The organism is Acidovorax radicis (assembly GCF_020510705.1).
Classification (GTDB): Bacteria; Pseudomonadota; Gammaproteobacteria; order Burkholderiales; family Burkholderiaceae_C; genus Acidovorax; species Acidovorax radicis_A.
Genome location: NZ_CP075184.1, coordinates 4411212 through 4467821, shown reverse-complemented (window position 1 = coordinate 4467821; position 56610 = coordinate 4411212). Strand labels below are relative to the sequence as shown.

Here is a 56610-nt window from a genome sequence, read left to right as displayed (position 1 = left end):
CGCCGGGGGGCAACCCATCGGACAAGCGGGCCTGAGTGCGGCCGTGGCCTGGAGCTTCGCCCGGCTGCTGGTGCCCGCGCACGCCAACCCCGCCCACTATCCCGCCTTGGCCGCCTATGCCGCCCAGGCGGAGACCCTGCCGGTGTTCACGGCATGGCCGATGGCGTGATGGCCCGGCAAGGTGTTTGCCAGTCGCATCCCGGCGTACCGCGCGCCAAAAACCGCTCAGGCCATGGCCTTTTGTGTGCGGTACGACGGCGCTGGCGCCAACCCCTGAAAGTCGAAATCCACCTGGGGCACGCGCCCGCTCACGATGTCGGCAATCGCCTGGCCTGAGCCGCAGGCATGCGTCCAGCCCAGCGTGCCGTGCCCCGTGTTGAGGAAGAGGTTGGCCACCTTGGTGGCGCCGATCAAGGGCACGTTGCTGGGCGTGGCGGGACGCAGGCCCGTCCAGAACTGGGCCTGGCTGGCGTCGCCCGCGCCGGGGAAGAGCTGCTCCACACGCCGCACGATGGCCTCGCAGCGCACGGGGTTCAGGTCGCGGTTGTAGCCGTTCAGCTCCGCCGTGCCCGCAATGCGCAGGCGGTCTCCGCCCCGCTCGCTGGTGTAGCGCGAGAACACCAGCTTGAACTCATCGTCCGTCAGGCTCACCTGGTGCGCCTTGGATGCGTCCTTGACCGGCATGGTCACCGAGTAGCCCTTGGCCGGGTAGATCGGCAGGCGGATGCCCAGTGGCTGCGCCAGCAACGGGCTGAACGAGCCCATGGCCAGCACAAACGCATCGCCACGCACGCGCTCGAAGCGGCCTTCGGCATTGGTCACTTCCACGTGGTCGATGCGCCCGCCCACCTCGCGCAGTGCGGTGATGTGGTGGCCCATGCGGAACTGCACGCCTGCCGCTTCGCACAGCTTGGCCAGCTCGCGCGTGAACTGGTTGGCGTCGCCGGATTCATCCTCGGCCGTGAACGTGGCGCCTGCCAGCTGCGGGCGCATGGGGGCCAGCGCGGGCTCGATGCGCACGGCCTCGTCGGCGCTGATCACCTGGCGCTCGCAGCCCAGTGCGCGCATCTGCTCGGCCGGGGCCAGGGCGCCGTCGAACTCCTTGGCGTTGGTATAGAAGTGCAGGATGCCCTGCGTGCGCTGGTCATACTGAATGCCGGTGGCCGCGCGCAGCTGCTGCAGCACGCTGCGGCTGTAGGTGCCCAGGCGCACGATCTGCTCGATGTTGTGGCGCGTGCGCGCCGGCGTGCAGTTGCGCAAAAAGGACAGGCCCCACAACCACTGGCGCATGTCGGCACGCAGGCGGAACAGCAGGGGGGCGTCCTCCTGGCCCAGCCACTGCAGCACCTTGAGCGGCGCGCTGGGGTTGGCCCAGGGCTCGGCGTGGCTCACCGAGATCTGGCCGCCGTTGGCAAAGCTGGTCTCCGCACCGGGCGCACCCTGGCGGTCGATGACGGTCACCTCATGGCCGAGCTGTTGCAGGAAATAAGCCGAAGTCACGCCGAGCAAGCCGGCGCCCAAAACGATCACGCGCATGATTTTCAAAGCCTTTCTGGGCTCTGGCGCTTGAAAGACGTGCGCTGGAAGCTATGAATTTAATAGCGTGCAGCGGGCGCATGTCTGCCCAAGCTGCCGCTCCCCCTGTCCTTGGTACCTGAGAGATTCACCGCACGGCCCATATGGCGCGCGGTTTGCTCCTTCGGTGCGCCACAACGCTGGTCACAGGTTGGGGCGGCTCTCCAGACGGCTTTGATGAATGGTGCAGTACGGGACCTGAGCGTGTATGGGAGTTTGCGCCTTCGGTGCAGCGGTGAGCCTGTGGCCCGCCGTGCTCTCCTGCGGGGTCGATTCTAGGCGGCATGGCAGCGCCAGAACGGACCTGTGCGCGCTAATGAACGGCAATCGTTGCTGATGCTGGCGTGTGCCCGGGGTCGCCATAATCCGCCGACTTGACCCACCCCAGGATGTTGTTCCATGCCCGATACCGCTTTTGATCCCCAGGCCTGTGCCGCCGTGCTCACCATGGCGCGCCAGGGGCGCACACCTCGGCCACTCGATCTGCCGGCCGCGCTGCGCCCGCGCGATGCGGCCGAGGCCTATGCCGTGCAGGATGTGGTCGTGCGCGAGCGCGGGGCCATTGCTGGCTGGAAGGTGGGCGCTGCATCACCCCAGGCCCTGCCCGCGCGTGCCGCGCTCACCCGTGACTCGGTGTTTGTGGCGCCAGCCAGCTCGGCCGTGCGCCTGCCTGTGGCAGGCTTTGCCGTGGTGGGGGTAGAGGCTGAGCTGGTGTACGAACTGGGCGCCGACCTGCCACCGCGTGCCACGCCCTACAGCGCGGCCGAGGTGCTGGCGGCCATGGTCTCGGTGCGTGCGGCGATCGAGGTGTGCGACACACGGTTTGCCGCATGGGCCCAGCAAGGCGAGTGGAGCCGGTTGGCCGACCAGGCCTGCCATGGCGCGCTGATCGTCGGATCGGGCCAAGAGGATGTGGCCGCAGTGCAGCCGCTGTCGCAAGGGTGCAGCCTGTCGGTGAACGGTTCCGTGGCCGTGCAGCACGCTGCCTGGGGCAACCCGGCGGGCGACCCGCTGCGACTGCTGGTGTGGCTGGCCAACGAGGGCGCACGCAGCCTGGGTGGGCTGCGCGCGGGTCAGTGGGTGACCACGGGTTCATGCACCGGCACCGTGATGGTGGCGCCGGGCACGTTGGTGGTGGCCGACTTCCCGGGCCTGGGCCACGCTGAGCTGCAGCTGGGCTGAGGCCGGCACGGCGTGCACAGAGCATGCCGACCGGTGACTCTTTCCATCAATTGCGACGTGGGTTGTCGGGCTGGTTGTCGCGGCGGTTGGGCACGCCGTCGCCATCGCGGTCCCGATCGGCACGGTTGGCGATGCCATCGCCGTCACGGTCCCAGCCGCCGCGTTGCATCTCCCAGCGGCCATCACGTTCGACCCAATGGGGCTGGCGATACTGGTAGCCCGTGCGCGCCTTCACCCAGTGGCCCCGCACCCATTGGTGGCGGTTGCCGCGCCATTCCCAATGGCCTTCTTCCCACACCTGGCCACGGCGAGGGCGGGGCATGGCCTCATGGCGCGGCGGTGGTGGCGCTGGAATCACATGGTAGGTAGGCGCAGCCTGGTGCATGCGTTCGGGCTGGCCCGACTGGATGATGACAGTGCCCTGCGTGGCGGCCTGTGCGGGAGCAAAGGCCATCAGTGCCAACAGGGCGAAAGAGGCTGCGGTGAGAGTGTGGCGGGCCATGAAGGTCTCCTGTCTGTATGTTGTTGCTTGCGAAAGCAAGCGGGCTGGCTGGCTGGTAGATCGTGAGCGCGTGGCTGGGCTCACCGTGTAGGTATTGCGCGGGGCGGTGTGTCAGGCGAAGGCCATGGTTGGTGGCCAGGCCCAGTGAGGTCGCCCCACGCTGCGGCTGTGGTGGATGGGTTCAGCGGGCTATTGGCGGTAAGGGTTGTCCGGGCGGCGATCGCGGCGATTGGGGACGCCATCACCGTCGCGGTCGCGGTCATGGCGGTTGGCAATACCGTCGCCGTCTCGGTCCCAGCGCCCGGGCTGCATGTTCCAGCGGCCGCCATGTTCCTCCCACCGCGGCTCGCGGTAGTGATAGCCGGGGCGGGCCTTCACCCAGTAACCCTGCATCCAGACATGGCGGTGGCCGCGCCATTCCCAGTGGCCGGGTACCCACGCCATGCCACGGCGGGGGCGGGGCATGGCTTCATGGCGGGGCGGTGGTGGCGCCTGGTACTGCACCATCACCGGCGCGGGGCGCTGGTAGTGGGGCGAGCCAGACTGGATGACAACAGTGGCGCTGGTCTGCGCCTGCGCCTGCGCCACCGTAGCGGCGCCCAGCGACAGCAGTGCGATAGAAACAGCGGCGAGTGCGTTGCGGGCCATGGTGATGATCTCCTCAAAAAGGCTCCTTGCGGAACCGGAGACTTGATGGTGCGGACGCTGCGTCAAGCGGGTGTAGGCGAACTGCGAAGTCTTGTGAAGTTGTGTTTCCTGAGGCCGCGCGGGGTGGGCTGGAAATCCGGCAAAGACGGTCCTCGCTGGTGTCTATTTTTGCACTCGAAGATCCAAGCCAAATAGGCCTCTGACGCTTGATGGTAAAGCGAAAACAGCTATAAAAAGTGTAGTAATGTACGCCCCGCGCTGTAGGGGCGGTGTCGCACTCCACCCGCAAAAAAACTGCCGCGGCCCAGGCCAGGAACGCCATCCCAGCGCCGCCCGCAGCGAGGGCGTTGTTCCCCTCTGGGCAGGGGTTATCGCCGCATCGACGCAAACGCCTCAAACTCCCAGCTGCGCATGGCCAGCAGCAGGGTGTAGCCCTCGCGCTCGCGGTCGGGCAGCTTCTGGTCGGCCAGGTGCTGCTGGGCAAAGTCCTGCGCCACGCGCTGCATGCGTTCCATGAAGGCGGGCGCCAGGCTGCGGCTGATGGCGCCATGCACCAGCAGCACGCCTTCGCCCGGGCCGTCAAAGCCGCCCGCAAAGTAGTCCAGCAGTGCGTGGTCGCGGAAGTAGTTCATCACCGGGCCGTGGGGGCGCCAGCGAAAGGTCTTGGCGAGTTTGAGGCGGTAGCGGTTCAGCGGGCGCAGCTCGATGATGCCGATACGGTCGAGCTGCGCGAGGTATTTGATGCCCTCGGCTTCGGTGAGCCGGTAGGTGGTGGTCACCTGCTCCAGCGTCCACTGGCTCAAAACGCAGATCGCCATGAGCAGCAGCTTCTTGTCGGCCACCACGGCGCGCTCTTGCTCCTGGCCCAGCTCTTTCAGCAGGGGTTGTTCGTCGGCCACGCGCCGCGCCAGGTCGGCAAAGTCCAGCGCCAGTGCGCGGCAGATGGCGTCGATGCGCGACAGCGGCATGTCGCCCTTGGCCAGCATGCGCTTGACGCTGGACTCGGCCATGCCCAGCGCCTGCGCCAGGTCGGCGTAGGTCATCTGCGCGGTCTTGAGTTCCTTCTTGAGGGCGAGAACGAGGTCGGCGGTGGTGCTCATGGGTATCGATTATCAATACTCAAGGTAGATCGGGTAGCCCTTTGTGCTGCTTTTTGAGCGATGAACGCGGCGGCATCACACACACTGCGCGGCATCAATCAGCTGCCTATGGATGCAACGACCATGACCTATCGCGACGCCCTTTCTCAGAAACCAAAACCCTCCGCAGGCCTGACAAGGCAGGAGTTGTGGCTGCTGCTGGGTGCCGCCGCGCTGCTGGCAGCCGCCGTGTTCGGGCCGGTGTGGCTGGACAGCAGCCACCAGCATGGGTTTGCAGACCAGAGGGTGCTATGGGGCATCCCTTGCGCAGGGGATGTGTTGAGCAACCTGCCGTTTGCGCTGGCGGGCCTATGGGGGCTGGCCGCGCTGCGGCGCGTGGCGCCCGGCGGGCTGGATGGGTGCTCGCGTGTGCTGGCGGTGTTGTTTTTTGCGGGCCTGGTGGCGACGGCTGTGGGCTCGACGGCGTACCACTGGCAACCGCAGGATGCAGGCCTGCTGTGGGACCGGCTGGGCATGGTGCTGCCGTTTGCGGGCTTGCTGGGGCTCGCAGCCAATGGCCGGGTGAGCCGCAGGGCAGGCTGGGGGGCGGCGGGCGCTGTGTTGGTGGCCGGGCCCCTGGCCGTGTGGTGGTGGGCGCGGTCTGGCAACGTGATGCCCTGGGCCGTGGTGCAACTGGGCGGCATGGTGGTGGTGGCGGCTCTGGCGCTGTTGCCGCGACGCCAGGGTGCTCTGGCGGTGCACCTGGGGGCGGTGATCGCGATGTATGCCCTGGCCAAACTCTTCGAGGCCGCCGACCACGCCGTGTTGGACGCCACGGCGCAGTGGGTGTCGGGCCACAGCCTCAAGCATGTGCTGGCAGCGGGCGCTGCCTGGCCGGTATTGCTGGCACTGGCGGCATTGCGCCGCAGCGTCGCCAAGGGCGCGCTGCGCGTCACGCCATCCGGGCAGAATGGCGCCCACACCGTGGGTGTCGCCCGCCAGCTCCGCGCCTGAGTTGCAGGGCGCTGGACACAGCAACACAAAAAACACAGCCAATCCATCGGAACGAGGAGAAAACATGCACCCCGAAACCCCCTCCGCCAGCAGGGCGCCCGCGCACGAGGACCCGAACCAGTTTGCCCTGCTGCGCCAGCGGCGGTTTGCGCCGTTTTTCTGGACGCAGTTCTCGGGTGCGGCCAACGACAACCTGTTCAAGTTTGCGTTCACCGTGATGGTGACCTACCAGCTCAGCGTGTCGTGGCTGCCGCCTGCCATGGCGGGGCTGGTGATCGGGGCGCTGTTCATCCTGCCGTTTTTGCTGTTCTCGGCCACGTCGGGCCAGCTCACCGACAAGTTCGACAAGACGAAGATGATCCGCTTCGTGAAGAACCTGGAGATCGCCATCATGTTGGTGGCGGCGGTCGGGTTCATCGCGGGCAATATTCCCATCCTGCTGCTGTGCACCTTCTTGATGGGCGTGCACTCCACGCTGTTCGGCCCGGTCAAGTTTGCCTACATGCCCCAGGTGCTCAATGAGCGCGAACTCACGGGCGGCAACGGCATGGTCGAGATGGGTACGTTTGTGGCCATCTTGCTGGGTAATGTGGCGGGCGGGCTGCTGGTGGCCCTGCCTGGCATCGGCCACACCACCGTGGCCGTGGCGTGCGTGGTGCTGGCGCTGATTGGCCGCGCCGTGGCGCAGTTCATCCCCTCGGTGCCTGCCACCGACCCGGGTCTCACCATCAACTGGAACCCCTTCACCGAGACCTGGCGCAACCTGAAGCTCGCGCACGAGAACATCGTGGTGTTCCGCTCGCTGCTGGGCATCAGCTGGATGTGGTTTTTCGGCGCCGTGTTCCTGAGCCAGTTCCCGAGCCTGGCCAAGGAAGTGCTGCACGGCAACGAGCAGGTGGCCTCGCTGCTGCTGGTGGTGTTCTCCATCGGCATCGGCATCGGCTCGCTGCTGTGCGAGGTGCTCTCGCGCCGCCATGTCGAGATCGGCCTGGTGCCGCTGGGTGCCATTGGCATGAGCGTGTTTGCCATCGATCTGTACTTTGCGTCGCGCAGCCTGCCGCCGTCGGAGATCATGGGCCTGGCGGCCTTCCTGGCGCAGAGCCAGCACTGGCGCGTGATGCTTGACCTGGCGCTGCTGAGCCTGTTTGCGGGCCTGTACAGCGTGCCCATGTACGCGCTGATCCAGATGCGCAGCCAGCCCACGCACCGCGCGCGCATCATCGCGGCCAACAACATCCTGAACGCGCTGTTCATGATCGCCAGCTCGCTCATCGCGGGGGCCTTGCTGGGCGCGGGGTTCACCGTGCCGCAGATCTTTTTGTTTACCGGTATCGCCAATGCGGTGGTGGCCTTCTACATCTTCATGCTGGTGCCTGAGTACCTGTTGCGCTTCGTGGCCTGGGTGTCGTCGCGCTTCGTCTACCGCTTCAAGGTGCAGGGCGATGAAAACCTGCCCACCACGGGCGCCGCCATCCTGGCCTGCAACCATGTGAGTTTTGTCGATGCCGTGCTGCTCATGGCCGCCAGCCCGCGCCCCATCTACTTCGTGATGGACCACCGCATCTTCCGCGTGCCGGTGCTGGGCTGGCTGTTCCGCCTGGCCAAGGCGATTCCTATTGCGCCGTACAAGGAAGACCCCACAACCTACGAAGCCGCTTTTGACCGCGCCGCGCAGGTGCTGCGCGAGGGTGACCTGCTGGCCATCTTTCCGGAAGGCGGCATCACCAAGGATGGCCAGCTGCAGGAGTTCAAGGGCGGCATCATGAAGATCATCGAGCGTGCGCGCGAAGAGGGCGTCGACGCCCCGGTGATCCCCATGGCGCTGACCAACCTGTGGGGCTCGTACTTCAGCCGCATCGAAAAAGGCGGCGCCATGGTGCGGCCGTTTCGCCGGGGGGTCTACAGCCGGGTGGGGCTGAACGTGGGCGCACCGATGGCCGCGCGCGACGTGCAGCCTGCTGTGCTGCGCGAGCACGTGGCGCGCCTGCTCTGAACTTGATTCGTCAACGGCCCGCGCATGCGGGCCGCGATCACTCCGCCCGGATGTTCGCGCGCTGCGCAATGGCCCGCATGCGCGGCAGTTCGTCTTCGATCTGCGCCAGCACGGCATCGCCGCTGGCATAGGCTGGCTCCAGCCCGCTGGCGATGAGCTTGCTGCGGATCTCGGCATCCGCCATGGTCTCGGCCAGGGCCTTGCCGAGTTTGGCCTTGGCATCGGCGGGCAGGCCGCGCGGCGCCACGACGGCCAGCCACGAATCTGCGGCAAAGCCCGCAAAGCCGCTTTCTGCCACGGTCGGCACGTCGGGCAATTGCGTGGCCCGCGCGGCGCCCGTGACCACGATGGGCTTGATCTTGCCGCCCTTGAGCTGCGGCAGCGCGGCGGCCACCGTGTCGATGCTGAACGGGATCTGCCCGCCGATCAGGTCGCTCATGGCGGGTGCGCTGCCCCGGTAGGGCACGTGCATCAGCTTGACGCCGGTGGCAGACCACATCAGCTCGGCGGCAAAATGGCCCGTGGTGCCGCTGCCAAAAGAGCCGTAAGAAAACTTGTCTGGAGCGCGCTTCACCGCCGCGATCAGTTGCTGGAGGTTGGCCACCGGCACGTCGCGGTGGGCCAGCAGGATCAGCGGAACGCGCGCCACCATGCCCACGGGCTCGAAGCTCTTGACCGGGTCGTACGGCACTTTGTTGTTGAGCGCCGGGTTCACGGTGAAGGTCGATCCGGAGCTGATCAGCAGCGTGTAGCCGTCGGCCGGTGCGTTGGCCACGAAGGATGCGCCCACGATGGTGCCCGCGCCCGCCTTGTTCTCGACCACCACCGGTTGACCCAGGCGTTCGCCCAGCTTTTTGCTGATCAGCCGGCCCACGATGTCGACGGCGCCGCCGGGTGGAAAGGGCACCACCAGCTGCACCGGTTTGGCGGGGTAGCCATCGGCATGCGCCATGTGCCCCCAACCCAACCCTGCGATGGCTGCCATGAACATGGCGACGCTGGTGCGTCTATTTGGCTGTGCGCATTTCATGTGGCGGTCCTTCTGGTGCGGGTGGTTTACCCTGCGTTGCTGCTGCGAACAAGGGCAAGGCGCGCCAGTCTTCGTCTCGCTCTGGCCAGGCCTGTCGCTACTACGGAGTTATCGAGGCCACCCTGGCGATGAGGGCACGAGGCCATGGTGGTGGAAGACCCCGCGGCGTGCGCAGGTCTTGAGGGGGCTGTGCAGGTGGCTCAGATCACGGAAAGCCCGGCCAGCCGGGCCAGCCGTTGTGCTTCGGTTTCGCTCGGCGGCGGTGCATCAGCCGTTGCGAAAGAGAAAGCTGTAGGCGTTCAACGCCGGCACCCCTCCCAGGTGCGCATACAGCACGCGGGAGCCTTCGGGGAACTCGCCTTTGCGCACCATGTCGATCATGCCGTGCATGGACTTTCCTTCGTACACCGGGTCGGTCAGCATGCCCTCCTGGCGCGCGCACAGGCGGATGGCTTCGAGCGTGCCCTCGTTGGGCAGGCCGTACTCGGGGCCGCCGTAGCGGGTGTCCAGCACCACGTCCTCGGCGGTCAGCTCCTGGCCCAGCTCCACGAGCTTGGCGGTGTTCTGGGCAATGCGCAGGATCTGCGCATGGGTCTTCTCGGGCTTGGCCGAGGCGTCGATGCCGATCACCTTGCGCGCGCGCCCGTCGGCCGCAAAGCCCACCACCATGCCCGCCTGCGTGCTGCCCGTGACCGAGCACACGACGATGTAGTCGAACTGAAAGCCCAGTTCTTTCTCCTGCTGGCGCACTTCTTCGGCAAAGCCCACAAAGCCCAGGCCGCCGTACGGGTGCTCAGAACAACCTGCGGGAATCGGGAAGGGTTTGCCACCGGCCTTCTTCACGTCGTCCATCGCCTGCTCCCAGCTGGGGCGGATGCCGATGTCAAAGCCCGCGGCGTCCAGGCGCACATCGGCGCCCATGATGCGGCTCATCTCGATGTTGCCCACGCGGTCGTACACCGCGTCGGAGTAGTTCACCCAGTTCTCCTGCACCAGCACGCACTTCATGCCCAGGTGTGCAGCCACAGCGGCCACCTGGCGCGTCTGGTTGGACTGGATGCCGCCAATCGACACCAGTGTGTCGTAGCCGCCATCAATCGCCTCGGGGATGAGGTATTCGAGCTTGCGCGTCTTGTTGCCGCCAAAGGCCAGGCCGCTGTTGCAGTCCTCGCGCTTGGCATACAGGTGCACCTTGCCGCCCAGGTGGGCCGACAGGCGCGGCAGCGGCGTGATGGGCGAGGGACCGAAGGTGAGCGGGTGGCGGGGAAATTTCTGCAGGTTCATGGCGGTGTTCCGGTCGATGAAAGGGGTGGGTGCAAGGGCTGGCTTGCAGTGCCTTCATCGTAGAAAAACACGCTCATCAAGTGGTTGCAAAATTAGTCTGAATTTCAGCGTTTAAGTTTTATGAAAGATAATGGAAGCGAAAAATATTTCTCCGAATAAACAATGTGCGCAATAAAAGTTCGTGCCAAGAATGCACCGCAAGTCGATGTCTCGGCCGAGCTGGACCGCACCGATAAAACCATCCTGCGCCAGCTGCAGCGTGATGCGTCGCTGTCCAATGTGGCCCTGGCCGAGAAGGTGCATCTGAGCCCCCCCGCCTGCCTGCGCCGGGTGGAGCGCCTCAAGCGCCTGGGGCTCATCGACAAGGTGGTGGCGCTGCTCAACCCCCAGGCCGTGGGTGCGGGCATGCTGGTGATGATTGGCGTGGTGCTGGACCGCTCCACGCCAGAGTCGTTTGCCGAATTTGAAAAGGCAGCGGCCAAGGTGTCTGGCTGCATGGAATGCCATGTGGTCACCGGCGAGTTTGACTACTTCATGCTGGTGCGCACGCGCGACAACGACAGCTTCAATCGCTTGCACGCCGAGCAGTTGCTCTATCTGCCCGGTGTGCGGCAAGTGCGCTCGTTCATGGTGTTGCGCAACGTGCTCTCGACCACCGAGTTACCGCTGGCGGTGTAGCGGCCTGCGTCCGACCGTTTACTGGGCGCCGCGCAGCCGCCCCATCATGGCGGCCCAGGCCGGGCCGCCAAACAGGTTGACCACCAGGCCCGCCATCAGCAGCCCGGCGCCCGCAAAGTGCACGGGTAACAACTGCTCGTCAAACACCACCCAGCCCGTGGTCAGGCCCACCACGGGCACGAGCAGCGTGAACGGTGCCACGCGGTTCACGGGGTAGCGTGACATGAGGTAGGTCCACAGCCCAAAGCCCAGCAGGGTCGAAATCCACGCGATGTAGGCCACGGCAGCCATGGATTGGAGTGACAGGTGCTGCACGGCAGCCCACACCGTGGCGGGCCCATCCAGCCACAAGGACAGCGCCACAAACGGCAGCGGCGCCACCACGCTGGACCAGACGATGAAGGCAAACTGGTTCATTGGCCCATACCGCCCCACGGCGCGCGTGACGATGTTGCCGCAGCCCCATAGTGCCGCTGCCGCCACGGTCAGTGCAAAGCCCGCCAGCGGCATGGAGGCCCCATGCGCGCTGCCGATCAGCACCAGCCCGCAGCCCGCCAGCGCCAGGCCCGCCACCTGGTTGCCCTGCCACTTCTCGCGCAGCCACCAGGCCGCCAGCAGCAGGGTGAAGAACGACTGCGCCTGCAGCACCAGCGAGGCCAGGCCCGAGGGCATGCCGATGTGGATGGCGGTGAACAGCAGCGCAAACTGCCCCACGGCCATGGTCATGCCGTACAGCAGGTATAGCTTGAGGGGCACCTTGGGCGGCTTGACGAACAGCAGCGCCGGAAACGCCGCCAGCAGGTAGCGCAGCGCCCCCAGCAGCAGGGGCGGCACACCGGCCACGCCCACCTTGATGACGGCGAAATTGAGGCCCCAGACCACAATGACGAGCAGGGCCAAGGCAAGGTCGCGGGGGCGCAGGGCAGTGTTCATGCCCTGCATTCTCGGGGATGGATCGAGTCGGTGGCCGGACGTTTCAGGACCAGCGTGGTGCGAAAACGGACCAAACCGTGGAGAAGTTCAGAGGGTGTTACGCCGACTCGACCGCGAAGCTCAGCCCCGCATTCGCTTGCAGGCGTGCGATCAGCTTGTCACCCAGCGCGGGCGCCGTGGTCCAGATGCCGCCGGGCGTCTCAGTGGCATCCTGCAGCAGGCACACCGCAGCTTCGGTAATCATCTTGGACGTAGAGCCATAGCCCGGGTCACGGTCGCCCTTCACGCCCACGCGCAGGGTGTTGCCGGCAGCGTCGGTGCCCAGGAACAGCACGTCGTAAAACCCGTTCTCGCGTTCTTCGCGCGAAGGGCCTTCGCCCGGCTTGGGGCCTTTGTCTGAGCCCAGCGACTTGTCGCCCGCCACCGCGTTGGCGATGGCCTCGCCCTTTTCACCGGGGCCGGTGATGAGCATTTCGTCGTACACAAAATCGGTGCCGTAGGCGTGCTGCAACAGGAAGTTGGAGCGGTGCACATTGCGCGTGTTGATGGCGGCCATCACGAACGGTGCGACCCAGATGCCATCGCCCAACGCCTCATCCACCATGGGTTTGTGGCCGGTTGGCTGGCGCGGGCCTTCAAAGCCGGGGGTGAGCGAGAACGGGTTCTTCAGCAGGTCCAGCACGGCAGGGTTGGCAGCCGATGCGGCCATGGTCGCCTTCAGGCTCGCGGCGGTGCCGCCCGAGAAGGTGCCCTTCATCTTGCGCACCCGTCCGCGCACGCGGGGCGCGGCGTGGCCGAAGCGCTGGGCAAATTCCTTTTGCAGCAGGAACACGCCCAGGTCGAACGGGATCGAGTCGAACCCGCACGAGAAAACGATGCGCGCGCCGCTGGCCTGGGCCGCCGCTTCGTGCGCGTCGATCATCTGGCGCATCCAGGCGGGCTCGCCGCACAGGTCCACATAGTCCACGCCGCTGGCGGCGCAGGCGGCCACCAGTTCGTTGCCATACAGCTGGTAAGGGCCCACGGTGGTCAGCACCAGGCGCGTGGCGTTCATCAGCGCTTGCAGGCTGGCGGGGTTGCTGGTGTCGGTCACGACCAGCGGCGTGTCGGCCGGTGCGCCCACTTCATCGCGCACGGCAGCCAGCTTGTCGGCGTTGCGCCCGCCCATGGCCCAGCGCAGGCCGCTGCCTGCGGGGTAGCGCTGGAGCAGGTATTCAACGACCAGGCGGCCGGTGAAGCCAGTGGCGCCGTGGACGACGAGGTCAAAGGGTTTGGTCATGAGGGGGTGTCTCCGCATCAGTCTGCAGTCTGCGTTGGGGGAATGAAAAGGCCACAGGCGGGTCGCCGGGGCCACGTTGGGCACGATTGTGGAAGACATGCGGGTGTCGGCATGTCGCCCATGTGCCGTTGTGGGTGGCCTGAAAGTATCGCCATGCGATACCCAATGGCCACGCAGCGGCCACTGGTGCAATTCGGCGGGGGCGAATGGTGGGATGCGGGGGCATCATGCGTTCCGTGTTCAACCAAAGCCCGCAGTGGCCACCCGCTTGTATGTCTACCTTGCCTATCCTCTTTCAGCGTGACACCCGTGCCTGGCAGTTTCAGGTGTGGATCTCTTTTGGCATCGCCGTGTTTTTGTGTGCCGTGGGGCTGGCCTGGCTGCCGGGTGCGCAACTGGAGCAGGCATTCATGGTGATGGGCTACGTGTTCTGTCTGTCGGCTGCCTTTGTTCTTGCCAAGTTTGTGCGAGACAACGAAGGGAGCAAACGCCGACCTGGCAGCAACGGTGGCAGCACCGGCAGCGGCGACACGCCTTTGTGGAAGCTGGTGGTCTGGGGTGGTTTTGCCGTGGCCATGGGCCTGACCGGCTGGGGGCTACTGGGCATGGAGATCAACGTCACCTACAAGGCCTTCATGGGGGTCAGCTGGCTGTATCTCATCACCACGGCCTTCACGCTGGCCAAGATGCTGCGTGACCGCCATGAGGCCGACCTGATCGAGGCGCGCTTGCAGGGCCGTCGTGAGGCATCCAGCCCACAGTCGGCAACGTCTGGTAACAACGCATCGTGACATTTAGGCGTCCGCCGGGGAGCCATGGCGGATGCTCACCGGTTGTCTCAAATTGTCTTGAACCAATGGGATGGGGGCAAAGCGCCGACGGCGTGCTGCACCCCATGGATGGAGTGAAAACATGAAGAAAACAGTTGGATTCCCTTTTCGCCAGGTAGCGCCATGGCTTTTGGCTGCGGGGTTGTGGTGTGCGCTGGCCGCCGCGCCGGCCCGCGCCCAAAGTGAGGCATCGGCAGCACTGTCGCTGTTGCCCGTGGCCTCAGTGGTGGGCACGGCCTCGGTGGCCTCGGCCGCAGCCGGTGCTGTGGCCACCGTGCCCGTGGCTTTGTCGGTGGGGGGCGCGGTGCTGACGGTGAAAGTGGTCGAAGCCTCGGCCACGGGCACGGTGTACCTGCTCGAGCGCGCGTCGGACGGCGCGCAGGTGAGTGTGGAAGTCGCCGGGCGTGGCCTGGCCGCGTCGGCCTATGGCGTGGGCACTGTGGTCACCTGCAGCGTGATCGGCACGGGGGTGGTGTTGTCGGTGGCGGGCGAGGCGATTGCCTTTGTGCCCAATGCCATCGGCCGTGCCCTGCTGCACAACGAGCGGCTGTGACCATGAAGTACAACCCCCTGAGCCGCAATATCGCTCGGTGCTGGCCGCCGCAGGCGGCAGCTCTTCAGGCCGTCCAAGCGTGCGCAGGCACGCTTAGAGCCGCGGCCTTCAGCCCCTTCTTTCTACGCGCTGCGCGCTACGGGAAGGGGGACGATGCCCTCATTGCGGGGCGGCCCTTGCTCGGCATCCCTCGCTTTGGTCGCGCCAGTTTCATGGGCCGTGGGCTCGCGGTACTGACAGCTGTTGTCGCGATTGCGGCAACCGTTCCTGCCCACGCGGGCCGCTCGTGCGAGTCGCGCAAGCCCATCGCCCCGCAGGTGATCGAGCGCGGCATGAAGCTGGCCGAGCAGACCTCGGCGGCGCTGGACGCGGAAAACGCGCGTTCAGGGGCGCAGGTCGTGGCGTTGGGCCGGGCCGGGCAGGACCTGGGCAAATACCAGCTGCGCTATTCGCACTTTGGCTGGGCCTATAAAACGCCCGAGGGCCCCTGGCGCGTGGCCCACAAGCTCAATGAATGTGGCACGGCGGTGGGGCACCTTTATCGGCAGGGGCTGGGCGAATTCTTCCTGGATGACCTGTGGCGCTACGAGGCGGTATACGCCGTGCCCACACCCGAGGTGCAGCAGCACCTGCTGGCCGTGTTGCAGGACAAAGGCCGCACGAAGACGCTGCAGCATGCGCCCTACAGCATGGTCAGCTATGCCTGGGGCCAAAAATACCAGCAGTCCAACCAGTGGGCGCTGGAGACCCTGGCGCTGGCGATGGAGCCCGCCACGGTGCGCTCGCGCCCGCAGGCGCAGGCCTGGCTGCAGTTCAAGGGCTACGAGCCCACCACGCTCAAGCTCGGCCCGCTCACCCGCATGGGCGGTCGGGTGACAGCCGCGAACATTGCCTTTGACGATCATCCGGGCGACAAGCGGTTTTCCGACCGCATTGAAACCATCACCGTGGATTCGGTTCTGGCCTGGATGCAGCGCACGCAGCTGGCATCGGCACCTGTGGTGCTGGTGCTCAGAAATTGAATGGAAATGGGCTCTTCTAGCGAATGCTAGTGATGCACTCGATAAATGTCGTACGTTGAAATCGCCGTCTTCAGACGTGCGGCGAGTTCCATCACTACTATTCGCTAGAAGAGCCTGGAAATGACCTGTAGCGCTTGTCCATAAAGCGCTATCAGCTATCAAATGCATAGTATTTAGAGGAAAAAAAGACCATGAGCAAATCTCTGAGACTGTCTGAGAAATGGTTCCGGCGCGGCCTGTGGCTGGTGGCGCTGGTGTTTGCCGGTTTCCTCATCGGCCTGGGCGGCACCATCGTGGGCGACCTGCCCAAGGTCGAGACGCCCTTGCGGGTGGATGATTTTCTGGACAAACCGGCGGCCGACAAGCTGCGCGCCCAGGTCAAGGAGGCCCGCCAGGCAGAGCAGGACGCGCAAACCGCTCTGGAGCAGGCCCAACTGCAGCGCAGCAAGGCCCGCAGCGAAATGCAGGCGGAACGCGAAACCTTCAACAACTGGCTGGCCACGCGCAGCGCCACGCAACGTGCGGACCAGGACCCCGAGGTGCTTGCGCGCACCCGCGCGCTGGACGCCCTCAAACCCGTGGAGCGCAAGGCCCAGCAGGTCGTCGAGCAGCAGCAGCAGGCGGCACTGGACGCGCGACAGGGCGCTGCCGCTGCACAACAGCGCCTGAGCAAGCTGGAGGCGGACGGCTACGTGAAGATGCAGGCCGAGCTGCGCAAGGTCGAGCTGCGTGTGTTCCTGTACCGCCTCGCGCTCACGCTGCCTCTGCTGGCCATTGCGGGCTGGCTGTTCGTCAAAAAGCGCAAAGGCACCTACTGGCCGTTTGTGTGGGGCTTCATCTTTTTTGCGCTGTTTGCGTTCTTTGTCGAGCTGGTGCCTTACCTGCCCAGCTATGGCGGCTACGTGCGTTACGTGGTGGGCATTGGGGTGACCGCCGTGGTCGGGCGCTACGCGATCCTGGCGCTCAATCGCTACCTGGAGCGCCAGAAGTTGGCCGAGACCTTGCCCGACCAGGAGCGCCGCAAGGAGCTCAGCTACGACGTGGCGCTGGCGCGGCTGGCCAAAAGCGTGTGCCCGGGCTGCGAGCGCCCGGTGGACCTGAAGAACGAAAAGATCGACTTTTGTCCACACTGCGGCATCGGCCTGTTCGACCACTGCGGTGTGTGCTCCACGCGCAAGAGCGCATTCGCCAAGTTCTGCCATGCGTGCGGCACGGGCGCGAATGTAGGGCCCCGGCCTACGCAGGCGGCGCCGTCGGCGTGATACAACGGCATGCGGCGCCCAGGTTTGCCCGGGGGCCGTAGGTCATCACCCTCTTCAACCTCTCTGCCGGAGTACTTATGGGCTTTTTTTCCAAGATTTTCTCGAAGATTTTCCCGTCTGCAAACGCAGCCGAAGTGGTGCCCGCGCCACCTGCAGCCGACCCTGCTGGCGCACCGGCTGCTGCCGCACCTGCGGCGCCAGCGTCCATCCCTTTGGGCGACGTGGCGCCTATCCTGGATGCCATGCCGGGAGCCAGTGCGCTGAACTGGCGCACCTCCATCGTCGATCTGCTCAAGCTGCTCGGTCTGGACAGCAGTCTGGCCGCGCGCAAGGAGCTGGCGGGCGAACTGCTTTACAGCGGCAGCGACGAACCCGGCTCGGCCGCGTGGAACATCTGGCTGCACAAGCAGGTCATGCGAAGCATTGCCGCCAACGGCGGCACGTTGCCGCCTGAACTGCGCGACTGATAGGCTCGGCGCACCGGCGCACCGGCGCACCGGCGCCCGCCCGGCGCGCCAAAAAACCTGCCGTTTCCTGCAGCAGGTTTTTTTTACGCCGTCAATCCGGGTGAGTGCTCATATGCACCCACACACACCCATACACGCATAGACAGAAAAAGGCAGCGAACGCAGGGCTCCAAGCGGGTAGGTGGGGCTGGGGCGCTGCTGCGGCACCCAGGCGCCTAGCGCCTGAGCCAGTGTCGCCAGCGCAGCGTCCACTGCCGCTGGATGACGCGCGCCACGCGCCAGGCCCAGGAGGCGCGGGCGCGTTCCAGCACGGCGTGTTTGAGGCGTATCCAGTGAGCGTGGGCCCAGGCAAACCAGCGCAGCTGCATAAGCGCTGGCTGCGTCAGCGTGAACAGGCGCGCCACTACGGCGGTGCCCACGATTTTGGCGGCCACGATCACCAGCATGCCCAGCACCAGATGCCCACGCCCGATGGCCCACAACGCCAGCAGCTTGATGGGTAGCAGCAGTGCTGCAGGCACCACAAACATGACCACCGCAGCCCAGGGCGGGAGGGTGCGCACGAACCCCTCGATCCAGCGCAGCCCAGGCCAGCGGCCAATGCGCGCCAGCAGGCGCTGAAGCGGCTCCCATCCCCATTCCTCGAACAGGATGATCACCGCCAGCAGCCCGCTGACCAGCCCGGTCAACACACGGGCTGGCCAGCGCAGCAATGGGTGGATTGGCTTTGGGATGATTTTGGCCTCAAGCGATTATGGATAAAGCGCTAACAGCTATCTATTTGATAGTGATTGAAGTGACCGGTGGGCCTCACACCCCGCGCGCGCGCTCGGCCTTGAAGCGCGCGCGGAACTGCGCAAACGCGCCCGCGTCCAGCGATTCGCGCACCTCGCGCATGAGGTTCAGGTAGTAGTGCAGGTTGTGCACGGTGGTGAGCATGGGGCCCAGCATTTCGCCACAGCGGTCCAGGTGGTGCAGGTAAGCACGGCTGAAGCCTTCGTGCCCGCCGTCGTCCCACGACACGCCCGCGCTGCCCGCGCAGGCGTAGCAGGTGCAGCTGGTATCGAGCGGCTGGTGGTCGGCCTTGTGGCGCGCGTTGCGGATCTTGAGGTCGCCAAAACGCGTGAACAGTGTGCCGTTGCGGGCGTTGCGCGTGGGCATCACGCAGTCGAACATGTCCACGCCGTCGGCCACGCCCTGCACCAGGTCTTCGGGTGTACCCACGCCCATCAGGTAACGCGGTTTGTGGGCGGGCAGGCGGTGGGGCGTGTGCGCCATGATGCTGAGCATCTCGTCCTTGGGCTCGCCCACGCTCACGCCGCCAATGGCGTAGCCGGGGAAGTCCATCTCCACCAGCGCTTCGAGCGAGTCCTGGCGCAGGTTTTGGAACATGCCACCTTGCACGATGCCGAACAGGGCGTTGGGGTTCTCCAGGCGCTCGAATTCGGCCTTGCTGCGCAGCGCCCAGCGGCGGCTCATCTCCATGGACTTGCGTGCTTCGGCCTCGGTGGTGAGGTGGCCCTTGGTTTCGTAGGGCGTGCACTCGTCGAGCTGCATCACGATGTCGGAGTTGAGCGTGGTCTGGATCTGCATGCTCACCTCGGGCGACATGAAGAGTTTGTCGCCGTTGACGGGGCTGGCAAAGGTCACGCCTTCTTCGGTGATCTTGCGCATGGCGCCCAGGCTCCAGACCTGGAAACCGCCCGAGTCGGTCAGAATGGGCTTGTCCCATTTTTCAAAGCCGTGCAGGCCGCCAAAGCTCTGCATCACGTCGAGGCCCGGGCGCATCCACAGGTGAAAGGTGTTGCCCAGGATGATCTGCGCGCCCATGTCGTGCAGGCTGCGCGGCATCACGCCCTTGACGGTGCCATAGGTGCCCACGGGCATGAAGATCGGGGTTTGCACCACGCCGTGGTTGAGCGTGAGGGTGCCACGGCGTGCGTGGCTGGTGGGGTCGGTTTTGAGAAGGTCGAACTGCAGCATGATGGGGCGCATTGTCCCAGACGAACTGCCCTGACCTGGCGCAAGGTAATGCCGCATTCGCTGCGCGGTGCTTCGCTACACTGGCCTGACCGTATTGCAAGGAGAACAACATGCTCAAGATCCTCATCGCCGTGGATGGCTCCGAACCCTCCCTGGATGGTGTTCACCATGCCCTGACACTGATGCGCCAGGGTCTGAAGGCCAGCGTGGTCCTGGCCCACGTGCAGGAACCCGCCACGCTGTACGAACTGGTGACCACCCGCGATCCAGACCTGATCGCCGCCGCCAGCCTGGAGGCGGGTGAGCATCTGATGGCCCCGGCGCGCGCGCTGCTGGACGCGGCTGGAATCCCTTACGAAACCGATGTGGGGGTGGGTGACGCGGCCCACACGCTGGTGGACATGATTGAGAGCTCGGGGTGCGACATGGTCGTCATCGGCGCCAAAGGCCAGGGCGCCATCACCAGCGCGCTGCTGGGCTCGGTCTCGCAGGAAGTGGCGCATGCCAGCCCGGTGCCCGTGACCATCGTCAAACATGCCGAGGTGCCGGATGCAGCGGAAGGCGACGTGGCCGAGGACACAGACGCCTGAGTTCTGTCGGGGCGTTTCCAAAAAAAAGGGCCGCTGTGTGCGGCCCTGCTGGGGAGTGGAGCGAGAGGCGCCCGGTCAAGCCGCCTTGCGAAACGGCTCCGATGGGCGCTGCAACTTGCCATGGGGCAGGGTGGCCAGCCGCGAGAACATGCGGCGCACATAGCCACTCACCCACAGGCATTTGTTGAGTTCGTCCACAGGCAGCGGGCCCGACACCACCACGATGTCGTTGGCCACGTCCTGCGCCCCGGCAGCGCGCAGGCGCCGGCGCGTGTTGTTAGCCCAGGACTGGATGCGGGTGGGGCTGCCATGCTGGTGCACCTCGCCCGTGTGCACATCGAACGCAATGGCCACGGTGTCGGTCTTGAGCTTGAACCGGCGTTCCCCCGTGACGGCACTGGGCGTGTCGCGCATGTCGTACAGGTAGTAGCTGCCTGCCTTGAGCTGGTATTGCATGTCCATGGGTGTTCCTCTCTGTAGGCATTTTCGAGGGCGCACGGGATGGGCAATGGCAGGTAAAACGGTGGGAACACGGCTCTTATCGAGCGCCTCTGCCTCGTTTGCCACAACGGATCCGATGCGCGTGCCATTGTGGCGGCGTGTCGGCGCCATCCGGCGAATCTTGAGGAGGATGTCGTAACGAGTTGTGAGCAATGCTGAGGCGTGAGCTGTGCGGCACGTCGCTTTGCACGCAGCCTGTGAGACTGGTGCAGTCCCAGGCTCGGGACGCCGAGCAAGGGCCGCCCCGCAGCGAGGGCGTCGTTCCCCTTCCCGAATTGCGCCGCAATTCGAGAGAAGCGGTGAAGGCGCGCAAGCGCTTCAGGGGGAAGTACCTGCTTAAAAATCCACCAGGCTCAGGCCCACGCTGAATACGGTGCGTTTGTGGTTGTAGTCGATCATGCTGTCGCCGTAGCCGGTGAACAGCGCGGTGTGCAGGCGCAGGTTGCTCTTGCTGCCGAAGAGCCCTGTTCCGAGGGCCTGCATCCACTCCAGACGGACCGATCCGCGTCCAGCGCTGGACAACGAGCTGCGCACGGTAGCCCCCACGGTGTTGTTCTTGTCGTAGTTCCATAACGCCGACAACTCACCACGGCCAATGTAGTCGCTGATGTTCGGGTTGTCGTCGCTGCCCGCGCTCTCGGGAATGCGCCGCCACAGGCGGGCGTTCACACTGAAGCGGTTGTCGAGTTCCACGCCGGTCATCAGGTACACACGGTTCCAGCTGCGCGACAGGGGCTTGCTCTGTCCGTTGGACTGGTGCACCAGCCCGATGCCGCTGTAGCGCCACTTCCAGCCAAACGGTAGTGTGGCTGTGGTGGGGTAGACATACATGACCTCGGGCTCATGGTCGGTGGCGCGGAAGGGGCGCGATATGTCGGGGCTAAACAGCTGCCAGTACGACTGCTGCGTGTAGCCAAACCACACCGAGTCTTTCAATGTGGGATTGCCTTGGGTTAACAGGCCCTGGGCGATCTTGGTGCGTACCGACAGCTGGATGCGGTTTTCGGTACGGCGATAGGGGGTTGATTCGGTGGCGGAGTTGCCTTCGGCATCGGACGTGGGCTCGCGGTTCACGTTGCTGCCTGCCACTACCGACACGGTGATGGGGCGGTAACCCCGGAAGCTGAAGGTGCCGCAGTCGGTGCCCGATTCCAGCTCCCAAAAGCGTGACAGGTCGCTGTATTGGGGGTCGCGGCAGCCGTCAGTGTGGGCCACGTCAATGACGCGGGTTGCAGGCAGGGTGGCGTCCACCGGTGGTGGCACGGCGTTCACATCGGCGCCGGCGTTTGCACCCGCATTCGCGGAAGCCGAAGCTGCAGGCGCTTGCCACGTGGGCGTGTTGTTCGACGCGGCCCAGGCATCAAAACAGGCAAGGCGCGCCTGGTTGTCGCTGGACATTGCGGTGCAGCGGCGCAGTGCGCTGTCGGCGCCGCCGGTGGCCCCGGCAGTGGTTGCAGGCTGCTGCGCCAGCGCCGCGCCGGTAGGGGCCAGCGCTGCCAGGACCAGGGCGGCCACCCGGTGGCGAGAGGCTGCGGGCCTCATTGCCAGGCCGCCTGTTTGCGCAGCACAAACGGTGCTGACTGCTGAGTGGGGTTGGGAGTGGCGTTGTTCCATATTCCTCTTATTTCCTTGCCGCAACTGCCATCCACAACCCGGCCTGTCCAGGTTGCGCTGATGTTCGTTCCGTTGTTTGATTCTTCCAGGGTCAGATCGCCTTCATTCACATCACCGCTGACCTGTGCCGTGATGCCGTCTCTTTGCACTGTGCCGCGCACACTCTGTGCCAGTTCGGGGTGCGGGCCCAGCCGAAGGGTGGCTGTGGCGGGTGGGGCACTGGCCGCCGCCCCGTCTTGCGGCTGTTGCAGCTGTGCTTGCCAGAGTCCCTGCAGATGCTGGTGACCCATGTCCGCCGCCGCTGGGCACGCGCTTGTGGATTCTGAAACAATCTGGCTGCTGGCGCTTGTAGGATAAGCGCTGATAGCTACGAAAGATGCAGCAAACGCCCAAGCGGTACGACTGCAGCGTGTGGACGGAGCCGAAGGTGTGTTGCCTGCCATCGTAGGGACGTGTGGGGTTTGATCGGGAGCGGGCCTCTGTGGCGCCGTGGCTTATATCAGGCTTGTGGGGCCGCGCTGGCGGCGAGCGCCTTCGCGGCGAACTCGGCACGCAGGGCCTTGAGTTTCTCGCGTGGGTCTTCGCGCGCAGTGGTTTTATCGAGGCCCATCTCGGCGATGAAGCGGCTGGGTTGCGCGGCCACCATCTCGCGGCCTTTCTTGCGTTTTTTGGTCCAGCTCACGGCCAGGGTGCGCTGGGCGCGGGTGATTCCCACGTACATCAGGCGGCGTTCTTCCTGCAGGCGCTGCAGCGTGTCATCGCTCACCTTGTGCTGGCGGCCTTCGTCGTCGTCCAGCTTGAAGGGCAGCATGCCCTCGGTCACGCCGACCAAAATAACATGCGGCCACTCCAGCCCCTTGCTCGCGTGCAGCGTGGACAGCGTGACCATGTCCTGGTCCTTTTCGCGCTCGCTGATGGTGGAGAGCAGCGCAATGGTCTGCGAGACCTCCAGCAGGCTCTTGGTCTCGCTGGCCACCACGGCGCCCGAGGTGTCGTCGATCTGCCCGCCCGCGCGCTGGGCCATCCAGTCGCAGAACTCCATCACGTTGCTCCAGCGGGCGGCGGCCACCTTTTCGCTGTCTTCGCCGTCGTACAGGTGCTGCTCGTAGCCGATTTCCTTGAGCCACTCGTTCAGGAAGGCGCGGGCGTCTTCGGCGCCATGCGTGCGGCGGGCGCTGTATTCAAGGTAATTGATATAACGGCCGAACTCATGCAGACCATCCATGGCGCGCTTGGGCACGGCTGCCGGCAGCATGCCGTTGAAGAGCGCGCCGAACATGCTCTGCTTGTGCTGCGTGGCAAACGCCCCCAGCGAGGCCAGCGTGGTGTGGCCGATGCCGCGCTTGGGTGTGGTGATGGCGCGCAAAAACGCCGGGTCGTCATCGTTGTTGATCCACAGGCGAAACCAGGCGCACAGGTCCTTGATTTCGGCGCGGTCAAAAAAGCTGGTGCCGCCCGAGACCTTGTACGGGATGTTCGCCTTGCGCAGCGCCTTCTCGAATGGCTTGGCCTGGTGGTTGGCGCGGTACAGGATGGCAAAACTCTTCCAGTCCGGCGGTGGGTTGCTGGCCGCGCGCAGGCTCTGGATGCGGGCCACGGCGCGCTCGGCTTCGTGCTCTTCGCTGTCGGCATCGACCACGCGCACGGGCTCGCCCTCGCCCAGTTCGCTGAACAGGGTTTTGGGGAACAGCTTGGGGTTGGGCCCGATCACGTTGTTGGCCGCGCGCAGGATGGCACTGGTGGAGCGGTAGTTCTGCTCCAGCTTGATGACCTTGAGCGCGGGGAAGTCGATGGGCAGCTTCTTGAGGTTGTCCAGCGTGGCGCCGCGCCAGCCGTAGATGGACTGGTCATCGTCACCCACGGCGGTGAAATGCCCACGCTCGCCCACCAGCAGCTTGAGCAGTTCGTACTGCGTGGCGTTGGTGTCCTGGTATTCATCGACCAGCACATGCGAGAGCGCCGCCTGCCACTTGGCGCGCACTTCAGGGTAGTCGCGCAGCAGGCGCAGCGGCATGCCTATCAGGTCGTCAAAGTCCACGCTCTGGTAGGCCGACAGGCGCTCTTCATAGCGTGCCATCAGCGTGGCGATGATGCGTTCGTTGTCGTCCGCCGCCTGGGCCAGGGCTTGTTCCGAACTCAGGCCCATATTCTTCCACTTGCTGATGACCCATTGCCATTGCCGCGCCGTGGCCAGGTCGGTGGTGCCCCCCGAGGCTTCCTTGAGGATGCCCGTCACGTCGTCGGCGTCCATGATGCTGAACTGGGGTTTGAGGCCCAGCACATGCCCGTCTTCGCGCACCATGCGCACGCCCAAGGCGTGGAACGTACACACCAGCACATCTTTGGCGCGGCGGCCAATCAGGCTTTTGGCGCGCTCGCGCATTTCGGCGGCGGCCTTGTTGGTGAAGGTGATGGCTGCAATGCGCTTGGGATCCATCCCTTTTTCGATCATGTGGGCGATCTTCTGGGTGATCACCCTCGTCTTGCCCGAACCCGCGCCGGCCAGCACCAGGCAGGCGCCATCGGTGTAGTGGACAGCCTGGAGTTGGGCGAGATTGAGACCGGCAGACATGTGAAACGAGGCAAGGCAGGGGGAGGAGGGGCGCATGGCGCGAAGGCGCAGGGCAAGGCCTTCGGTGGGGTGGCGGATCATACCGTGGGTGTCTGCCCCCGCAGGGTGGGGCGCGCACCCCACCCGCAAACAAAGGGCAGTGAAAAGGCATTGCGAATGCGTTGCGCGCAGAGCACCTGCACCCTGGACAGTCACCCGGCAGAGGGGCTGCGCAAAAAGTTGATGCGCATCAGAAAACTGAGCAAATTCTGACGTCCGTGGCCTGTGGACCGGTTAACCGCGGGAAAACGCGCTGTCGGGAGGCTGTTGACACTTTGATACTTCCAGGTCTCAACGACATTCCTTTAGAAAAGAGCCGCCCCGTGATGCGTTTGCCTGCCCCCTCGTTTTCCGCCGCTCACCGCAGTACTTTGGCCTTGCGCTTTGCGCAGGAGGGCCCGGCCGCGTTGCTGGCGCTGGCGCTGGCGCTTTTGGCCACGGCCCTTCAGGCAAACGCCCAGACGGGTGCCATGGCCCCCGTGCGCATCGGCGTGGTGGGGCCGTTCACCGGCGCGTCGGCAGACTTTGGCGTGCCCATGCTCAACGGTATCAAGCTGGCCGTGGACGAGATCAACGCCGTGGGCGGTTACCTGGGGCGGCCGCTGGAGCTGGTGGTCAAGGACGACACCGCCAGCCCCGAAGAGGGGCGCAAAGTCAGTCAGGACCTGCTCAAGGAAAAGGTGGTCGCCACCATCGGCTTTTGCAACACTGGCGTGGCGATGAAGGCGATCGACCTGTTCCAGGACGCGAAAACGCCGCTGATCGTGCCGTGCGCCACCGGCACGGCCGTCACGGCCAAATACCCTGCCGCCGAGAGCTACATTTTTCGCGTGACAGGGCGCGATGCGCTGCAGGCGCCTTTCATGGTGGAGGACATTGCCCGGCGTGGCTGGGACAAGGTGGCTGTGTTCGCCGACACCACCGGTTATGGCGAGGGTGGCTACAACGACGTGGTGGCCGCCCTGGCGGCCAAGAACCTCAAGCCTGTCCATGTCTCGCGCTTTGCACTGGGCGTGAAGGACCTGTCGGCTGAACTCACGGCTGCGCGCAACGCGGGCGCCAATGTGATCTATAGCTACACCGTGGGCCAGGAAAACGCCGTCATCGCCAATGGCAAGAAGGCGCTGGGCTGGAAGGTGCCGCAGGTGGGCCCGTGGACACTGTCGTTCCCCTTCTTCCTCGATGGAGCCAAGGACGCGGCCGAGGGCGCGCTCATGGTGCAGACCTTTATTGCCGAGCCCAGCAACGAGCGCCGGGCCTCCTTTTTGTCGAGCTACACCCGCAAATACCATGGCAAGGTGGCGGTGCCCATGGCTGCCGCCAATGCCTACGACGCCACGTATCTGCTGATGTATTCGTTTCTCGGCATTCGCGACGGCAACCTGAGTGGTCCGGCCATCAAGGCGTCGCTGGAGGGCAAGATGAAAACCTACTACGGCGTCGTGTCCACCTACGACAAGCCCTTCAGCGTGCAGGACAAGGATGCCATCACGAACAACATGCTGGTGATCGGCATGGTCAAGAACGGCTCCATCACCTTTGCCTACCCCGAAGACGCCAAACGCAACCTCATCGTCCAGCGCAAGCAGTGAGGCGGGCGCGTGCGGTGCGTGGGCTAGCCGCGCGGGCGCTGGTGATGGCGTGTGCCGTGGCATGTGGGCGTGCCTGCGTGTCCGTCAACGCTGTTCGCCATCGGCGAGGCCCCCCGCCTGACTTTGTGCTGGCTGCCAGCGTGCGCCTTGCGCCATGCCACGCGCGGCACCACGGACAATAGCGGCCGTGCTCCCTGTCCTGCTCATCACGTTTCCTTTCTTCGCGCTGGTGCTGTGCGGCTACCTTGCCGCCCGGCGCGGGGTGTTGCCCCAGCCTGCCATCCCGGGGCTCAACGCCTTTGTGCTGTTTTTTGCGCTGCCATGCATGCTGTATCGCTTTGGCGCCAGCACGCCCATCGGCCAGCTGCTCGACCCCGCCGTAGCGGGCGTTTACCTGCTGTGTGCGCTGGTCATGGTGGGGGCTACCGTGGCCTTGACGCGCAATGCACGCATGGGCTGGAACGATGCCGCATTTGGTGCGCTGGTGGCTGCCTTTCCCAACACGGGCTTCATGGGCGTGCCGCTGTTGGTGGCGCTGCTGGGGGCGCAAAGCGCGGGCCCGGCCATCGTCACCATCGTGGTGGACATGGTCATCACCAGCTCGCTGTGCATTGCGCTGTCGAGGCTTGACGGGGCGGGCACCCACGGTGTGGGCGTGGCCTTGCGCAACGCGTTCAAGGGCATGGCGACCAACCCCATGCCGTGGTCGATCGCGTTGGGTGCGCTGGCGTCGGCCCTGCAGTTCAAGCTGCCCGGCCCGGCTGATAAAACCGTGGCCATGCTGGCCGATGCGGCGTCGCCCGTGGCGCTGTTCACCATCGGCGCGGTGCTGGCCCGCTCGCAGATGAACGCGCATGAACAGGTCCTGGCGCGCGACTATGTGCCGGTGGCCCTGGCCAAGCTGTTGGCGCACCCGCTGCTGGTGTGGGGCGTGGGCACTGCGGCCATGGCGTTGGGCGTGCCGCTCACACCCTTTGCGCTGACGGTGCTGGTGCTGCTGGCCGCGCTGCCCAGCGCCAGCAATGTCTCGCTGCTGGCCGAGCGCTTCGGCGCCCACAACGGGCGCATCGCCCGCATCATTCTGGTGTCCACGGCGCTGGCGTTTTTGAGCTTTTCGGGGGCCGTGACGCTGCTGGTGCCTTGACGGTTTTTCAGGGGGCAGAGCGCTCCTCGCCCCGGCGCTCCGCAGGGGCTTCTTGGGGCTTTCGAGCTACCAGCTGGTCACAAGAAGCTAGTCACAAGAACTTTACACTGGCGCGTTCTTCTCCTACATCTCTCCCGCTTCTCGGTCTCGGGCGACTACTGGACGGCGGGGCTGATCGCGGCGCAGCTGCCTAGCCGACCTTCGGTCTTCATTACCGGCGATGCGCGTTTCTCGCCCTGGATCACGCCGCAACGGCTGCGCGAGCACGGCACCCTGTGGATGCGGCTGGACGGCGATAGCGCCACCGAGCCGCCACCGATGGTGGAGCGCGCGCAGGCCGAGATCGGCCTCGTCGTGCAGCAGGGGCAATGGCAGACCGACTGGCCGTTCAAGGGCGAGGCCGCGCCGCTCACCATGCACTGGCGCACCTATGTGCCCGCCGCGTGCGTGCGCCCTTCCTGAATGACCCCCGTGGGGATCCAACGATGGCCTTTCCGCCCACCGATACCCCCTGCAGATTTTCAGGCCGAGTTCGCCCCCGCAGCGCCAGTCGGCGCGTTGCCGCGCTCTGGGCGCTTGCGCCATTGCGCGCCATACGCCAGAAAGGTGCCGCCCAACGCGGGCGACTTCCGCTGGATGGATCGCAAGGTGGTCGATGCCCTCAAGGCGTTGCCCGAGCGCAACCGCTTCATGAAGGGCCTCTACGCCTGGGTGGGGTTCAGGTCGGCCGCACTGCCGTTCGTGCCGCATGAGCGTGCGGGCGGTGTCTCCAGCTTCAATCTGCGACACCTGGGGCGCTGGCCTATGGGCTGTGGATCGCCGTCGCCACGCTGGTGTTCGGCAACCCTCTGGACGGCTGGCCCACGCTGGCGGCCAGCATCATGCTGTTCTCGGGCGTGCAGCTGATGTCGATCGGTATCCTGGGCGAGTACATCGGCCGCATCTACAACGAGGTCAAGCGGCGGCCCACGTACCTGGTGGCGCACGACGAAGACCGCAGCCCGCTGCGCGAGCCGCCGCCATGAGCCTGCGGCGCTCGGCCTCTGTGGCGCTGCAGCGCTTGCCGCAGGGACTGCAGTTCGTGCCGGTGGCCCCGGCCAAGCTGTTGCCATGTCAAGGCGGTCTGCCCGTCAAGGCGCACTGCAACACCCGCTGATATATCCGAGAAGCACGGGTCAACCTAACGCAGGCCAGGGCGTTGTGGTGACAGAGTCTCAAAGGTTTGAGCCTCTGTAGACCAACCCCCCTGAAGGAATCACCATGAAATCTCAACTTCGCGTTTTGGCTGTGACGATGGGTCTGTTCTGCGCCGCCACGGGTTTTGCCCAAACGACCGCCGCACCCGCGATCAAGCCAGGTGCCGCAGTGCCTGCCCCGGTTGCTCCTTCCACCAAGGACACTGCGGCCCCCGTGGCTAAAACGCCAGCGGTGACCCCGGCCGCTGTACCCGCAGTGACTCCTGCCGTGACCCCAGCAGCGCCTGTGGCAAAGACCGGCGCAGCACCTGCCGCCAAAACGGCAGCGCCCACCACGGCAGCGGCTGGCGGTGGCGCCGGGAAGGTCTGGGTCAACACGGCATCCAAGACCTACCACTGCGAAGGCGCCAAGTACTACGGCAAAACCAAGGCCGGCGAATACCTGACCGAAGCCGACGCCAAGGCCAAGGGTTACCACGCCGACCACGGCAAGGCCTGCGCCAAGTAAGACGCTGAACGGCGCATGTCGCAATCCAAAGGGCGCTGAGGCGCCCTTTTTTTGGCACGACCGCTAGCAAAGGGCGCGTCCTCCTGGTGTCCACGGCGCGGGCGTTCGTGGGGCTTTCGGGGGCCGTGGCATTGCGCACCTGCGCGATACAAACGCTGCGTTGGTTGCGCAGGCCGGACGCGGTGGGCACACTGGCGCCTGCCCGCACTGATTTTCGATCCCTGTGGTTTGCGATGGGACTTCAAGTCCGGGTGCTTGTTGGAGGGGAAACACGGGTTCGGCACGTTGCTTGCATGACGGTGCTTCCTCCTCTGCAGGTTGCCGAGGAATTCTCTCAACGACAGACAGGAGTGTGAAATGAAAAAGAAGGTCTTCTTGTGGGCGCTGACGCCTATTGCGCTTTCACTGGCGCTTTACGGATGCGGGAGTGGTTCAAACTCCGATCTGGTGGTCGACAGCAACGCCCAAAGTTGCTCCGTGGTGTCTGGCTCCGGCGCACCTGTCGTGGTGGGTTCGGGTCTGTCGGGCGACCCGGCCGCTCCAGAGGCGGCTTCGGGCTACCGCTTGGGCTACAAGGCCAAGCAGTCGAGCAAATACATGGTGGTTGCCAACACGCCATTGGCTACGAAAGCGGGTTGCGATGTCCTGAAGGCCGGTGGATCGGCGGTGGACGCCGCTGTGGCCGTGCAAGCGGTGCTGGGCCTGGTGGAGCCCCAGTCGAGCACCATCGCCGGTAGCGCGTTCATGATGTATTACGACGCGCAGACCAAGAAGGTCACCGCCTATGACGGCCGAGAGGCCGCCCCCGCTGCCGCCACCGGCTATTACCTGGTGCGCCAGGACCAGGCCACGCCCACGTCTGCGGCGCCTGTGCCCAGCGCGCGGCGCAGCGGCCGCTCCATTGGGGTGCCAGGCGTCTTGCGCATGCTGGATCTGGCCCACAAGGACCATGGCAAGTTGGGCTGGGACGAATTGTTTGGCGAGGGCATCAACCTGGCCACCAATGGCTACAAGATCCCGACCCGCATGGGCTCGGCCATCAGCGACAACGCGGCCAACCTGCGGCTCGATGCCAATGCCGTGGCGGCCTTCTTCAACGCAGACGGCACCCCCCGGGCTGCCGGCACCGTCAACACCAATCTGCCCTACGCGCAGTCATTGCGTGCCATTGCCGCTGGCGGGGCTGACGCCTTGTACACCGGTGCCATTGCACAAGCCATTGTGGCCAAGGCGGCGCAATCGGTGGGCGACGACAGCGGCAAAACGCCCATCACGCCCAGCCTGATGACCGTGGACGACCTCAAGAACTACCAGGCCAAAAAGCGCGATCCCGTTTGCACGACCTACCGCGCCAGCTACTACATCTGCACGATGTCGCCGCCGTCGTCGGGGGGCATCGCCATCGCCCAGTCGCTGGGCATTCTGGAAAATTTCGACCTGTCCAAATACGCACCCGCCAACCCTGCCAACGAGGGCGGGGTGCCCAGCGTCATGGGCGTGCATCTGGTGTCTGAGGCAGAGCGCCTCGCGTATGCCGACCGCGACAAGTATGTGGCTGACACCGACTTCATCCCGCTGCCGGGCAAGGGTGTGCCCACCATGCTAGACAAGGCTTACCTCAAGCAGCGCGCCGCCCTGATTGCCCCCGACGGCAATTCGATGGGCGTGGCGGCGGCCGGCAACCTGGGCGACGTTCCTTTGGGTATCGACAAGACGGTGGAAAAGGGCACCACCCATTTCTCCATCGTGGACGCCTATGGCAACGTGGTGTCGATGACCACCACCGTGGAGTCGAGCATGGGCTCGTTCCACATGGTCGGGGGCTTCTTGCTCACCAACCAGCTCACTGACTTCTCGGCGCAACCTGTGGATTCGGCGGGCACACCGATCGCCAACCGTGTCGCCCCTGGCAAACGCCCACGCAGCACCATGGCCCCCACGCTGGTATTCAAGGGCACGGAACCCGGCGACTTCGTGATGGCGACCGGCTCGCCCGGCGGCGGCAACATCATCCAGTACGTGCTCAAGACCGTGGTCGGCGCACTGGACTGGGGGCTTGACGCGCAACAGGCCACGTCGCTGGTCAACATCGGTGCGTCCAACAGCGCCACCACCAATGTGGACGGTGCCAACACCTCGCTGGATTTGACCGGGCTGATCGCGGGCCTCAGGGCCAAGGGGCACACGGTCTCGAACGCGGCGCAATCGAGCGGCGTGTCCACCATCATCCGGACCACCCGCAACGGACAGCCCCGCCTGGAGGGTGGGGTAGACCCCCGCCGCGAGGGCATCGTGCTGGGGGACGGCGCGCTGTAAGAACAGGCGCTAAGCGCCAGAAGACTGCGCGGCGAGCCGTGTGTTGGCGGCCACGGCCGGTGAGGTCAACCCACCGGTTGCGCCGTCATGGCACGCAGGCCGTCAAAAAAGGCGCACCCGATGGGTGCGCTTTTCTTTTGCCTGGTGCCTGGTGCCTGGTGCCTGATGGCCGATGGCGCTCCCCTGTCGATCCACCGCGTTGGCATCGTTGAATGGGTTGCTTCTCTTTTGATAGCTGGTAGCACTTGTGGGATATGCCTCAGAGCCAATAATCACCCTATTTTTTGCGATGCGCAAACCGTGCAAGCGTGCAAACGGTGTTCAGGGCGCCCTGCCAAAAACGACGGCCCATCCACGAACGGCGGGGTGTTGGCGGGGCAAGGCAGCGCAGCGAACTAACCCGCCATCACCAGCAGCGCCAGCACCAGTGCGCCGGCCAGCATGCACAGCGCATAGCCGCGTGCCACCGCCCGGCCCAGCAGGGCGCCGCCCGTGACCCAGGCGATGGTGGCTTTGGTGATCATGTTGGTGAGGGTGACCAGCCCCAGTGCTGTGACCGCCGCAACCACCGGCACGTCGTTGGCGCTTTGCAGGCGTGCGATCGAAATCACGGTGGCATCGACATCCGCCAGGCCGGAGATGGCCGACAGCACATAGATGCCGCCGTGTCCCAGCCAGTCCCGGGCAGCGGGCATCAGCACCGCCATGGCAGCCAGAAAGGCGCCAAAACCCAATGCGCTGCCCAGGTCAAACGGCGGAATCTGTTCCACAGCGTCATCGCTGTGGGGCGGCTGTGCGGGCAGGCGGCGCCACTGCCATAGGCTCAGGCCTGCCATGGCCACGCCCGTGAACACCAGCGCAGCGCCAAAGGTGCGCAGCAGTGGAGGGTGGATGGCGCCCAGCAACACGGCCATGCGCAGAAACATCATGGCACTGGCCGCGAGGGCGCCTATGGCCGCCGCATCGGCCAGGGCGGGTTGCTGGCGCGCCCGCCGCGCCAGGGCCAGCGTGGCTGCGGTCGAAGAGGCCAGGCCCCCCAGCATGCCCGTCCACAGCAGTCCCCGGTGGGGTCCGGCGATACGCACCGCGAAATGCCCAGCGAGCGACAGCCCGGCGATCAGGATCACCGCCCACCACAGCTCATACGGGTTCAGCGCCGCATACGGCCCGAAGCCCGCGTTGGGCAGATAGGGCAGGATGACAACGGACAGCACCAGCAACTGCAGTGCCGCAGTGAGCTCGCGGTGCTCGATCTGCCGCAGCCAGCCATGCAGCGTGGGCTTGAGGTTCAGCAGCACCGTCGCCACCACGGCTGCCGCCAGCGCCAGGGCGATGGCCCCCGAGCTGGCATAGGCGCCGAGCGCCAGCGTGAGCAGCAGCGCGACCGAGGTGGTGGCACTGAGCCCGCCCGTGGCCTGGGCGCTGCGCAGGTAGGCCACCGCCATCAGCAGTGCCAGGCCTGCCAGACCGGCCACCAGCGGCCAGGGCCCGAACGTGGGCGCAAGGCTGCCAAGCACGCCCCCCAGCAGCCCTGTCAGCGCGAAGGTGCGCAGCCCGGCCACGCGCGCGCCTTCGTTCAGGTCGCGCTGGTGCCAGCCGCGTTCCAGGCCGATCAGCAGCCCGACGGCCAGCGCGGCCCCCAGGCCGTGCACGGGTGCGGGCAGGTCCCAGGGGGTCACGGCGCGTCTCCGGTGGCAGCGGCAGTGGGGGGCAGGGGCAGCAGGTGCATGCGCTGAAATATAGCGTGGTATGGCGCTGGGTGCTTCTGTTTTTGTAGCTGTTGGCGCTTGATGGTCAAGCGCTGGAGCCAAAAAAGAGGCTCTTCTAGCGAATGCTAGTGATGCACTCGATAAATGTCGTACGTTGAAATCGCCGTCTTCAGACGTGCGGCGAGTTCCATCACGACTATTCGCTAGAAGAGCCAAAAAAGACCATAAATTGACCCGCTGGGCGTTTTTTGCGATCCGGTGGCCGTGCGGGAGCCCGGTCCACCGGATCAGATGGTGAGCGGATCCACGTCCACCAGCCAGCGTATCAAGCCTTTGTGCCCAGGTTGGCTGCGGGTGGTTTGCAGCACTGGCTGCCACGCGGCCAGAAAGCGCTGCAGTGCCGCGCGGCTGCTGCTTTCCATCAGCATCTGGGCGCGCTCGACATTGGCCACACGCTGGATGGTGAGCGGCACGGGCGGGAACAAGGTCACCCGTTCCAGCCCGGGCAGGCCTGCTGCGTGGGCGGCGGCGGTGGCGGCGCTCAGAAATCCCTGCGCCACCTCCTGGGTGCGCGCGTCGGCACGCACCAGCGCCTGGTAGGCAAAGGGTGGCATGGCGGCCTCTTCGCGCTCTTGGAGTTGCTGGGCGGCGAATGCCTCGTAGTCGTGCGTGCGCAGCGCCTCGTACACCGCGTGCTGGGGGTGAAAGCTCTGGATCCACATCTCGGGTTGGGTCCCCTGCGATGCCATGTAGGCCGCGTCACGGCCAGCGCGGCCCGCCGCCTGCATCAGCAGCGCAAACAGCCGCTCGGGCGCGCGAAAGTCGCTGCTGAACAGCGCGCCGTCGGGCTGCACGGCCGCCACCAGCGTGATGCGCCGAAAGTCGTGGCCCTTGGCAATCATCTGCGTGCCCACCAGCACATCCACCTCGCCAGCGTGCACCTGGGCCAGCTGGGCCTCCAGCGCACCCTTGGCCTTGGTGGTGTCGGCGTCGATGCGGGCGATGCGGGCGGGGTTGCCGTCCGGGCGCTGCACGTTGCGCAGCAGGGCGCTCAGTTGTTCTTCGAGCTGCTCGGTGCCCCGGCCCATGGGGTGGATGTCGGGGCTGCCGCAGGTGGGGCAGTGGTGGGGCACGCGCACGGTGAAGCCGCAGTGGTGGCAGCGCAGGGTGCGGTCGGTCTTGTGGAAGACCTGGTGCGCGCTGCAGTGCGGGCAGTCGCTTTTCCAGCCGCAGTCCATGCAGTGCAGCACGGGCGCGTAACCGCGCCGGTTCAGCAAGATCATGCTCTGCTCGCCGCGCGCCACGCGCTCGGTGATGGCTTGCAGCAGCGGGGCGCTGAACACCGCGCGCCGGGGCTGCTGGGTCATGTCCACGCGCCGCACGCGGGCCAGCGCGCCAGCCCCCGCGCTGGAGCCAATGCGGCTGGGCATGTGCAGCCGCACGTAGCGCCCGCCCTCGGGGTCTTCGGGCGTGGGGGGGCGGCTGGCGTGCCAGCTCTCCAATGACGGGGTGGCCGACCCCAGCAGCACCTTGGCGCCTTGCTCGCGCCCGCGCCAGATGGCCAGGTCGCGCGCCGAGTAGCGGGCGCCTTCCTGCTGCTTGTAGCTGGGGTCGTGTTCCTCATCGACCACGATCAGCTTGAGCCCCGGCAGGCTGGCAAACACGGCCATGCGCGTGCCCAGCACAATGCGCGCGCTGCCGCTGTGGGCGGCCAGCCAGCTCTTGAGGCGCTGCGGGTTGGTCATGCCGCTGTGCAGGGAGACCACGGCGCCGGGGCCAAAGCGCGGGGCGAAGCGGCCTACAAAGCGCTCTTCGAGCTGGGGGGTGAGGTTGATCTCGGGCACCATCACCAGCGCCTGGGCCGGAAACCCATCGCCCGGGTCGGCTTCGAGCATCTCCTGCACGCAGCGCAGGTACACCTCGGTCTTGCCGCTGCCGGTGCTGCCAAACAGCAGGAACGGACCTTTTTCTGCAGCAATTCGGGCCCTGGCGCTCTCCTGTTCAGCGGTGAGTGCTATGTTTTGAATAGCATCCGAGGTGTCTCCTGCCGCTTTGGCCGGGCGGCGCAGGCGGCGTGCCAGCTGTTCGGGCTTCAGGTCGCGCAGTTGCGGCGGCAGCGCGGCCAGGGCCACCTCGCCCAGCGCACGCTGGTAGTAGTGCGCCGCAAACGCCACCAGACGGCGCCAATGCCGGTCCAGCGGGGCTACGCCTTCGAGCACCCCGGCAATGGCGCGCAGGGTGGCGCCATCAGGCAGTTCACCCGTGGCTTCGTCGGCATCCCACACCACGCCCAGCACCTCACGGGCCCCCAGGGGCACACGCACCAATGTGCCTGGTGTGAGCGGGTGCTCACTGGCATAGCTCAGCAGATCGCCCACACCGCTGTGGGACGGGGTTTGCAGGGCGATGTGGACGATGGTGGCGGGTGTGGGCACGAGGTGGAGGGTAATTTACGGGAGCATGTGGATGCTACGTAGAGGTTTCACGGCTAAGTGCTTGATTTGTTGGTGGTGTGTGAGTAATCCCGATTTTCTGTGGATAACTTTGTTGACATCCTCTGCGGACCCCGGCCCAAGCCGCATGGATGCTGGCTTGGAACACATTGCCCAGAAATTCGGCAAGGCAAAAAAATCGTTATGAATCAATCATCTGAAGAATTTGATGCGTTGATTCTGTGCTAGGGCCGCAAGGGGCATCCATGTTGCGCCGCATCACGATTTGTGTGCATAAGTCGGACATGGGTGATTCGTCAAGCCCGGAAAATCACCAAATCTGTGCTAGTCCGGGTTGCGGATGTTCACTGTTTTCTGCAGTTTAGGCCGCAAGTCATTGATTTAACAGTGAATTTTGAAGAAATTCAGAATTCCTGTGGATAACTTTGTTGATATCCTTGGGTTTTGTGCTGCAAGTCCTTGACAGACCGTGGTTTGGCTGGGTTGCGCGCAAAAATGGCAAATCAATAAATTTCAATAAAATCAACAACTTACCGTCGTGAGGAGAATATTTCCCTCAGCGTGTCCGCCAGATATCCTGGTGCCATTTTTGAGGCGCCGCTGCTCCGTTTTTGTGCATAAGTGGGGCATTGGGCGGGGCGGCCGCCCCGCCCCGGCGTGGTCAGCCCTGGCGCTGCGCGCGCGAATGGCTGTGCACGGCTTCCACCAGCGCCGCCACATGCTCTGGCGGGGTGAATTGGCTGATGCCGTGGCCCAGATTGAAGATATGGGTGGGCCCCGTGGTGCTGCGGTCGGTGTGCGGTGTGCCAAAGCTGTCCAGCACATGGCGCACCTGCTGCTCGATTTGCGCAGGGGGCGCAAACAGCACGTTGGGGTCGATGTTGCCCTGCAGCGCCTTGCCGGGGCCGCCGGCCTGGCCACCGACGATGGCGCGGGCCTTGCCCAGGTTGGCTGTCCAGTCCAGCCCCAGCACCTCGCAGTCGATGTCCTTCATGTCGTCGAGCCAGATGCCGCCGCCCTTGGTGAAGACGATGCGCGGCACGTCGGTGCCATCCACGCCGGTGCGCTTCAATTGCGCCAGTACCCGCTGGGTGTAGGCCAGGCTGAACTCCTGGAACGCGCCATCGGCCAGCACGCCCCCCCAGCTGTCAAAAATCATCACGGCCTGGGCGCCTGCGTCGATCTGGGCGTTGAGGTACTGCGCCACGCTGTCGGCGTTGATGGCCAGGATGCGGTGCATCAGGTCGGGGCGGGCATACATCAGGCTCTTGACCAGGCGGTAGTCGTCGCTGCCCTTGCCTTCCACCATGTAGCAGGCCAGCGTCCAGGGGCTGCCCGAGAACCCGATGAGGGGCACGCGGCCGTTGAGGGCCTTGCGGATGCTGGTGACGGCGTCGAACACATAGCGCAGCTTGTCCATGTCAGGCACCGCCAACTCGGCCACCGCGGCCTCGTCGCGCACCACCTTGGCAAAGCGCGGGCCTTCGCCCTCGGCAAAGCTCAAACCCAGGCCCATGGCGTCGGGCACCGTGAGGATGTCGCTGAACAGGATGGCGGCGTCCAGCGGGAAACGCTCCAGTGGCTGCAGCGTCACTTCGGTGGCGTAGTCCACATTGGTGGCCAGGCCCATGAAGCTGCCTGCCTGGGCGCGCGTGGCCTTGTATTCCGGCAGGTAGCGGCCCGCCTGGCGCATGAGCCACAGGGGAGTGTAATCAGTGGCCTGGCGGCGGCAGGCGCGCAGGAAGGTGTCGTTGGAGAGGGGTGCAAAGCTCATGCTCCCATTGTCGCAGGGTGGGCGCAGGGCTCGGCTGATCTGTGCCAAGGGCGCGCCTGTGCCAGCGCCACCGTGGAACCGGCGTTGCCGGACCACGGGTGGCGTCCCCCTCAGGGGGAAGGCGCGAAGCGGCTCAGGGGGCGCTATCTTTCAGCGATGTAGTGCGACATGGTGGACACCTCGCCGGGCGCCAGAAAGGTGCGCACCTCGGTCTCCAGCGCCTGGTCGGCCATGGTGGCACGGGCGCGCTGGTGCAGGTAGTCGGCCCAGGACGTGACGATGAACCGCTCTACATAGCGCGAGGGGTCGCCCAGGTCCTTGTAGACCCGCCAGAACGTCGCGCCGTCGCGCCGGCGTGGCGCCTTCATGCGGCTGATGGTGTCCAGGAAAGCCGCATCGGTGCCTGGGGCGATGCGATAGCTCACCTCCACGGCCACGGGGCCGGCTTCGGGCAGGGGCTCGGCCTCGATAAAAAGCTCGTCCCAGGGCGTGGCCTGGGTCACCTCGTGCAGCGCGCCCATGCGCAGTGGCATGGCACGGGCCAGCAGCAGCCCTGCCACCATCAGCGCCGCCGCCACGCACAGCGTGGGCGTGAGGCCGAGGAGGTCAGACGATGCCCCCCAGAATGCCGAGCCCATCGCAAAGGCGCCCAGGGCCGCCACCATGTGCATGGCCACCGCGCGCGAGCGCACCCACTGTGGCGCGCTGGCTTGCGTGGCGGTGTTGAAGGTGGACATGGCCGACATCCAGGCCGCGCCCGCCAGCAGCATCCACAGATAGACGAACCACGCCATCTGCGTGAGCGCAGCCATCAGCATGGCCACGGCAAACACCAGGCCTGCGGTGCGCACGATGATCTCCAGCCCAAAGCGCGCGCGCAGCCGCCCCAGCACCAGCCCGACGGCCACTGCACCGGTGCCCAGGCAGCCCATGAGCAAACCAAACCCTTCGGCGCCCGTCCCCAACCGCTGGGCGATCACGGGCAGCAGCGCCCACAGGGCTGAGCCCGCTGCGCTGAAGGCCATCACGCGCACCAGTTGCGCCAGGATCATGTGCGAATGCCAGGCAAACCGCAGGCCGCTGAGCGTGCCGCCCCACAAGCGCTCGGCGGGCAATTTGGAGGGCGGGTGGGCTTTGGGTGGCCAGCGGCGTATGGACTCCCACATCACCACCGTGGTGGCGACCGTGATCGCAAACACCCAGCCCGCGCCCAGTTGCGCAAACACCAGCCCCGCCATGGTGGGGCCCACGGCGCGTGCGGCGTTGTAGGCAATGCTCACGGCCGTGATGGCCTGGGGCCATTCGTCGCGGGGCACGGGGTCGATGACCGACGAGTTCCAGGCGGGCGTCAACACCGCCGTGCAGCAGCCGCAGATGAACACCAGAAACAACACGGATGCCGATCCGCCCCAGCCCTTGAGCGTCAACAGCGCGAGCAATGCGCAGGCACCGGTCTGCGCGATCAACGCCCCTGAGATCAATCGGCGCCGGTCTGTGGTGTCGGCCAACACCCCGGCGGGCAGCGCCAGCAAAAACATGGGCATGAACACCGCTGTCTGCACGAGCGCCGCCAGAAACGACGAGCCAGAGAGTTCGATCATGAGCCACGCAGCCGCCATGGTCTGCATGCCGTTGCCCACAAAAAACACCCCCCCGCAAATCCACAGGCCGCGAAACGCGGGCTGGCGCAAGGGGCTCCATAACGAGGTTGAGTGTTGCGACATGGGGCGACGATGGGTTGGGTTGAGGCGGTACGGGTCGTGGGGCGGATCAGCCAGACCGTAGAAACGGCTTCACAAACGGGTGGCCCCGTGCCAGCCAGCGCTTGAGGATATCGCCGGAACCGTGTTTTGAGGCGATGGTCGCACGATGTCCTTCAATCCACGTGCCGCCCGGGCCGCAAACGCACGGTGCGTGGCACCTCGTTACATCGGGCTAAGGGCGACGAAGGTCCCTGCCGCGCGCCCGTACAGAAGATCAGTGGACTAGGGCAGCATCCCGGCGGCCCGCAGCCGTTGGTGCTCCACCAGCGTGCAGCGGTCTTGCACCACCAGCAAACCGGCCGCCTGGGCTTTGGCCCGCGCGGCATCGTGGCAGACGCCCAATTGCAACCACAGCGCCTTGGCACCGATGGCGATGGCCTCGTCGGCAATCGGCGGCACGGCAGCGCTCTCGCGAAACACATCCACCAGGTCGATGTGGTGGTGCCGTGCCGCTTCGGTCAGCGACGGCCAGGAGCGCTCACCGAGGATTTCGGTCGCCATCGGGTTGACTGGCACGATGCGGTAGCCCTGCCGCTGCAGGTACTCGGCCACATGGTGGCTGTCGCGTTCGGGCTTGGGGGACAGGCCCACCACGGCAATCGTGCGGGTGCCCCTGAAAATGGACTGGACGGTGGCAGGATCAAATGGCATGGGGCATGGGGCATGGGGCATGGGGCATGGGTTTTTGCAGAAGGCCAATGCCGGCTGGCGAACGGAAAGGGCGCTGGGCGATTGTCTGAAACCACGGCCCATGTGCCGGTGTCACAGCTGCGCAATGGTCGCGCGCACCTCATCCACACCCAGCACCTCGGTCAGCACCACTGGCGGGCGCCCCGGCGCGTAGAACACATACACCGGCACACCACTGCGGCCCAGCGCGGCGAGCGCTGCGGTGATGGCGGGGTCGCGGCGGGTCCAGTCGGCGCGCAGCAGCGCAACGTTTTTGGACTTCAGGTCGGCCAGCACGTCGGCGTTGGACAGCGTGGTTTTCTTGTTGTACTGGCAGGTGACGCACCAGGCGGCGGTGAAGTCCACAAACACCGGGCGCCCGGTGGCGGCCAGCTGCTCGGCGGCGCCGGGGCTCCAGGGTTGCCAATCGGAGCCCGCCGCAACGCCACCGGTCTGTGTCAGCGGGGCGGCGGCCTGGGTGGTCACGTGGGGGCCAAACGACCACATCAGCAGCGCCATCGTGGTGAGAGACACGCCCGCCATCCACCGGCGCGCGCGCCCGGCCAGCGACAGCGACCACACCACCAGCGCGAGGCCCACCAGCAGGATCAGCAATGCACCCGCGCCGTCGATGCCACTTTGCTGCCCCAGCACCCACACCAGCCACACCACGGTGGCCAACATGGGGAAGGCCATGAGCTTGCGCAAGCTGTCCATCCACGCGCCGGGACGCGGCAACGCGCGGGCCACGGCGGGGACAAAACTCGCGGCCAGATACGGCAGTGCCAGCCCGATGCCCAGCGCGGCGAACACGGCCAGCGCCTGGGGCGCAGGCAGCGTGGCGGTCAGGCCCAGGGATGCGCCCATGAACGGCGCCGTGCAAGGCGAGGCCACAGCCACGGCCAGCACGCCGGTGAGAAAACTGTCGGCCACCGGGTGGCGTGCCTGCAGGCTGGCCACCGAGGACGGCAGGAAATGCCCGAACTCGAACACGCCCGCGAGGTTGAGCGCGATCAGCGTGAACAGCGCCGCCAGCGATGCCACCACGGCGGGCGACTGCAGCTGAAAGCCCCAGCCCACCGCCTCGCCCGCCGCGCGCAGGCCCAGCATGAGCGCGCCGAGGGCGATGAACGACAGCACCACGCCCGCTGTGTAGGCGATGCCGCTGATGCGGTGCGCACGCCGGTCTTGCGCATGCTGTGTGAAGCCCACCACCTTGATCGCCAGCACCGGGAACACGCAGGGCATGAGGTTGAGGATGAGGCCACCGAGCAAGGCGCCCAGCAGCGCGGCGGTGAGGGTGAGGGACGAGGCGCCAGAGCCCGCAGTTGAGGTTGCAGCGCCGCTTGCCTGCGCTGCATTCGCCTTGAGCGCGGCCTCCAGCGCGGGCGACACGCTGGCCACCGACGCGACCTGCGGCCAGGCGCCCAGCACCTTCAGCTCTGCGCGGTAGCCGGTGCGCGTGTCGGGACCGGTGGCATGTGCGGGCGACTGCTCGGCCAGCACCACGGGCATCAGGCTGGGGCTGGCGCTGCGCTGGGCGGACAGGGGAATCTGCGCGGTCCACACGCTGCCGTTCCAGGCCTGCTTCCACTGCGCAGCGTTGTCGATGACCTCGGCGGTTTCGGGGAACAGGTCCAGCGTCTTGCCGCGCAGCGCCACGGGCAGGCCCTGCACGCTGACCTGCAGGCTATCGCCGTTTGCGATGTGCGCCTGGCTGTCGGGCACGATGCCAGCGGTGTTGGCCAGCACCGGCTGCGGGTGCGCACGGGCCGCCGCATCAAACGCAGCACCGTGGAGCGCCGTCGTGCTCTTGATGGGCAGTTGCAGCGTGAAATCGCCTTCTTCGGGAATGCACTCCTTGCGGCACACCAGCCACGATGCATGCAGCTTGATGGTGGCTTCCCGCGCCAGCGGGCCGGGTGCAAAGGTGCTGGCCACGGTGATCGGCACCGGCAGCAGCACCGTGCCCTCGTAGCCATAGTTGGCCAGGTTGCCGATGGGGATCTTGCGCGGCAGTGGCCAGGCGATGTCGCCAGCGTCCAGGCCGGGGGGCAGGGCCCAGGTCAGCTCGGTGGGCAGGCCCGAGTCGCCCGGGTTCTTCCAGTACGTATGCCACTCGGGCTGGTGGGTGATCGACAACCCCAGCCACAGCGGCTGGCCCGGGGCCACGCCCTGGGGCGCGTGGGCGACGAGTTCTGCCCGCACATAGGGGGTGGTGACCACGCTGCTGTCTGTGGCACCAGATTTGGGACTAAATTGGGCTCTAGCGCTTGTCCATAAAGCGCTAACAGCTATCAAAAGCAGAGTAACTGCAAGGCGGTGGAGCAAACGGTGGGGCATGGTTGCAGTGTGGGAGCGGGGCGGGCGGGTTTGGTTCCGGCGCCTGGTCATCCATTCCATTTCAAGGGGCCATTGTGCTTCGTGCCGCCCGCAGCCCCAGATGCCAGCGCGACGCCAGGCCGTGCCACGGGGGCGGCGCACCAATCTGGCAAGGGGCGACACAAAGGCCTCTCTATCTTTCTACTGTGTCGCCAGGCTCATCTCAGCGTGGGGCGCCCATTTTTCGGGCTGCTTGCCGGCCTTGGGGGCGGCCACGAAAAGCCGGTCGGCCGGCAGTTTTTGCGACAGCAGGTAGGCGCGCACGGCTTGGCCGCGCTGCGTGGCCAGCTCGACGGCCATGGCCTCGGTGGCGGGCTGTTGGGCCAGCAGCAAGGCTTCCATCTCGGGCACGGTGAGGTCTTTGGCCAGTCCCAGCAGGTTGCGCGGCTTGGGAATGTCTGCGCGCCGGTACACCGCCTTGAGCAGTGCGGGGTACTCGGCGGGCGAGATGGTGGGCGGCGCGGGGGGCGCCTCTGCGGTGGCCGTCGCGGTGAGGTCGGTGCCTGTGTTGGTGCTGGTGGCTGGCGTGGTGTGGGATGGCTCGGCCTCGGGGGCCGCATCTGTCGGGCTGGCTCGGCGCTTTTCGGCCAGCACCATCTGCTGCAGGCGCTCGCGCTGCAGGCCTTCGCGTTCGGCTTGCAGGCTGGCCATGCCGGTCACGGTGAGCTTGAGGGCGGGCCGGTCGGTCAGGGCCTTGACCACCTTGCCCAGGTTTTTCTGCGCCTCGGGAGCGAGGGCGGCACTGCCAGGGGCAAAAGGCACGCTGCTCATCTCTTCACCACCGCCAAAGGCGCTGGCCAGCAGGCTGAAGGGCGAGGTCAGCGCCTTGCCGATCAGGTTGACGATGATCTTGAAGATCACAGGGCCGATGCGGAACTGCGGGTCGTTGAGCGAACCGCTGATGGGCAGGTCCAGGTCGATCACGCCCTGGCGGTCGGCCAGCAGGGCCACGGCCAGTTTCACGGGCAGGCTGTTGGGCGCGCCCTCCACCGGCTCGCCAAAGGTCAGCTGGTTGAGCACCAGGCGGTTGCTGGCCGTGAGCTGGCCATTGGGCAGCACCTTGTAGTTCACGTCCATGCTGAGCTTGCCGCGCTCGATGCCATGGCCGGCGTACTTGACCGCGTAGGGCGACAGTGGCGGCAGCTCCAGATCGCGCACCTTGCCCGTGATGTCGAGCGCCAGCGGTTTGGCCAGGGGGTTGAGTTTGCCGGTGACCTCCAGCGACGCCGAGTCTTCGGCGCGGCCTCGCAGCTCCAGGTCGGCGAGCCCGTGCTCGCCGCCCGGGGCTTCGGACGAGAACGCGCTGAGCTTGCCCGTCAGCTCGCTGAGGTCGGCGGAATAGTTGGGCCGGATGAAGAAGTCCGAGAACAGCACCTTGCCGTTGACGAGGCTCACCGGCCCGAAGATCACCACCGGCGCCAGCGGGTCGGCCTGGGCCACGAGGGGGGGGGCTGCCGAAGCGGGCGTGGCGGGTGCTTGCGTCGTGGCCGTGGCGGTAGCCGCTGCTGGCGTGGCCCCAGGCGCTGCATTGGCCGTGGCATTGGCTGCGCTGGCGGCATTGGCGGCGCTGGCCTCGGCCGGGGTCTTGGCGATGTCGCTCAGGTTGATGCGGCCCGCCTCGTTGATGGCGATGCGCGCGAAAAAGTCCACCAGGCTGGTCTCCTTGACCTCCACGCGCGGCGCGGTGCCGGGTGCGGTGGCTACGGAGAGGCCGCGCAGGTTCAGGCTCTTCCAGGCCAGCAGTTCCTCGCCCACTTGGGCTTCGGTTTTGGGGGTGGAGGCGGCCGTGCTGTTGGCCTTGAGTTCCTCCACCACCGCATCGCCCGACAGGCGCAGGCTGATGCCCGGGTGCGCGCCCTTGTCCGTCTGTGTCACGGCCACCTGCCCGCGATAGCCCACGTCGGCGCGCAGCAGCTCGACCGCGAGCTGGCTGGCCAGGTAACCGTCCAGCGTGTGCAGCGGCAGGCGCGTAGCCTCCAGCTTGCCCTGTGCGGCCAGGGGTTGCAGCGCCAGCGTGCCGTTGTAGTCAAGCTTGCCGGCGCTTTTGCCTTTGCCCGGCGCCGCCGCGCGGGCCGAGAGCTGAAAGGCCTCGGGCTTGCTGCCGTCAGTCGCCAGGTTGCGGGCCGTAATGCCCAGCGCGCTCAGCTCCAGTGCCACGGGGCGCGCCTGGGCGTTGTCGGCAAAGGAGACGGCGCCTCCCTGCACGGAAAAATCGGCCACGCGCAGCGCCCAGGGGGCGTCGTTGGTGCGGTGGTTGTTGGCAGGGGCGACAGGTGCGGCCGCTGGCGTCTTCGGCGCCGCTGTCATCCAGCGCTCAAACATCCAGCGCCCGTCGGCACTGCGCTCCACGGTGGCCTGGGGCTCGCTGATGGCCAGGCGTTCCAGCGTGGCCGTGCGGGTGTCCAGCGGTATCTGCACGCCGGCCATTTCGAGCTTGCCCAGGCTGGCCACGGTGACCTTGCCCTGTTTCATGACCAGCTTTTCCAGCGCGAGGGGGCCGGCCGTCACGGTAACGCCCGTGGCCCCGCCCTGCGCCGCTTGCGCTGTGGGGGCCTGCCACAACACGCCAATGTCGCCAGTGAGTTGGCCGGTGACAGATGGCGACAGTGTCTGCGCGAGGTAGGGCGCAGCCAGTTGCAGATCCAGTGCGCTGAGGGTGGTCTGGATCTGCGCTTTCTGGTCGGTGGCCTCTCCCGCAAAGTTCAGCGCGCTGCCTTGCAGCTTGAAGCCGCCCTTGAAGGCGACGGGTTTGGCCTCTTTGCTGGCAAAAGGCAAAACAAGGCCTTTGGCATCCAACGCGAAATCGGTGGCCTGCAGGTCGGCTGCGGGTTGTGTGGTCTGGTCGGTAAAGCGCAAGGTGCCGCCCTGCACCACTGCATGGGCAACGTCCACCGACCACGGGGCGGCGGGTTGGGGCTGGCCTTTGGCGGATGACGCAGCCCGGGCACCGGGCGCGGGCGCTGCATGGGGGGCGCTGGCGGGGCGCGCCGCATTGGCAGCGGGCTGCGGCGCAGAAGCACCATCGGCGGGTGTGGTGGGCAGGGGAGGGGCCGTGGCGGGCGGCTCGGTCGGGGCACCCACGGCGGGCGATGACTTGGCCGGCCGAACGGCACTGGGAGTCGGCTGTGCCAACTGCGCCAGGTTGAGCTGGCCTTGCGCGTCACGCGCAGCCGTCAGCACCGGGCGGGTCAGCTCGATCTGCGCCAGTCGCACCACGCGGTCCAGCGGGCGCACATCGGCCATGTCGATGCGCAAACGTTCATAACTGAGCAGCGGCGCACCCTGCCGTTCGGTGATGCCCACGTCATGCGCCTGCACCATGCCGCTCAGTTTGACGGCCATCCGGGGGTGTTGCTCAAAGGCCAGTTTCACATCGGCATCCACCACCGCTCCCTTGATCCGGATGGGCAGATCGGCCGGCAGATAGGCCAGATACGGCGCGAGGTTCAGGCCGTCAAGGCGAATATGCGCGTCTGTCTTGCCCGCCTGGGCAAAAGGCGTGCCTTCGGCGGAAGAGTCAAAGCGACTGCCATCCAGCGCAAAAGACAGGTGGGGCTCGACCTTGACCTCGCGCTGGGAGGGCAGCGTGCTGATGAAAGGCAGCTTGAAGGCGAGCCCACGCACTTCATGCGTCTTGCCCACGCTCTGGTCGATGAAGTCGATGCTGCCGCCTGTGAGCGTGAGGTTGTAAAGCGCCATGCGTGCAGGCGGCGCGTCGGGCTCGGGAGGCTCTGCCGGCGCGGTGATCCGGGCGATGATGTCGTCCACGTCATAGTGGCCTTCACCCCGGTGCGTGAGGCGCAGCACCGGTGCTTCCACGGTCAAGGCGTCCACCACGGGTGCCAGGCGCAGCAGCGACTGCAGCTCGCCGTCGGCATAAATGCGGCCAATGGTCAGCTGGGCGGGCGTGCCGTCGAGCCCGGCCACGGCCACGTCGCGCAACGCGAGTTCCAGGCTCCAGGGCTGAAAGTCGATGGCCCCCACCGTCACGGTGCGGCCGAGTTTTTCAGAGGCCAGGCGCTCCAGCGGGCCCTTGGCCAGCAGCGGCACGGCCAGCCAGGTGATCAGCCACAACGCCACCAAAACGGCCAGTGCGCGCAAGGCAAGGCGGAACCAGCGGTGCTGGCGCACAGAGGCTAAAGACACAGAGCGCAAAGAGAAAGGCATGGCGGCAACAGGCAAAAGTGGGCGGCGCAGTCCCTGCAAGCCCGGGGCCGGAAAACCAGCACCTCAAGCCGCACAACCCCAGGACCGAGCGCGGACCGCTATTGTCCCTGCTGTTCGGCAGCCAAGGTAAGGCGTTGCAACAGCGCCTGAGTGAGCCCCCTCGCGGAAAATCTGTGCGGCGCTGCCAAAGCGCTCTTCGCTGCGCTCATGGGGCAAAGCCCAGCACCACCCTGCGGGTGGTGGTTTACGGCGAGGGCTTTTGGTGCGGCCTCACTTGCACTGCGTGCAAATGATTCCGCCCCAAAGAAAAGCGCTTTTCGCTTCGCTCACTGGGCGAAGCCCAGCACCACCCTGCGGGTGGTCGCGCTTTTCTTTTCAATCTTGGTCACCACGATGGCGCCGATCTCCGACGTGTTAGCCACATGCGTGCCGCCACAGGGCTGCAGGTCGATCGGTGGCGCGTCGGCTTCGCCGCCGATGCGGATGGTGCGGATGCGCCCGGTGCCGCGCGGGGGCTGCACGCTCATGCTTTTGACCAACGCGGGGTTCGCGTCCAGTTCTTCATCGCTGATCGAGGCCACGGTGAGTGGGTGCGCGGCAGCCACCAGGGTGGCGATGGCGGCAGTCAGCTGCTCCTTGTCCAGCGGGTCGGTCATCGCAAAGTCCATCCGCGCGTAGTCGGGCGTGATGGAGCAGCCGTTGACCAGCTGCGGCACCACATGGCACAGCAGGTGGCTGGTGGTGTGCAGCCGCATCATGCGGTGGCGGCGCTCCCAGTCGATGCGGGCGGTGACGGTGGTGCCGGGCGTGAGCTGCGCCACGCGGTCTTCCTGCCCGGCGGCGGGGATGTGGACGATGTCGCTGGTGGGGTTGCCGTCGGCGTCCTTGCCCTTGCGGGTGTCGGCGATCACGATGTCGGTGCCGTCTGCCAGCACCAGCACGCCGCTGTCACCGGCCTGGCCGCCGCCCAGGGGGTAGAACACGGTCTGGTCCAGCACGATGCCGACATCGGTGATGGCGGTGATGTGGGCGCTGCATTCGCGCAGGTAGGCGTCTTGGCGGAAGAGGTCTTGGGTCATGCGGTGATGGTAGCGGGATGGGCGGCGGCGCGATGCGGGTGGACGGGCGTTATGCTGAATTGCGGGGGGTTCTGCCACCCTGTCCAGAACCACTCCACCCTCGGCTTTTTTCATGAACACGCCTTTGCCTTCACCGCCGCTGTCGTCTTCTTCGGCCCCGATCTCGCGCACGGCGGTCTGGGTCTCACGCACGTTGGACGTGCTGCTGCTGGGCCTGTGCGGGCTGCTGGTGGCGCTGTCGTACTACAGCTTCACGCTGTATTGCGAGAGCTTTGGCTGCATCGGCGTGGGGCTGATGTGGATGCTGTGGGCCGCGCTGGCCGCCGTGGGCTGGGTGGTGGCGCTGGTGGTGCGCGCGTGGCAGCGCCGCCGTGGCCTGGGCAGCAGGGTCAGTGGGCTGGCGTCCACCGCGCTGCTGGTGATGGGCGCGGGGCACCTGCTGGTCTGGCTGGGCAAGATGATGCTGAAGTGACGCACCCCCTGAACAGGCTCTAACATCGCGGCATGACCGCTGCCGCCGCGCCCCAACCCGCCCCCCTCTCCTTGCCCTCGCGTTTCTGGGCCAACCTGTCCACCCGCGACTTTGCCGCGTTGCAGCACAGCGGCCAGGTCGACCAGGTGGTGGCGGTGCTGCCCGTGGCCGCCGTCGAGCAGCATGGCCCGCATTTGCCGTTGTCGGTGGATGCCACGCTGCTGCAGGGCGTGATCGATGCCGCGCTGCCGCAACTGCCCGCCGACCTGCCTGTGCTCTTCCTGCCCCCGCAGAACGTGGGCCTGAGCCCGGAGCACATTCGCTTTCCCGGCACGCTCACGCTGTCGCCTGCCACGGTGATTGCGCTGTGGACCGAGATCGGTGAATGTGTGGCCCGCGCGGGCGTCAAGAAGCTGCTGCTGTTCAACGGCCACGGCGGCCAGGTCAGCGTGATGGACATCGTGGCGCGCGAGCTGCGCACGCGCTGCGACCTCATCGTCTACAGCGCCAGCTGGTTCAGCCTGCCGCTGCCCGACGCGGTGGCGGGCCAGTTCAGCGCCCAGGAGCACCGCTTTGGCATCCACGCGGGCGAGATCGAAACATCGATGATGCTGCACCTGGCGCCCGCCACGGTGCACATGCAGCAAGCGCAAAACTTCCGCTCCACCTCGCAGGACCGTTCGGAGCGCTACGCCATTCTGGGCAACGGCAAAAGTGCCAAACTGGGCTGGCAGATGCAGGACTACCACCCGGCCGGTGCCGTGGGCAATGCGGCCGCAGCCACGGCCGATAAGGGGTGGGCGGTGGTGGACGCTGCAGCGCAGCAACTGGTGGCCCTGCTGCAGGAGCTGCAGGCGTTGCCGTTGTCTACCTTGGTGAGCAGTGCCTCTCCCCATTAACCTGCTGCCATTGTCGATGGCAAGCACAGCTCTAAGATTCTTCGAAATAGTCCGAGTCGATTCTCTTGACAACGTACGTGGCGGCGGGAGACACCCCAACGTCAAAGTCGATCATCAGTCCTGCAAGTTGCTTGCCGTCAATGAGGACAACTTTGGTGTCGATACGAGTGGCGTAGTCCGCAGCATCTGCTGTATAGCTTGATGTTGTGATGAACACGCCCTTCTTCGCTCGTTGGCCCTGCAGAGCACCGACGAATTTCTGAATTTCGGGTCGTCCAACCGATCCTTGCCAGCGCTTTGCCTGGATGAAGATAGTGTCTAGTCCGAGCCGGTCTTCCTTGATGATGCCGTCGATGCCACCATCTCCCGTTTGACCGATTCGTTCGCCCGCGTCGCGCCGAGACCCCCCATAGCCCATCTTGACGAGTAGTTCTACCACCAGCTGTTCGAAGAACGTTGGCGAGCAGCCAAGGATGCGACTGAGCAGTTCTGCCGCAAGTTGTTCGCGCAGACCTTGATGTGCCAGCTCAATTGCCTCTTCGGGCGTGGTCTTGGTTTGGGGTATTTCGACTGCTGCTGCAGTGCTGATTTCGGGCTTGGATGCGTCCCGAAATTCGATGAATTCAGGAAATTGCTCCAGATACTTGACGTCGATCTTTGTGGGGTTTGAGGCCAGTACCTTGGCGCCGCGTTCTGTAATTTTGAAGACAGCCCGCTTTGGTGACTCAAGGAGTGCGGCCTTCTTCAGGTATGTGCGGGCCCACCCTATCCGATTCTTGAATACGCCTTGTTGACCAGAGGGTAAAAGTTCAGCCCGTTCCGCTGGGCTCAGCTTGAAATATTCCCCCAAGCTCTCTTCGGCATCGCGAAGGGAGTGCTCCGCACCATCCGACAGGTACTGGAGAAAGGGAAGCATGCAGGTTTGGTAGTCGGGGATGGGCATTTGCCGAGGATAGCGGAGGAGGCGATAGGAGAATCTGCGCTTGCGAGCGAACGCCTCGGCCTTCGTTTTTGAAGTCCCACATTCGGCAAGGGCTCCGTCCCTTGATGACTGAATGCTATCTTTTCAATAGCTATTGCCGCTTGTCCAATAGGCGCTAGAGGCCAAAAACACTCACATTCAGGAAATCACGCATGCGTGACCCACGCCGCATGCTCCAGCTCGTTCAGATGGGGCAGCGTGTTGAACGTCTGCAGCATCAACCGCTTGGGCGAGATCGAGAACTCCGTCACCGCGCTGTTGCGGATGCGCATGTTCAGCGCAATGGTCACCTCGGGCGCCGTGCCCAGCACTTCGCCCACGGCAGTGGAGATGGGGCCGCCGCTGCTCACCAGCAGCACGTTCTGGCCCGCGTGGTGGTGGCGCACGTGGTCGAGCGCGCTGCGTACGCCAGCCGAAAATTCGTTCCAGCTGGGCATGCCCTGGGGGCTGATGACGCCTGCCATCCACTGCGCCAGCGCGTCGCACAGGATGCGGAAGTGCGCGCGGTAGCGCTCGGGCGTGTCGGCCGGGCCCAGGGGCTGGGGGTGGATGGCGGCGATGAGTGCGTGGCTGTCGTATTCGTTGAGTCCGGGCAACTGCAGCGCATTGGGCGTGGTTTGCAGGCCCTCTGCAATGCCTTCCAGCGTCTGCGTGTGGCGGCGCAGCGTGCCGGTGATGACGGCGTCAAACCCCAAGCCGCGTGCGCGCCAGTGTTCGCCCAGGCGCACCGCCTGCTGGCGGCCCAGAGCGCTGAGCTGGTCGTAGTCTTCCGCGCCAAACGAGGCCTGGCCGTGGCGCACAAGGTAGAGGGTTCCCATGCGGCGGATTGTGATCAGAACCCGCCGCAGGCGTTTGTCGCAAAAGCGACCGATGCTATTAAATGTGTAGCTTTTTGGGCTGAGGACGCAAGGGCTTCAGCCCGCCAGAACCTCACTGAACATGGGCGCGTCCACGTTGCCGCCTGTCAACGCCAGGCCCACGTGCAAGCCCTGGAGCTGGTCGCGCTCCTGCAGCGCTGCCGCCAAGGCCGCAGCGCCCGCGCCTTCGGCCACGTTGTGGGTGTCGGTGAACAGGGCGCGCATGGCGGCGGCCACCTCGGCGTCGCTGACTTGCACGATGTGGTCGATGTGTGGGGTCATCACGGCCAGGGCCTCGGGGTCGGCCACGCGGCAGGCCATGCCGTCGGCCAGCTGGGTGGTCACAGGTGCCTCAACCACGTGCCCCGCCGCCAGCGAATCGGCATAGGTGGTGGCATGGCTGCTGACCACGCCCACCACGCGCACGGGGTGCTGCAGCGCCAGTTTGGCTGCGATGGCCGAGCATGCGCCCGAGCCTTGGCCGATGGGCACGTACACCACATCCAGCTGCGGCACGGCACGCAAAAATTCCCACCAGTAGGTGCTCACGCCGCGCAGCAAGTCGGGGTGGAAGCTGGGCACCATGTGGGCGCCGCCTGCTGCCAATGCCATGGCGTGCTCACGCGCCTCCTGGAAGTCGTCGCCATGTTCGATGAGTGTGACGCCCAGGGCGCGCATGGCGGCGTTCTTCTCCACCGAATTGCCACGCGGCACGACGATGGTGCAGGCCACGCCGTGGCGGCGCGCGGCCCAGCCCATGCTCTGGCCGTGGTTGCCGCGTGTGGCGCTGATGACCTCGGCGGGCAGGGCGCCGCGCTGGGCGAGCTGGTCAAAGTAGGTGAGGCCGCCACGGATCTTGAACGCGCCCACGGGCGTGTGGTTCTCGTGCTTGAGCCAGCAGTCGGTGCCCAGGCGCTGGCTGAGCAGGCCCCAGCGGTATTGGGGCGTGGCGGCGAAGTCGCGGTAAACGACCTCGGCAGCGGCTTCGATGTCGGCCAGGGTGGGCAGGAGGGATGCGATGTCGAGGCGGGTGTTCATGCGGCGGCTTTCTTTTCAGTCAACAATTTGAGGGCGAGCAGACCGAGGACGGTGCCCATGAAGTAGCGCTGGGCGCGCATCCAGGCGGCGTTGCGGTTGAGGAACAGTGCCACGCGGGCGGCGCCCAGCACCAGCAGGGCGTTCACGGCGGCGCTGGTGCTGATCTGCACGGCGCCCAGCGTGAGGCTCTGCAGCAGCAACTGGCCGCGCTCGGGGTGTAGAAACTGCGGGAAGAACGACAGGTAGAACATGGCCACCTTGGGGTTGAGCAGGTTGGTCATGAAGCCCATGAGGAACAGCGTGCGCGGGCTGTCGTGCGGCAGGTTGCGCGCTTCAAAAGGCGCGGTGCCACCGGGTTTGACGGCCTGCCAGGCCATCCACAGCAGGTAGGCGGCACCGGCGTAGCGGATGGCGTCAAACGCCAGGGGCACGGCGGCCAGCAGCGCGGTCAACCCCAGTGCCGCCGCCAGCAGGTGCACGACAAAACCCAGCACCACCCCGGTCAGCGAAATGAGCCCGGCGCGTGGCCCCTGGGTGAGGCTGCGCGAGACGCAATACACCATGTTGGGGCCGGGCGTGAGCACCAGCACCAGGGCGGCGAGCGCGAAGAGCAGTAGTTCTTGCGGAGAAAAAAGCATGGTGGTTACTCCTGGGTGGTGAACGACGAGAGGGTGACAGGGCCCCGTGGCGTGCTGAGCTGCGCGGTGAGTCGGGGCGTGTTGCCGGGTGTGACGGTGACGGATGGCGCCACCCCCACGGCTTCGCATGCGGCCTGCAGCGTGGCGGCCTGTGGATGCTGCAGCGTGAGCTGCTGCAATTGCACGCCACTGGCGGGCAGGCTATCGCACGGGTGTGCAGCGCCCCACTGGATGAGCGTGGGCAGGCAACCGCCCATGAGGCGCAGTCCGTCGTCGCGCACCGTGATCTGCCACTGCAGCAGGCCATTCGGCGTGGGGCGGCTGGCGGTGACGATGGCGCCGCGCTCAATGTCCCGCTCCGCCAGTGCGGCGCACCGCTCAGCCACGTCGGGCACGGAGGCTACCCAGTGGATGAGCCGTGGGCCGTGCTCTGCCACCTGTTGCTGCAAGGCGGCATCATCCATGTCAAACCAGCGGTTGGCGCTTGCTGGTATTGCGGTGGCAGCTCCTTTGTTGATAGCAATGATCTCCAGGTAGGCGCGCGGATGCGCCGGGCTGGAGATGTTGAAGATGCGGTTGTGCGTGCCCATCAGCGGGTGTTCGCCGCCCGCCGTTGGCGTGATGCCCAGCGTGCGTTCGCACCAGGCCACGCCGCTGGCAAGGTCTGTAGCCAACACGATCAGGTGGTCCACGCAGGGTGGGGGCTGGGTGGCGGCGGTGGTCACAGCAGCACCTCGCCCGCCATGCAGGTGACCGAGCTGCCACCTACCCAGATCGTGTCGCCGTCCTGCTGCACATACACCCGCCCCGCACGCCCCAGGCAGGTGCCTTGGGCGGCCACATACTGCGCGGGGGCCAGCCCGGCGCCAATGAGCCATTGGGCCAGCGCGGCGTTGAGGCTGCCGGTGACGGGGTCTTCGGCCAGGCCGTTGTTGCCGGGGAAGAAGGCGCGTACTTCAAAGGCGATGCCTTCGGCGTCGGTGCTGCCGATGACGCCGACCTTGCCACGTGGCGCGGATGCGCTGCCTTTAGCGGTTGGCCCGACCACGCCCACATCCAGCTGGCCCAGGATGCTGGCGTCAGGCTTCAGTGCCAACACCTGCTCGCTGCTGCGCAGCATCACGCCCCGCCAGTTGGGGCCGTTGTCGCACCAGGCGTGGTGCAGGATGTCGCTGCGCGCCACGCCCAGGCCGCGTGCAATCAGCGCCACGTCGTCTTCGGCCAGTGGGCCGCTTTTGATCAGGGGTGGAGCGGCAAAGGCCAGTTGCTCGCCATCCTGCCGCAGCGTGACCAGGCCCACACCGCATTCCTGCACCACCTTGCCCGCCACCTGGGGTTGTCCGCCTGCCTTGAGCCATGCGTGGCAGCTGCCCAGCGTGGGGTGGCCGGCAAAGGGCAGCTCGCGCCCGGGGCAGAAGATGCGCACACGGTAGTCGGCACCCTCGGCGCGGCCTTCGGGCGTGGGGGGCAACAAGAAGGTGGCTTCGGACAGGTTGGTCCAGTTGGTGAATGCCTGCATGGCTTCGGTGGACAGGCCGGTGCCGTCCAGCACCACGGCCAGGGGGTTGCCACGGTAGGGCGTGGCGGTGAATACATCGACTTGCTGGAACGGGCGTTGGTGCATGGTGGTCAGAGTCCTAGTGGAGAAAAGCCGTGAAGCGATGGGTGAATGGGTGAATGCGTGAAAGGGTGGAAAGCAGTGCACGCCGGGGGCTGACCGGGCACGGAGCGCGGTGTTTTTTTGGGGCGTTCGGTGGGCGTCTGTTGGCGCCCGAAGGGGGGGCTTAGCCGCTGGGTCGCGGTGTTGCTGGCTGTGGGACCCCGGTCATAGCAGCACCGTGCCTTCAATGCAGGTGACCGCACGGCCGCCCACCCAGATCTGTCGCGCGTCGTCCTGGTGGATGTGCACGCGGCCCGCGCGGCCCAGGCACTCGCCCTGGGCCACCAGGTAGCTGCGGGGGGCCAGGCCATCGGCAATCAGCCATTCGGCCAGGCTGGCGTTGAGGGTGCCCGTCACCGGGTCTTCGGGGTTGCCCATGGGGGCGGCAAAGGCGCGCACCACCACGCCGGGCTGCGCCGTATTGCTGGCGGCGGGGCCCACATGGATCACGCCCACATCCTGGCCCAGGTCCTTCAGGCGGGCGTGGTCGGGGTGCAGGCCCAGCACCGTGTCGGCGCTGTCGAGCAGCAGGCCCAGCCACACGGGGCCGTTGTCCAGCATCTGCGCGCCCAAAATTTGCTGCGGACGCAGGCCCAGGGCGCTGGCAATCAGCGGCACCAGCGCGGGGCTGGGGGCGCTGCGCTTGAGCGGCGGTGCCGCAAAAGCCAGGGTGCCATCGGCCTGTGCGATACGCACCAAACCCAGTGCGCATTCCTGGATCACCATGCCGCTGAGCTGCGGCGTGTGGCCCGCCTGCAGCCAGGCGTGGCAGGTGCCCAGGGTGGGGTGGCCCGCAAAAGGCAACTCGCCATTGGGGCTGAAGATGCGCAGGCGGTAGTCGGCCCCCGCTGCGCGCCCGGCCTCGGTGGGAGGCAGCAGAAAAGTCGTCTCTGACAGGTTGGTCCACGCTGCAAAGCGGCGCATGTCGCTGTCGTCCAGGCCATCGGTATCGAGCACCACGGCCACGGGGTTGCCATAGCCGGGGCGGTCGCTGAAGACATCGATTTGCTTGAAGGGGCGCTGGCGCATGGTGGTGTGTGGTCAGGACAGCGGTTGGTCCAGGACCCCGCGTGCGCCGGGGCGGATGCTGACCGTGTGGTACCACCGCTCCAGGTGGGGCCTTGCGGCTCGGTCCATCGGCAGGCCCCACCAGCGGTGGATCTCGCAGCCCACCGGGATGTCGGCCATGGTGAAACGCTCACCCGCCATGAACGGCTGGCGCGCCAGGTGGGCGTCCAGCAGGTCCAGCAGGGGCTCGGTGGCCGCCACCGATGCGGCAATCAGTGCATCGTTGCGCTGGGCGGCAGGCGTGCGTATCCACTGGATGAACGCGTCGCGCCCGGCCGGGTTCAGCGTGGTCTGCTGCCAGTCCATCCATTGCTCGGCCACAAAGCGTTCGCGCAGGGCTTCGGGATATAGCTCGCCCATGGAATGCCGCGCACACAGGTAGCGCACGATGGGGTTGGACTCCCACAGCACGGCGCCCGTGTCTTCGTCCTCAATCAGTGGCACCAGGCCGTTGGGGTTCAGGCCCAGGTAGTGGGCCTCGCGTACGATGCCGTACTGGCCGCCCGCATCGGTGCGCTGCAGCGTGATGCCCAGCTCTTGCGCGGCCCACACCACCTTGCGCACGTTGATGGACGACAGGCGACCCCAGAGTCTCAGCATGTCGCGTCAGCCCTTTTGATCTCGGATGGCCGCAGCCAGCGCTGCGATGCCGGTGGCGATCTGCTCGACCGTAGAGGTCACGAACGACAGGCGCAGCGTGCGCTGGTCGGCGTTGTCGGCATAGAACGCGGCGCCGGGCACAAAGGCCACGTTGCGTTCCACCGCCTTGGGCAGCAGCTCGATCGCGCTCATGCCTTCGGGCAGGCGCACCCACAGGAACATGCCGCCGTCGGGGCGGTTCCACTGCACGCCCAGGCCTTGCATTTCCTTGGTCAATGCGGTCAGCATGGCCTCGCACTGCTGCTTGTACAGCGCGCGGATGGTGGGCACATGGCGGTCCAGGAAGTTGCCCTTCATCACCTCGGCCACCAGGCGCTGGTTGTAGCCAGGCGTGTGCAGGTCGGCGGCCTGCTTGGCTTGCAGCAGCTTGGGGTACACGGCCTTGGGTGCCACCACGAAACCCAGGCGCAGACCGGGGGCCAGCACCTTGGAGAACGAACCCATGTAGATGCAGCCGTCCGGGTTGCGGGCCGTGAGTGGGGCAGGCGGGGGGTTGTCAAACCACAGGTCGCCGTAGGGGTTGTCTTCCACCAGGGGCAGGTTCAGCTCAGCGGCGGCGCGCACCAGCTCGTTGCGGCGGGCATCGCTCATGGTGCGGCCCGTGGGGTTCTGGAAGTTGGGCAGCACGTACAAAAAGCGCGCCTTGTTCGCACCGGTGCCCACCTTGGCTTTGAGGTCGTCGATCAGAACGCCTTCATCGTCGCTGGCCACGGACACCACGGCAGGCTCCATGGGCGTGAAGGCCTGCAGCGCGCCCAGGTAGGTGGGGGTTTCGACCAGCACGCGGCTGTCGGTGTCGATCAGCACCTTGGCGATCAGGTCCAGCGCCTGTTGCGATCCGGTGGTGATGAGGACCTGCTCGGGGTCCACGTTCCAGGGCAGAAAGTCGGCAATGGCCTCACGCAGCGGGGCAAAACCTTCGCTGGCGGCGTACTGCAGGGCGGCGGGGCCGTC

The 56610-nt window shown here is 66.1% G+C and carries 50 protein-coding genes, 1 pseudogene and 1 riboswitch (2 of these 52 running past the window's edge); of the genes and pseudogenes, 20 read left to right on the top strand and 31 right to left on the bottom strand.

Annotation, left to right across the window (positions count from 1 at the left end; genetic code table 11):
* Nucleotides 1-169 carry the 3' portion of a glutathione S-transferase family protein gene (locus KI609_RS20440; RefSeq protein WP_226445365.1) on the top strand. Its footprint begins 452 nt before the window's first position, so 169 of the gene's 621 nt are visible here — the last part of the coding sequence; its start codon lies beyond the left edge, outside the window; its stop codon occupies nt 167-169.
* Between the two features lie 56 nt (nt 170-225).
* Here the strand turns inward: KI609_RS20440 and KI609_RS20435 are convergent, their stop codons facing one another.
* Nucleotides 226-1536, bottom strand: a complete 1311-nt coding sequence (locus KI609_RS20435; protein ID WP_226445364.1) for a D-amino acid dehydrogenase — start codon at nt 1534-1536, stop codon at nt 226-228.
* 95 nt (nt 1537-1631) lie between these two features.
* Nucleotides 1632-1753, bottom strand: a riboswitch (glycine riboswitch).
* A 221-nt stretch (nt 1754-1974) separates the two neighbouring features.
* Between KI609_RS20435 and KI609_RS20430 the strand changes: the two genes are divergently transcribed.
* Complete coding sequence (locus KI609_RS20430) at nt 1975-2757, top strand: 2-keto-4-pentenoate hydratase (RefSeq protein WP_226445363.1); 783 nt, start codon at nt 1975-1977, stop codon at nt 2755-2757.
* 46 nt (nt 2758-2803) lie between these two features.
* On the opposite strand, the gene KI609_RS20425 is transcribed toward KI609_RS20430, so the two are convergent.
* The 3 genes from KI609_RS20425 to KI609_RS20415 all read right to left on the bottom strand — a co-directional run bounded on the left by KI609_RS20425 (nt 2804) and on the right by KI609_RS20415 (nt 5007).
* The gene (locus KI609_RS20425) at nt 2804-3259 is read right to left on the bottom strand and encodes a YXWGXW repeat-containing protein (protein WP_226445362.1); all 456 of its coding nucleotides are present in this window, start codon (nt 3257-3259) and stop codon (nt 2804-2806) included.
* 189 nt (nt 3260-3448) lie between these two features.
* The gene (locus KI609_RS20420; RefSeq protein WP_226445361.1) at nt 3449-3907 is read right to left on the bottom strand and encodes a YXWGXW repeat-containing protein; all 459 of its coding nucleotides are present in this window, start codon (nt 3905-3907) and stop codon (nt 3449-3451) included.
* 368 nt (nt 3908-4275) lie between these two features.
* Nucleotides 4276-5007 (bottom strand): helix-turn-helix domain-containing protein, encoded by a 732-nt coding sequence (locus KI609_RS20415; RefSeq protein WP_226445360.1) that lies wholly within the window; start codon nt 5005-5007, stop codon nt 4276-4278.
* Between the two features lie 123 nt (nt 5008-5130).
* On the opposite strand from KI609_RS20415, the gene KI609_RS20410 reads away from it, so the two are divergent.
* Together KI609_RS20410 and KI609_RS20405 are read left to right on the top strand one after the other, a co-directional pair.
* On the top strand, nt 5131-6000 hold the full coding sequence (locus tag KI609_RS20410; RefSeq protein WP_226445359.1) for a hypothetical protein: 870 nt from the start codon (nt 5131-5133) through the stop codon (nt 5998-6000).
* A gap of 64 nt (nt 6001-6064) precedes the next feature.
* Complete coding sequence (locus KI609_RS20405; RefSeq protein ID WP_226445358.1) at nt 6065-7993, top strand: MFS transporter; 1929 nt, start codon at nt 6065-6067, stop codon at nt 7991-7993.
* A 37-nt stretch (nt 7994-8030) separates the two neighbouring features.
* Here the strand turns inward: KI609_RS20405 and KI609_RS20400 are convergent, their stop codons facing one another.
* Together KI609_RS20400 and KI609_RS20395 are read right to left on the bottom strand one after the other, a co-directional pair.
* Entirely contained in the window at nt 8031-9023 is a 993-nt protein-coding gene (locus KI609_RS20400) for a Bug family tripartite tricarboxylate transporter substrate binding protein (protein ID WP_413463348.1), read from the bottom strand.
* Between the two features lie 267 nt (nt 9024-9290).
* A complete protein-coding gene (locus tag KI609_RS20395; RefSeq protein ID WP_226445356.1) occupies nt 9291-10307 on the bottom strand; it encodes a 1-aminocyclopropane-1-carboxylate deaminase in 1017 nt (338 codons plus the stop codon).
* A 162-nt stretch (nt 10308-10469) separates the two neighbouring features.
* On the opposite strand from KI609_RS20395, the gene KI609_RS20390 reads away from it, so the two are divergent.
* Nucleotides 10470-10985 (top strand): Lrp/AsnC family transcriptional regulator, encoded by a 516-nt coding sequence (locus KI609_RS20390; protein WP_226445355.1) that lies wholly within the window; start codon nt 10470-10472, stop codon nt 10983-10985.
* An 18-nt stretch (nt 10986-11003) separates the two neighbouring features.
* On the opposite strand, the gene KI609_RS20385 is transcribed toward KI609_RS20390, so the two are convergent.
* Nucleotides 11004-11906: an EamA family transporter gene (locus KI609_RS20385; RefSeq protein WP_413463444.1), complete on the bottom strand. Its 903-nt coding sequence runs from the start codon at nt 11904-11906 to the stop codon at nt 11004-11006.
* Nucleotides 11907-12015: 109 nt separating this feature from the next.
* Nucleotides 12016-13197, bottom strand: a complete 1182-nt coding sequence (locus tag KI609_RS20380; protein ID WP_226445353.1) for a saccharopine dehydrogenase family protein — start codon at nt 13195-13197, stop codon at nt 12016-12018.
* A gap of 272 nt (nt 13198-13469) precedes the next feature.
* On the opposite strand from KI609_RS20380, the gene KI609_RS20375 reads away from it, so the two are divergent.
* The 5 genes from KI609_RS20375 (at nt 13470) to KI609_RS20355 (ending at nt 17331) form a co-directional block, all read left to right on the top strand.
* Nucleotides 13470-13988: a YiaA/YiaB family inner membrane protein gene (locus KI609_RS20375; RefSeq protein ID WP_226445352.1), complete on the top strand. Its 519-nt coding sequence runs from the start codon at nt 13470-13472 to the stop codon at nt 13986-13988.
* A 121-nt stretch (nt 13989-14109) separates the two neighbouring features.
* A complete protein-coding gene (locus KI609_RS20370) occupies nt 14110-14580 on the top strand; it encodes a hypothetical protein (protein ID WP_226445351.1) in 471 nt (156 codons plus the stop codon).
* Nucleotides 14581-14792: 212 nt separating this feature from the next.
* Nucleotides 14793-15602: a DUF2145 domain-containing protein gene (locus tag KI609_RS20365; RefSeq protein ID WP_226450555.1), complete on the top strand. Its 810-nt coding sequence runs from the start codon at nt 14793-14795 to the stop codon at nt 15600-15602.
* A 191-nt stretch (nt 15603-15793) separates the two neighbouring features.
* On the top strand, nt 15794-16864 hold the full coding sequence (locus tag KI609_RS20360) for a serine endopeptidase (protein ID WP_226445350.1): 1071 nt from the start codon (nt 15794-15796) through the stop codon (nt 16862-16864).
* Between the two features lie 77 nt (nt 16865-16941).
* Entirely contained in the window at nt 16942-17331 is a 390-nt protein-coding gene (locus tag KI609_RS20355; RefSeq protein WP_226445349.1) for a DUF3597 domain-containing protein, read from the top strand.
* A 215-nt stretch (nt 17332-17546) separates the two neighbouring features.
* Here the strand turns inward: KI609_RS20355 and KI609_RS20350 are convergent, their stop codons facing one another.
* Complete coding sequence (locus tag KI609_RS20350) at nt 17547-18044, bottom strand: hypothetical protein (RefSeq protein ID WP_226445348.1); 498 nt, start codon at nt 18042-18044, stop codon at nt 17547-17549.
* Nucleotides 18045-18141: 97 nt separating this feature from the next.
* The gene (tgt, locus tag KI609_RS20345) at nt 18142-19314 is read right to left on the bottom strand and encodes a tRNA guanosine(34) transglycosylase Tgt (protein ID WP_226445347.1); all 1173 of its coding nucleotides are present in this window, start codon (nt 19312-19314) and stop codon (nt 18142-18144) included.
* A gap of 110 nt (nt 19315-19424) precedes the next feature.
* Between tgt and KI609_RS20340 the strand changes: the two genes are divergently transcribed.
* Entirely contained in the window at nt 19425-19904 is a 480-nt protein-coding gene (locus KI609_RS20340; protein ID WP_226445346.1) for a universal stress protein, read from the top strand.
* 75 nt (nt 19905-19979) lie between these two features.
* Here the strand turns inward: KI609_RS20340 and KI609_RS20335 are convergent, their stop codons facing one another.
* The 4 genes from KI609_RS20335 to KI609_RS20320 form a co-directional block, all read right to left on the bottom strand.
* Complete coding sequence (locus KI609_RS20335) at nt 19980-20366, bottom strand: hypothetical protein (RefSeq protein WP_226445345.1); 387 nt, start codon at nt 20364-20366, stop codon at nt 19980-19982.
* Between the two features lie 375 nt (nt 20367-20741).
* On the bottom strand, nt 20742-21947 hold the full coding sequence (locus tag KI609_RS20330; protein WP_226445344.1) for a phospholipase A: 1206 nt from the start codon (nt 21945-21947) through the stop codon (nt 20742-20744).
* A complete protein-coding gene (locus tag KI609_RS20325) occupies nt 21944-22309 on the bottom strand; it encodes a hypothetical protein (RefSeq protein ID WP_226445343.1) in 366 nt (121 codons plus the stop codon). The genes KI609_RS20330 and KI609_RS20325 overlap by 4 nt, the downstream gene beginning before the upstream one ends.
* Before the next feature lie 209 nt (nt 22310-22518).
* Nucleotides 22519-24591: an ATP-dependent helicase gene (locus KI609_RS20320; protein ID WP_226450554.1), complete on the bottom strand. Its 2073-nt coding sequence runs from the start codon at nt 24589-24591 to the stop codon at nt 22519-22521.
* Nucleotides 24592-25100: 509 nt separating this feature from the next.
* Here KI609_RS20320 and KI609_RS20315 point away from each other — a divergent pair.
* The 7 genes and pseudogenes from KI609_RS20315 (at nt 25101) to KI609_RS20290 (ending at nt 31386) form a co-directional block, all read left to right on the top strand.
* On the top strand, nt 25101-26222 hold the full coding sequence (locus KI609_RS20315) for an ABC transporter substrate-binding protein (protein ID WP_226450553.1): 1122 nt from the start codon (nt 25101-25103) through the stop codon (nt 26220-26222).
* 187 nt (nt 26223-26409) lie between these two features.
* Nucleotides 26410-27366, top strand: a complete 957-nt coding sequence (locus tag KI609_RS20310; RefSeq protein WP_226445342.1) for an AEC family transporter — start codon at nt 26410-26412, stop codon at nt 27364-27366.
* 318 nt (nt 27367-27684) lie between these two features.
* Nucleotides 27685-27828, top strand: a complete 144-nt coding sequence (locus KI609_RS20305) for a hypothetical protein (protein ID WP_226445341.1) — start codon at nt 27685-27687, stop codon at nt 27826-27828.
* A gap of 141 nt (nt 27829-27969) precedes the next feature.
* Nucleotides 27970-28391, top strand: a pseudogene (locus KI609_RS20300) (glycosyltransferase); the annotation flags it as partial.
* Nucleotides 28388-28522: a hypothetical protein gene (locus tag KI609_RS22940; protein ID WP_264181353.1), complete on the top strand. Its 135-nt coding sequence runs from the start codon at nt 28388-28390 to the stop codon at nt 28520-28522. The pseudogene KI609_RS20300 and the gene KI609_RS22940, both read left to right, overlap by 4 nt.
* Before the next feature lie 104 nt (nt 28523-28626).
* Complete coding sequence (locus KI609_RS20295) at nt 28627-29070, top strand: hypothetical protein (protein WP_226445340.1); 444 nt, start codon at nt 28627-28629, stop codon at nt 29068-29070.
* Between the two features lie 357 nt (nt 29071-29427).
* Nucleotides 29428-31386: a gamma-glutamyltransferase family protein gene (locus KI609_RS20290; RefSeq protein WP_226445339.1), complete on the top strand. Its 1959-nt coding sequence runs from the start codon at nt 29428-29430 to the stop codon at nt 31384-31386.
* Nucleotides 31387-31781: 395 nt separating this feature from the next.
* Here KI609_RS20290 and KI609_RS20285 read toward each other — a convergent pair whose 3' ends face one another.
* The 8 genes from KI609_RS20285 to KI609_RS20250 all read right to left on the bottom strand — a co-directional run bounded on the left by KI609_RS20285 (nt 31782) and on the right by KI609_RS20250 (nt 47382).
* Complete coding sequence (locus KI609_RS20285; RefSeq protein ID WP_226445338.1) at nt 31782-33065, bottom strand: MgtC/SapB family protein; 1284 nt, start codon at nt 33063-33065, stop codon at nt 31782-31784.
* Between the two features lie 317 nt (nt 33066-33382).
* Nucleotides 33383-35530, bottom strand: a complete 2148-nt coding sequence (gene priA / locus KI609_RS20280; RefSeq protein ID WP_226445337.1) for a primosomal protein N' — start codon at nt 35528-35530, stop codon at nt 33383-33385.
* A 679-nt stretch (nt 35531-36209) separates the two neighbouring features.
* On the bottom strand, nt 36210-37322 hold the full coding sequence (gene hemE / locus KI609_RS20275; protein ID WP_226445336.1) for a uroporphyrinogen decarboxylase: 1113 nt from the start codon (nt 37320-37322) through the stop codon (nt 36210-36212).
* A 143-nt stretch (nt 37323-37465) separates the two neighbouring features.
* Entirely contained in the window at nt 37466-39046 is a 1581-nt protein-coding gene (locus KI609_RS20270; protein WP_226445335.1) for an MFS transporter, read from the bottom strand.
* 261 nt (nt 39047-39307) lie between these two features.
* Nucleotides 39308-39736 carry a CoA-binding protein gene (locus KI609_RS20265; RefSeq protein ID WP_226445334.1) on the bottom strand — a complete coding sequence of 143 codons (429 nt, stop codon included), beginning with the start codon at nt 39734-39736 and terminating at the stop codon, nt 39308-39310.
* A 111-nt stretch (nt 39737-39847) separates the two neighbouring features.
* Nucleotides 39848-42097 (bottom strand): protein-disulfide reductase DsbD family protein, encoded by a 2250-nt coding sequence (locus KI609_RS20260; RefSeq protein WP_226445333.1) that lies wholly within the window; start codon nt 42095-42097, stop codon nt 39848-39850.
* A gap of 180 nt (nt 42098-42277) precedes the next feature.
* Entirely contained in the window at nt 42278-46303 is a 4026-nt protein-coding gene (locus tag KI609_RS20255; RefSeq protein WP_413463347.1) for a DUF748 domain-containing protein, read from the bottom strand.
* A gap of 326 nt (nt 46304-46629) precedes the next feature.
* The gene (locus tag KI609_RS20250) at nt 46630-47382 is read right to left on the bottom strand and encodes an alanyl-tRNA editing protein (protein WP_226445331.1); all 753 of its coding nucleotides are present in this window, start codon (nt 47380-47382) and stop codon (nt 46630-46632) included.
* Between the two features lie 112 nt (nt 47383-47494).
* On the opposite strand from KI609_RS20250, the gene KI609_RS20245 reads away from it, so the two are divergent.
* Nucleotides 47495-47854: a hypothetical protein gene (locus tag KI609_RS20245; protein ID WP_226445330.1), complete on the top strand. Its 360-nt coding sequence runs from the start codon at nt 47495-47497 to the stop codon at nt 47852-47854.
* Between the two features lie 32 nt (nt 47855-47886).
* The gene (locus KI609_RS20240; protein ID WP_226445329.1) at nt 47887-48753 is read left to right on the top strand and encodes a creatininase family protein; all 867 of its coding nucleotides are present in this window, start codon (nt 47887-47889) and stop codon (nt 48751-48753) included.
* Between the two features lie 31 nt (nt 48754-48784).
* On the opposite strand, the gene KI609_RS20235 is transcribed toward KI609_RS20240, so the two are convergent.
* The 9 genes from KI609_RS20235 to KI609_RS20195 form a co-directional block, all read right to left on the bottom strand.
* Nucleotides 48785-49669, bottom strand: coding sequence for a restriction endonuclease (locus tag KI609_RS20235; RefSeq protein ID WP_226445328.1), 885 nt, complete (start codon nt 49667-49669; stop codon nt 48785-48787).
* A gap of 212 nt (nt 49670-49881) precedes the next feature.
* The gene (locus KI609_RS20230) at nt 49882-50553 is read right to left on the bottom strand and encodes a histidine phosphatase family protein (RefSeq protein WP_226445327.1); all 672 of its coding nucleotides are present in this window, start codon (nt 50551-50553) and stop codon (nt 49882-49884) included.
* 96 nt (nt 50554-50649) lie between these two features.
* Complete coding sequence (locus KI609_RS20225; RefSeq protein WP_226445326.1) at nt 50650-51630, bottom strand: threonine dehydratase; 981 nt, start codon at nt 51628-51630, stop codon at nt 50650-50652.
* Nucleotides 51627-52268: a LysE family translocator gene (locus KI609_RS20220; RefSeq protein ID WP_226445325.1), complete on the bottom strand. Its 642-nt coding sequence runs from the start codon at nt 52266-52268 to the stop codon at nt 51627-51629. The genes KI609_RS20225 and KI609_RS20220 overlap by 4 nt, the downstream gene beginning before the upstream one ends.
* A 5-nt stretch (nt 52269-52273) precedes the next feature.
* On the bottom strand, nt 52274-52993 hold the full coding sequence (locus KI609_RS20215; RefSeq protein ID WP_226445324.1) for a VOC family protein: 720 nt from the start codon (nt 52991-52993) through the stop codon (nt 52274-52276).
* Entirely contained in the window at nt 52990-53892 is a 903-nt protein-coding gene (locus KI609_RS20210; protein ID WP_226445323.1) for a PhzF family phenazine biosynthesis protein, read from the bottom strand. The genes KI609_RS20215 and KI609_RS20210 overlap by 4 nt, the downstream gene beginning before the upstream one ends.
* 201 nt (nt 53893-54093) lie before the next feature.
* A complete protein-coding gene (locus tag KI609_RS20205) occupies nt 54094-54957 on the bottom strand; it encodes a PhzF family phenazine biosynthesis protein (RefSeq protein ID WP_226445322.1) in 864 nt (287 codons plus the stop codon).
* 12 nt (nt 54958-54969) lie between these two features.
* Nucleotides 54970-55596, bottom strand: coding sequence for a glutathione S-transferase (locus KI609_RS20200; RefSeq protein ID WP_226445321.1), 627 nt, complete (start codon nt 55594-55596; stop codon nt 54970-54972).
* 6 nt (nt 55597-55602) lie between these two features.
* Nucleotides 55603-56610, bottom strand: the 3' portion of a protein-coding gene (locus KI609_RS20195; protein WP_226445320.1) for a PLP-dependent aminotransferase family protein. 198 nt of this gene lie beyond the right edge of the window; only the last 1008 of its 1206 coding nucleotides appear in the window; the start codon falls outside the window, past its right edge; the stop codon is at nt 55603-55605.

Bases quoted from the DNA above. Each gene is read 5' to 3' on its own strand.
- KI609_RS20435 (WP_226445364.1), bottom strand. From the start codon at position 1,536: ATGCGCGTGATCGTTTTGGGCGCCGGCTTGCTCGGCGTGACTTCGGCT.
- KI609_RS20430 (WP_226445363.1), top strand. From the start codon at position 1,975: ATGCCCGATACCGCTTTTGATCCCCAGGCCTGTGCCGCCGTGCTCACC.
- KI609_RS20425 (WP_226445362.1), bottom strand. From the start codon at position 3,259: ATGGCCCGCCACACTCTCACCGCAGCCTCTTTCGCCCTGTTGGCACTG.
- KI609_RS20420 (WP_226445361.1), bottom strand. From the start codon at position 3,907: ATGGCCCGCAACGCACTCGCCGCTGTTTCTATCGCACTGCTGTCGCTG.
- KI609_RS20415 (WP_226445360.1), bottom strand. From the start codon at position 5,007: ATGAGCACCACCGCCGACCTCGTTCTCGCCCTCAAGAAGGAACTCAAG.
- KI609_RS20410 (WP_226445359.1), top strand. From the start codon at position 5,131: ATGACCTATCGCGACGCCCTTTCTCAGAAACCAAAACCCTCCGCAGGC.
- KI609_RS20405 (WP_226445358.1), top strand. From the start codon at position 6,065: ATGCACCCCGAAACCCCCTCCGCCAGCAGGGCGCCCGCGCACGAGGAC.
- KI609_RS20400 (WP_413463348.1), bottom strand. From the start codon at position 9,023: ATGAAATGCGCACAGCCAAATAGACGCACCAGCGTCGCCATGTTCATG.
- KI609_RS20395 (WP_226445356.1), bottom strand. From the start codon at position 10,307: ATGAACCTGCAGAAATTTCCCCGCCACCCGCTCACCTTCGGTCCCTCG.
- KI609_RS20390 (WP_226445355.1), top strand. From the start codon at position 10,470: ATGTGCGCAATAAAAGTTCGTGCCAAGAATGCACCGCAAGTCGATGTC.
- KI609_RS20380 (WP_226445353.1), bottom strand. From the start codon at position 13,197: ATGACCAAACCCTTTGACCTCGTCGTCCACGGCGCCACTGGCTTCACC.
- KI609_RS20375 (WP_226445352.1), top strand. From the start codon at position 13,470: ATGTCTACCTTGCCTATCCTCTTTCAGCGTGACACCCGTGCCTGGCAG.
- KI609_RS20370 (WP_226445351.1), top strand. From the start codon at position 14,110: ATGAAGAAAACAGTTGGATTCCCTTTTCGCCAGGTAGCGCCATGGCTT.
- KI609_RS20365 (WP_226450555.1), top strand. From the start codon at position 14,793: ATGGGCCGTGGGCTCGCGGTACTGACAGCTGTTGTCGCGATTGCGGCA.
- KI609_RS20360 (WP_226445350.1), top strand. From the start codon at position 15,794: ATGAGCAAATCTCTGAGACTGTCTGAGAAATGGTTCCGGCGCGGCCTG.
- KI609_RS20355 (WP_226445349.1), top strand. From the start codon at position 16,942: ATGGGCTTTTTTTCCAAGATTTTCTCGAAGATTTTCCCGTCTGCAAAC.
- tgt (WP_226445347.1), bottom strand. From the start codon at position 19,314: ATGCTGCAGTTCGACCTTCTCAAAACCGACCCCACCAGCCACGCACGC.
- KI609_RS20340 (WP_226445346.1), top strand. From the start codon at position 19,425: ATGCTCAAGATCCTCATCGCCGTGGATGGCTCCGAACCCTCCCTGGAT.
- KI609_RS20335 (WP_226445345.1), bottom strand. From the start codon at position 20,366: ATGGACATGCAATACCAGCTCAAGGCAGGCAGCTACTACCTGTACGAC.
- KI609_RS20330 (WP_226445344.1), bottom strand. From the start codon at position 21,947: ATGAGGCCCGCAGCCTCTCGCCACCGGGTGGCCGCCCTGGTCCTGGCA.
- KI609_RS20325 (WP_226445343.1), bottom strand. From the start codon at position 22,309: ATGGGTCACCAGCATCTGCAGGGACTCTGGCAAGCACAGCTGCAACAG.
- KI609_RS20320 (WP_226450554.1), bottom strand. From the start codon at position 24,591: ATGTCTGCCGGTCTCAATCTCGCCCAACTCCAGGCTGTCCACTACACC.
- KI609_RS20315 (WP_226450553.1), top strand. From the start codon at position 25,101: ATGGCCCCCGTGCGCATCGGCGTGGTGGGGCCGTTCACCGGCGCGTCG.
- KI609_RS20305 (WP_226445341.1), top strand. From the start codon at position 27,685: ATGGTGGAGCGCGCGCAGGCCGAGATCGGCCTCGTCGTGCAGCAGGGG.
- KI609_RS22940 (WP_264181353.1), top strand. From the start codon at position 28,388: ATGAGCCTGCGGCGCTCGGCCTCTGTGGCGCTGCAGCGCTTGCCGCAG.
- KI609_RS20295 (WP_226445340.1), top strand. From the start codon at position 28,627: ATGAAATCTCAACTTCGCGTTTTGGCTGTGACGATGGGTCTGTTCTGC.
- KI609_RS20290 (WP_226445339.1), top strand. From the start codon at position 29,428: ATGAAAAAGAAGGTCTTCTTGTGGGCGCTGACGCCTATTGCGCTTTCA.
- hemE (WP_226445336.1), bottom strand. From the start codon at position 37,322: ATGAGCTTTGCACCCCTCTCCAACGACACCTTCCTGCGCGCCTGCCGC.
- KI609_RS20270 (WP_226445335.1), bottom strand. From the start codon at position 39,046: ATGTCGCAACACTCAACCTCGTTATGGAGCCCCTTGCGCCAGCCCGCG.
- KI609_RS20265 (WP_226445334.1), bottom strand. From the start codon at position 39,736: ATGCCATTTGATCCTGCCACCGTCCAGTCCATTTTCAGGGGCACCCGC.
- KI609_RS20260 (WP_226445333.1), bottom strand. From the start codon at position 42,097: ATGCCCCACCGTTTGCTCCACCGCCTTGCAGTTACTCTGCTTTTGATA.
- KI609_RS20255 (WP_413463347.1), bottom strand. From the start codon at position 46,303: ATGCCTTTCTCTTTGCGCTCTGTGTCTTTAGCCTCTGTGCGCCAGCAC.
- KI609_RS20250 (WP_226445331.1), bottom strand. From the start codon at position 47,382: ATGACCCAAGACCTCTTCCGCCAAGACGCCTACCTGCGCGAATGCAGC.
- KI609_RS20245 (WP_226445330.1), top strand. From the start codon at position 47,495: ATGAACACGCCTTTGCCTTCACCGCCGCTGTCGTCTTCTTCGGCCCCG.
- KI609_RS20240 (WP_226445329.1), top strand. From the start codon at position 47,887: ATGACCGCTGCCGCCGCGCCCCAACCCGCCCCCCTCTCCTTGCCCTCG.
- KI609_RS20235 (WP_226445328.1), bottom strand. From the start codon at position 49,669: ATGCTTCCCTTTCTCCAGTACCTGTCGGATGGTGCGGAGCACTCCCTT.
- KI609_RS20230 (WP_226445327.1), bottom strand. From the start codon at position 50,553: ATGGGAACCCTCTACCTTGTGCGCCACGGCCAGGCCTCGTTTGGCGCG.
- KI609_RS20225 (WP_226445326.1), bottom strand. From the start codon at position 51,630: ATGAACACCCGCCTCGACATCGCATCCCTCCTGCCCACCCTGGCCGAC.
- KI609_RS20220 (WP_226445325.1), bottom strand. From the start codon at position 52,268: ATGCTTTTTTCTCCGCAAGAACTACTGCTCTTCGCGCTCGCCGCCCTG.
- KI609_RS20210 (WP_226445323.1), bottom strand. From the start codon at position 53,892: ATGCACCAACGCCCGTTCCAGCAAGTCGATGTATTCACCGCCACGCCC.
- KI609_RS20205 (WP_226445322.1), bottom strand. From the start codon at position 54,957: ATGCGCCAGCGCCCCTTCAAGCAAATCGATGTCTTCAGCGACCGCCCC.
- KI609_RS20200 (WP_226445321.1), bottom strand. From the start codon at position 55,596: ATGCTGAGACTCTGGGGTCGCCTGTCGTCCATCAACGTGCGCAAGGTG.